The organism is Pseudarthrobacter sp. 01T43 (assembly GCF_056398665.1).
Genome location: NZ_JBFTPV010000010.1, coordinates 56362 through 108683, shown reverse-complemented (window position 1 = coordinate 108683; position 52322 = coordinate 56362). Strand labels below are relative to the sequence as shown.

Genomic DNA, 52322 nt, shown 5'->3' with positions numbered 1-52322 from the left:
GTGCAGCACCAGTTCGCCGAGGGCCCGGAGGATGAGGAACGCGAAGAACCCGCAGACGGCGTAGGCGATGACCAGCGACGGCCCGGCGGCGTTGAGGCGGCCGCCGGCGCCGAGGAACAGGCCGGTGCCGATCGCGCCGCCGATGGCGATCATCTGGATCTGCCGGGGCTTCAGGTTCTTGTGGTAACCCTTGTCCTCCGCATGGAGGGACGTTTCGGAGGCGTGCGCGTGACCGCCGTCGGCCTGGTTCACTACAACCTCGTCATTGGGGTTGATGGGCATGGTTGATCCTTTCGATACGGAGAAGATCCTGCTGGGTGGGGAAGAAGTTGTGGGATTTGCAGCTCGTGCAGGTCAGAAAACAGACCAGCCGGTGCGGTCGGAAAGGTCGGCGAGAGCCGCGGTGCCGGCAAGGGAGTTTCCTTTGGCGTCAAGCCGCGGGCTCCAGACGCAAATGGCACATTCACCTGGAACGATGACCAGGATCCCGCCGCCCACGCCGCTTTTTCCGGGAAGGCCCACGCGGTAGGCGAACTCGCCGGCGGCGTCGTACATCCCGCAGGTCAGCATGATGGAGCCGATGCGTTTCGCGTCGCTGCGGGACACTACGGTTCCGAGCGATCCGTGGCCGTCCATGGCGAGGAATAGTCCGGCTTTGGCGAGTTCCACGCAGGACATCATGATGGAGCATTGGCGGACGTAGTTTTCCACCACTGATTCCGCGGGATGCTTCAGGTTGCCGAAGTCCTTCAGGAAGTGCGCCAGGGCCAGATTGCGGCAGCTGCTGGAAAGCTCGCCGGCTGCGACCGCCTCATCGATGAAGGGTCCCGTGCTGGCCGCCTGGACGGTGAGGAACCGCAACACCTGGGTGGCGGCGTCGAACGTTTCTTCCATCAGATGATCGGTGACCACCAGGGCGCCGGCGTTGATGAAGGGGTTCCGCGGGATGCCGTGCTCCAGTTCCAGCTGGACCAGGGAGTTGAACGAGGTGCCGGACGGTTCGCGCAGCACGCGGGACCACAGCGTTCCTGAGCTGTCGCCTTGAAGGGCCATTGCCAGCGTGAACACCTTGGAGATGCTCTGAATGGAAAACGGGACGTCGGCGTCGCCGGAGCTGAACACCTCACCGGAAGTGGTGGCGACGGCGATCCCGAACCTGTCGAAGGGTACCGTTGCCAGGAGGGGAATGTTGGCCGGGACAGAACCGTTTTCCCGCTGTGGCCTGTGGCTGCGGACGATGTCGTCCAGTACTGCGTCCAACGGCGGTGCTATGAGTGCTGTGGTCATTTCCTGCCCAGTTGTTCTTTAGGTGTGCTTGCCCATTCCTGGATGTGGAGCAGGGCCACCAGCGAGTCTCGCGGGTTGCCGAAGTTCAGGCCGGTCACCCGTGCCGCCTTGCTGATCCGGTAGTAAACAGTGTTCTTGTGCAGCCCCATCCTGCTGGCGCACTCGGCGGCATCGAGCGACGCTTCGAAGTACACGTGCAGGGTTTCCGCGAGTTCTGCGTCCTGCCGGAGCAGGGCGGAAAGACTGCGGTGGCGGAATGTGGAGGACGTGAAATTCTGGACCGCCTCGCGGAAGAGGATCTCCCCCTCGAAGTCGTCCACCGTGGCAACGCCCCTGACCGGAGACGTTCCCACACACCTCAACAGGGCTTCGGTGATGCGGGTGGTCGTGTGTAGGGACAGAAGATCCGGGGCTACTGGACCGACGGCTGCGAAAGGGCTGATGCCGAGGTGCTTGCCGGCATCGCGGACGATGGACTCGGCCAGGCTCCGCAGCCCGGGTTCCGCGGAGGTTGATTGCAGGCCAGGGACAATTACGGCGGTGTCGCCCTTGAACTGGCCCACGACGGCGGACGCTTTGTAGGCGGCGGCGTGGATGGACGCCAGGTTGGCGAGTTCGCCGTGCTTCAGTGCTGCGTCGTCGGCTTGGGCTTCGGAATCGGGCATTCCGATCAGGATCAGTGCGGCCGGGCGCTCAGCGGAGATCTTCTCGCTGTGAGCGCTGGCCGCGGCTTCCGCCGAACCTGACAGGATCCGCACAATGCGGTCCTCGCGCATGTGCACAGACTGCTGGTTGCGGTGACGGATCAGCTCGGCTGAGGCCCGCGCCGCAGATCCTTTCAGCACATAATCAACGTCCGGGCCGAAGCCGTCCCCGGTTTCCTGCAGCCAGATGTAGCCCATAATCCGGTCCCCGGCGAACAGTGTGATGGCCACTCGTTCCCGCAGGCCGTCCTGGGGACGGGCGGGTACCCGCACCGGCAGCCGCGTCCGGTGCAGTTCACGGTAGGCGCCCAGGTCCTTCAGCAGGAGCTCGTATTTACGCGGACCGCGCCGGGCCAGGATGGAGGCCTTGCGCAGCTCGTCGATGTCGTTCGAAACGGTGGAGTATGCGAGCACTTTGTTGGCGGCGTCTTCGATGAGCACGTGGCTGGATGAGAGCCTGGCGGTGGTCTGGGCGATGGCAAACAGGTCCTCTTCCAGCAGCGTCAGCACTTCGCTCTGGTAGCTGCGCGGCTGGATGCGGTCCTTGGCAATAGACAGCAGCCGGTCCCAGTCAGCCCCCGGTTCCACCAGGAGCAGGCCCGTGCCGGCATCGCGAAGCAGTTCTTCAGCTTCGGTGAGCTCTTCACGCCTACCCTTGACGGCCACCACCGGCGGAGGGTTCTTCAAGAGCCGCCGCAGCGCGGGCAAAGCCGAGCGGCCGCGGACGCCGATCAGCAGAACAAAGGCCCCGCCGCCGTCGGCCGTCTCATCATCCGCATCCACTATCAGAAACCGTTCGATCGCAGAGCGGGCAGGGGAAGGCCCGAGGATGAGGCTTGCGAAACCCAGAGGGAGGTCCGAGAGGATGTCGTCCACCGTAACGGCTGCCATGGGCTTCCTTCTGCGTCGGTCCGACCGGACGGCTCTGTCCGGTTAACTCATGCTATCGACGCCGGCTCCCCCAAAATATGTAAAGGAACCCAAAGGCAGTGGCAGCTTTTCGGTTGGCTGACCAAGTTGTGACTGTGCAGGGCCGTGTATAGCGAATCTGCCCCCTGGCGTCAGGCCCAGAAGTCGGAGGCCCGGGCCGTGTCCTCCTGGAACTCGTTGACCTCGGTGACCTTCCCGTCTGACAGCGTGAAGACGATGACGCCGTGTTGCTCCATGGACTGGCCGCCGCTTCCGCCGACGCGCCACACCGCATCGGGGGCGAAGAAGTCTTTGAGCGTTTCTACATCGCCCGAATCCATGGCGTGCGGGCCCGCCGTTGGGCCCCTAGAGGTAATCGCCGACGTGTTCCCGGGCGATTTCCAGGAGGGTTGAATGGAAGGCGACCTCGGCCGGGGCGTAGACCTTGTCCTGGCGCTGGGCCAGTAGAACCCGCCGCATGGGGGCGGCAGCACCGAGGCTGATGACGCGCACGTCGGGGTGCTGGAGGGCCACCGCAGTTTTGGGCACCATGGCCACGCCCATGCCGACGCTGACCATGGCCTGCGCCTCCTGGTAGTCGTTGGCCAGGAAGCCGATGGCCGGCTCGAATCCGGCGTCGTGGGCGGAGCGTTGCAGGACCTCGACCACGGGGTGGGCCTCAGCGCGGACTATCCAGGACTCCTTCCGCAGCTCCTCCATCTTCACCTCATCCCGGTCGGCGAGCGGATGGCCTCGGGCCACGAGGATTACCGTGCTCTCCTGGAAGACCTCCGTGATGCGGATGGAGTCGTCGTGGAACCTGTTCCAGGGATAGTCCCAGAGCAGGCACAGTCCGGTGACGCCGGACTGGAGGTCTGAGACGAGTTCGTCAAAGCGCGCACTGCGCACCGAGAGGCCAATGGCCGGGTACCGCTTCTTGAAGGCCCGGATGACAACGGGCAAAAATGATCCGGCGAGGGTGGGGAACGTACCCACGGTCAGGGATCCGCGCCTGAGTCCGGCGATCTGGTCCAGGTCCGATTGCGCCGCCCGCATCTGACCGATGATCCTGCGGGCGTGCCCGGCCAGTACCTGCCCGGCCTCCGTGGGCACCACCCCCCGGGAGCGGCGGTTCAGCAGGGGCTGCCCCACTTCCTGTTCGAGCTTCCGCAGCTGCTGGGAAACGGCCGACGGCGTGTACATCATCAGGTCAGCCGCAGCGGTGATGGACCCCTGCTCCACGACCTCAACCAGCAGGGCCAGGCGGCGGATGTCGAATAAATCCCGGGTCTCATCGTGAAGCAAAACTTCACCCTTCTGTTTGATTGGTTCATTCTATGCAGCTGTGCATGGATCGGCGCGTTCGTAGGGGTATTTGCTGGTGACTTTCGACCCGCCAATCGATCCCTGGTACCGAGCTGACAATGATTGAAGCTTCTCTACATACTCCCTCACAAATTGAACATTGTCTTCATATGTGATCCGGCTCATTCTTTTATCAGGCCCCTGAACAGAATGCGCGGCCCGAGAGATGTGGCAAAGACAATGAAGATAGAAGCTGAATGGATGCGCGGAGGCACCAGCAAGTGCTGGGTCTTCGAAACGGAGCACCTGGACCAGACCCGCACCAGCCTGGATGAGTTGCTTCCCCGGCTGTTCGGGAGTCCCGACCACCGGCAGATTGATGGCGTTGGCGGGGCAACGTCCACCACCAGCAAGGCCATGATCCTTCGGCGGCCGGCCGATGCGGATGTCGACGTCGAATTCACCTTCGCCCAGGTAGGCATCGAAGAGGCCGCGGTGGACTGGGGCAGCAACTGCGGGAACTGCTCCGCGGTGGTGGGGCTTTACGCAATCGAAAAGGGGTGGGTGGTCCCCCGCGGAGTCGTCACCCGGATCGTCACCCGCAACACGAACACCGGCCAGATCATCATCCAGCGCGTCGCCACTCCTGCTGGGGCCCTGCCCATCGTCCCGGACGCGCAGATGCCCGGGGTCGCGTTTCCGGGCTACCGGGTGGGACTCGGTTTTCAGGACCCGGCCGGCAAGACCACGGGAAATCTGCTGCCCACCGGCGCCGCGACCGACACGATATCCGCAGGCGGAACGCGCTGGACTGTATCAATGGTCGACGCCGGAGCCCCGGTAGTGATCGTCCGCGCCGAGGAGCTTGGCCTTGACCCCGCGCGGTACGACAGCTGGGCAGCCGGGGTGGAACTGCAGCTGGAAACGCTGGAGCACATCCGCCGCCAAGCTGCCGTCCGGATGGGGCTGGCACCCACCGTTGCCGCAGCTGCCCGCGCCATCCCCAAACTCGCGATCGTCGCCTCCCCCGCCCAGCCGGACCCGGACGGCGACGTCAACGTCATGATGCTCTCGATGGGCAAGCCCCACCCGGCACTGGCCATCACCGGGAGCATCGCCCTGACTCTCGCCGCACGGACCCCCGGCACCGTACTGAGCAGCATGACCGGCGACAGTCCGCGGACCACGCTGCGGCTGCGCACTCCCGCAGGGGTGATCGAGACCTGGAGCGAGGACCGCGACGGGACACTCCTGGTCGGCGTCGACCGGACTGCCCGCACCATCGCCACCACCGTCATCCACCTTCCCGAGGCCCTCGGCAGCGCCGTCGAAGCCTCCCTGGCATCAGCCACTCAATGAGGAGCCAAGATCATGACTAAAACTATCTACCAGCCTGCTTCCGAAACAGAGAACGATATCCGGGACGTCCCCGCCCAGCGTCCCAAGCGCCGCCGCCGTATCCTGCTGATAGCGGTAGCCGCGACCGCGATCCTGGGTCTGGTCGCCCTCGTGTTCGGGGGTGCCATCTTCAACCCGGCAGCCACCCCGGAATCGGAGCCGACCATGACCGCCACCCAGATCATCCCCCTGGTCATCCTGGTGGCGATATTCGTCGTCGCCACCAAATGGCCGCTGAACATCGGAGTGATGGGCCTGGTGGCGTCCTTCGGCGTCGGGTACTTCATGCTCGGCATGAGCGACAAACAGATCCTCGACGAGTTCCCCGCCAGCATCGTCCTGACGATCATCGGCGTCACCTACTTCTTCAGCATGGCCCAGCGGAACGGGACCATCAACATCATCGTCCAGACCTGTGTGCGCCTCGTCAGGGGCAAGACGATGCTGCTTCCCTGGGTGTTCTTCCTGATCGCCGCCGCCCTGACCTCGCTGGGCACCTTCTCCCCGGCAGCCATCGCACTGCTGGCACCCGCGGCCATCGGATTCGCCTACGAGTCCCGCATCCACCCCGTCCTGATGGGCGCCTTCATCATCAACGGCGCCCACGCCGGCGGCTTCTCCCCGCTTTCCGTAGCCGGCGTGCTGGTCCACGACATCTCGGTCAAGAACGGCTTCGCCATCGACCAGGGCTCGCTCTTCGCGGCCAGCTTCGCCCTGAACCTCATCCTCTCCGCCCTCACCGTGGCCCTGTTCGCCCTCCTGGGCAAGCTGCGCGACGCAAAAGGCGGCCAGCACGCCGAGGTGGACACCTCGCGGACGGGCCGTCCCCACGGCCAGCAGATCCTCACCCTGGCTTTGATCGGCGTGATGCTGGTCTGCACCCTGGGCTTCCACATGCCGATCGGTTTTGTGGCCCTCGCCGCCGGCCTTCTGCTGGCATTCGTGAACATCAAGGAACACCAGACCTTCATCGGCGGAATCTCCTGGTCCACCGTCCTGCTGGTGGCCGGCATGATCACCTACGTCTCGCTGCTCCAGCTCGTAGGCGTCATCGACACCCTGGCCGAGCAGGCCCTCGCACTGGGCGCACCCCTGCTCATCGCCCTGGTCCTCTGCTACGTCATCGGCGTCGGCTCGGCCTTCGCGTCCTCCACCGCACTGCTCACCGCGTTCATTCCCCTCGCCGGCCCGCTGCTCGCCACCAGCTCCCTCAGCGCCTCAGGAACCGTCGCCGCCCTCGCCATCGCCGCCACCGTAGTTGACGTCTCCCCGTTTTCCACCGACGGAGCACTGGTAGTCGCCAACGCCCGCCCCGACGACCGCCAGCGCGTCTACAAGCAGCTCATGGCCTACGCCGGCGGCGTGGTGCTGGTTGCCCCGGCCTTGGCCTGGGCCCTGCTGGTACCAACCGGCATCATGTAGCAAGTCCGCCCAGTATTCGAACCCGCGTGTTAATAGGAACCCGCCTATAGCGGCCCGCCGGCATCAGCTGGCGGGCCGATTCCCGCATTCACTAACTTCCAGGTCCATCCGCTCGCGCAGACGCCTTCGGGACCGTAGATGTGCTTACCTTTGCTCTGACCTGTGGTTTCCGGGACAGCATTTGTCGGCAGAATGCTGGGCCTCGACCCGGAACTGACGTACTCTGGCCGGAGCTCAGCGGCCGGAACACGAAGCGGTGCTGCCGGGTCCAGGAGGGCATGACATGAATGAAATCGATGCTTTGATCGATACCGAACGGACCCGCCTGCTCGACGTACTGGAAAAGCTGGACAACGAGCAGTGGAACGCCGCCAGCCTGTGCGCCGGCTGGCGCGTGCGGGACGTCGTCGTCCACCTCCTCATGCCGTACCACCTGTCGGTGCCGCGCTTCATCAGCAAAATGGCGGCCGCAGGATTCAAGTTCGACAAGATGGCTGACCGGTGGGCGACCGGAGACACCCGGCCGAATGGACAAATACTGGATGCCCTTCGCGCCACGAAGGAGGGCCGTTTCGGCATTCCTGGCGCCCCGCCCGAAGCTCCGCTGTGCCACTTGGTCATCCACGCCGAAGACATCTACCGCCCTCTCGGTATCCGCCACACCATCAACCCTCAAAGCGCCAACATCGTCCTGGAACAGCTCACTACCCCGCAGGCCCGGCGCTCCCTCAAGCCCGGCCTGCTCGACGGGCTCGCCTTCTCCGCACACGACACTGGCTGGAGCTACGGCACCGGCCCCGAAGTGATCGGCAGCGCATCCGCACTCATCTCAACAATCGCCTGCAGGGCAGCAGCAACCGACGAACTCACCGGTGACGGAGCCGCCCAAATCCGACGGCGGGCCCTCCCGGCATCGGCCCAGGGCGGCGAGCCCACAACATCCTGACCGTCCGGGAGGGGTCAGCCTTCACGACTGTGCTGGATTGCTTCTGCGATGCCCTTGATGCGCTGCAGCCTGGCGTCCCACGTGGCCCCGACCGACGACAGTTGCGCGACCGCTCGGGCGAGCTGGGCCTGGCTCACCTCGTAGATGCGCTCCCGTCCCGAACTCGTGACGTGGACCATTCCGACGCGCTGGAGTACACCAAGGTTTTTGGCGACCGCCTGCCGCGTGACCGGCAGCTGCCTACTCAGCGTGGTTGCTGTGCCGCCGCCGTCTGTCAGCAGCAGGTCGAGCATCCGTCGCCGGGTCGAATCCCCCACCGCCGACCAGAGCTCGTCGTCGACGGTGACGCTCATGGCGCCGCTACCAGCCGGGCGACATAGCCAACGAGTCGGGGCAGGAAGTAGTCCCAGCCGCGGACATGATCCCGGTAAGTCTCCTCGAGCACGGCCGCCTCCCAGCCCTTCTCCCGGAACCCTGTCTCGGTAAAACGCAGGAGTGTGCCCGCCTCCGAAGGGATCAGGTCAAACGTCACGAGAAGCGAGTTGGAGGACGCCGCAGTCTCACCATCGCCGTGCACCCACCGGAAGGAGAACCGGCGGGACGGACTGGCTTCCACCACCGTGAGCGTGACGATCTTTGCCCCTGGCGCGGAACTGTCGCCAAACGTGATGACCCCTGCCGCCCCGGGCACAGGTTCAAGGTCCGCATCATCCGGCCACCACTCCCGCAGGTGCTCAGGCGTGGTGATGACCTGGTACACCACCTCGGGCGTGGCCTCGATGTGGAGCTCCCGTTCGATGCTGCCGTATTCCATCGTGCTCTCCTGACTATTAGCAACCTTTTGTTGCACATGACTATAGGGCACCGTTCCCGCATGTGCAACGATTGGTTGCGCTTCCAACTCGCCCCCAGCGAGTCAGCCTGCTCCTATCCGCCCGGGGTTGACTTCGAGGCTGACCCGGACGATATGCTAAGCATGCTGATGAATTGATTACGTCCTTCATTAGTCCGGTTCTACTCTCGAAGGAGATGTTATGAGCACGAAGGTCGAAAAGCGCATTCTGGTAAACGTACCGGTGAGCACCGCATACAACCAGTGGACGCAATTTGAAGAATTCCCGCACTTCATGGGCGGGGTAAAGAGCGTGAAGCAGACCAGCGATGACCGGCTGGAATGGGTAGCGGAAATCGCTGGAGTCCGCAGGCAGTGGACCGCGAAGGTTCTGGAGCAGATTCCCGACAGGAAAGTTGCCTGGGCCGCCACGGAAGGTGCCACCAACGCGGGGGCAGTGGAGTTCGAGGACGTCGGCGGCGGACAGACTTCGCTGCGGCTTAGCCTCGAATACGATCCCGAGGGCATCATCGAAAAGATTGGCGACAAGCTGCACGTCGTTGACCGCCAGGCCGAAGCTGACCTGCAGCGCTTTAAGGAATTCATTGAGGATGCAGGCTACGCCAGCGGCGCATGGCGTAAGTCCGTCAATGAGGGCGCAGCCGTAGGCACCCCCGGCGTCGAGGATGCCGGAGCCTCACGCGGGGACTCGGGCAAAGCCGGCATCTCCGGCAAGATGGCTGCTGCGGCCGGAGTGGCCGCAGTTGCAGGCGCTGCCGCGGCCATGAAGGCGGGCAGCGACAAGGACGCAGCCGGGACCCGCGACGTGACCGTGACCCCTCCGGTGGAACCGCTAACAGTCGCGCCCACGCCGATACAGCATGTACCCACGGATTCGGTTTCCAGCACGACGGCGGCGGGCGGCGTCGGGACAGGCGTCGGCACGGGTTCCGCGGCTGGCTCCGCAGCCGTCAGCACAGATCGCGCGCCGGGGCATCCGTTCGACCAGACCAACGGCTTGGTCGACGTCGAGGGTGAGTCCRACGAAACCGCTGATGGCGAGCTCCGGAGCGCGGCCGAGCGGCGCGAGGAGCACGAGACCGGGACGGTTCCTCCGCTGCTGGGCGGCAACGTCCAGCGCTGACCATCCACGCGATTCCCATCCGCGGCCACGGCCCCGTTCCCGCACTGCCAGTGCGGGAACGGGGCCGCTCTCTCACACCCGTTGGCCGGCGTCGGACGGATTGATCAGCTCCACCAGCATGGCAACCAGCGCTGCGGGGATCAGGAAGTATCCGGCCAGAACGCCCCAGGTGCCGTCCGCAAACTGCAACGCCAGCCCGCCAACCACCACCGCGGGCAGCGCCGTCAGGACTGTTACCCATCGGGGCGACTGCCGCAGCCAGGCCCACACTGCGGCACCGGCAAAAGTGAGGGATCCGAGCAGCACCAGCCGGTGCCCCACGGGGTAGGTGGGCGGCTCGACGAGAAAGGTGAACACGTCCGCCAGTCCGCCGGCCATAAACACCGCCGCTGCAAGCACCAGCAGGGCCCACAGTCCATCCCGCCACCGGATCAGGTTCATGAAGCGAACGTAACCCATGCTGCCCGTTTCCCGTGCCGCCGTCGAACGCTCTTTGACGGAAGCCCCCACGCGAGATGAACTCGAGCGCGGGGGCTTCCACGGTTTCGTTGGGGGGCCCGAAACCGAGACAAATCTACCGGCTTCGAACCGGCACTCAGGCGGACACAGGCTGCTCTGCCGGAATCTTGACTGAACCTTGAGCCCGCCGGCGGGGATGGTGCCCGATGGAGCTATACCCCGCCGGGCGCCAAGGTATCAGTGGTGACTAACACCCAGCGGTCGGCCTTTTGTCTCCTTGGCGAGCACAACGCCGATGGACGAAATGACACAGAGGATCATGATGTAGATGCCAATGGATCCGGTCCATTTGGTGCTCTGAAGCAGCGCCTCCGCGATGGTGGCGGCGAACGCACCGCCCAGGATCGCACCGAATGCGTAGCCGATGGAGATGCCCGAGTAGCGGACGTTGGCCGGGAACATTTCGGCGTACATGGCGGACATCGGACCGTAGGACAGGCCCAGGCCGATGGTGAGCACGAACAGCGCCACGCCGTAGAGCACAATGTCCTTGGTGTCGATCAGGGCGAACATCGGGATCATCCAGGCGAAGACGATTGCGTAGCCGATCAGGAAGGTCTTGACCCGGCCGATCTTGTCGGAGAGCCAGCCTCCCACGAGCGTGAAAATCAGCCATCCGAAGGAAGCCAGGGTAGTGGCCAGCAGGATCTGAGCCACCGGCATCTTCAGTGACTTGGTGGCGTAGGAGATGAAGAACGCGATCAGGAGGTAGCCCGCGGCGTTGTTGCCGATGAAGATCATGGTGGAGAACAGGACAGCCTTTTTGTGCTTCCGGATGAGCTCGCCCAGCGGCGCCTTGCTCTCTTCCTTGCGGTCCTGCATCTCCTTGAAGACGGGGCTCTCGGCGACCGCCCGGCGGATCAGGTAGCCCACCACGATCAGCACGATGGAAAGCAGGAACGGCACACGCCAGCCCCACGAGGCGAAGTCTTCCTTGGACATGGACGTATTGAGGAAGTACAACAGGCCGGTGGCGAGGATCATGCCGACGGGGACGCCGATCTGCGGGTAGGCGCCGAACAGGCCGCGCTTGCTCATGGGAGCGTGCTCGACGGCCATCAGGGCTGCACCGCCCCATTCACCGCCGGCCGAGAAGCCCTGGATGACGCGGAGCAGGATCAGCAGGACGGGTGCCCAGAAGCCGATCTGGGCGTAGGTGGGCAGCAGGCCGATCAGCGCCGTAGCGGCGCCCATCATGATCAGTGTGAAGACCAGCATGGCCTTTCGGCCCAGGCGGTCACCCAGGTGGCCGGCGACGATGGCTCCCAGCGGGCGGAACAGGAAGCTGATGCCGATCAGGGCAAAGGACAGGATCTGCGCAAGGCCTGGGTTGGAGTCGTTCAGCGGGGCAAGGAACAGCGGGGACAGCAGCGTTGCTGTCAGCTGGGCGAAGATGAAGAAGTCGTACCACTCGATGGTGGTGCCCACGAGGGTCCCCGCGAGGACTTTTCGTTCCTCGTGCTTGCTGCTGGGGCCCAACTCTGAATCGACGTGTGAAGTTGCGGTCATTGGAACTCCATGGCTGGGGGCAGCGCTGCTGCCCGGAATGAGGGTCGAGAGATTTACTGATCGAACGTTCAGTTACCAAGATAGTACATGGATGTGTCGGGGAACACAGCTATAACTTTTTGAAGATCGGTACCCACGTGGAGGCGCGGCACTACGAAGCCGCGCCAGCGCAGGCTAGCGCGCGACCGTTCCGGTGAACACAGGTGTCCGCTTCTCCTGGAAGGCGCGGAAGCCTTCGGCGTAGTCCTCGCTCTTGCACAGCCGCGCCTGCTCTGCGTTTTCTTCGGCCATGGCGTCCCAGAGCCCCAGCCGCTGGTCGCGGATGTGCGCCACGAGTTCCTTGCTGGCGGTGAACGCACCCGTGGCACCCGCGGCAACCCGCGTGACAATTTCCCGCGTGCTGTCCAGCAGGTCATCAGCAGGCATGGCGCGGCTGAACATCCCCTGCGCCACGGCCTCGGCCCCGGAAATCAGCTCGGCCGTGTAGATCAGATCCAGCGTCCGGTGCATGCCAAGCCGCTCGGTGAAGTACCAGTGCCCGCCGGAATCCAGCGTGGCCCCGAGCTTGGCAAAGGGCGAGCCGAACTTGGCATTCTCGGCCACGTACACCACGTCGGTGGCCAGCAGCAGCCCCAGGCCCACGCCCAGGCACGCCCCCTGGGCCGCGGCGAACGTGGGCGCCGGGAACGCGCTCATCTTCTTCAGCAGCGGCTGCACCAGACCCGCAAGGTACGCCTCGGCGTCGTCGCTTTCCGGTGTCACGTTCTGGATGTCGCGGCCCGCGCAGAAGGCGCGGCCCTCTCCCCTGAGCAGCAGCGCCCGCACCTCACCGCGTGCGGCGGCGGCAGCGGCGTCGTCGTACGCCTGGGATAACTCCGCGAGTGCCTGCTCGTCGAGCGAGTTCAGCTTGTGCGGCGCGTCCAGGACTACTTCGGCGATGTTGTTGGCGATGGAAAGGGAGATCATGGGGCTCCTTAGTTGGTCCCCACCCGCACCCTAGCCTCGCAAGCTCGGCCAGGGAACCCTGCGGGCGTGGGCCCGAGTTGAAAAATTAGTAGGACTACTTAGACGTCGAAGTCGACCATGACTTCCTTGCTGGTGGGGTGGCTCTGGCAGGTCAGGACGTAGCCCTTGTCCAGTTCGTCCTGCTCCAGGGCGTAGTTCTCGTCCATGGTCACGCTGCCGGTGACCACCTTGGCGCGGCAGGTGCCGCACACTCCGCCGGCGCACGCGAACGGCACGTCCGGACGGACCCGCAGCGCGGCGTTCAGGATCGATTCACGGGCGTGCGTGGGGCTGGCCACCTCGCCCTGCAGGCCGTCCAGCTTGAACGTGATCTTGTACGTTTCCTTGGACTCGTCCACCAGCACCGGCCGGCCGGCGTGGCCTTCCGGACGGTCCGGCTTGCCCGAGGAAAACAGCTCAAACCGGACGTTGTCCGGGCTGACGCCGCGCTCAGTCAGGGTGTCCCGGCACAGCTGCACCAGCTCGAACGGCCCACACAGGAACCACTCGTCCACATCGTCCGCGTGGATGGCGGTGCCCAGCAGCTGCTGGAGCTTTTCGGCATCGATCCGGCCGCTGAGCAGCGGCGCGATCCGCTGTTCGCGGGACAGCACGTGGTGGATGGCGAGGCGCTGCGGGTACTTGTCCTTCAGGTCCGCGAGCTCCTCCAGGAACATCACGTCCATGGCGGCCTTATTGGCGTAGATCAGGTCGAACCTGCTCTCCTGATTGGCTGCCAACAGCGTGCGGGCAATCGCGATCACCGGAGTAATGCCGGAGCCCGCGGCGATGGCCACGAAGCTGGCCTCCCCGGTCGAAGCGATTTCCCCGGCCAGTTCCTCCGGGTGGTTCATGGAGTTCATCCGGTTCTGTTCCGTGGCCTTGCCGTCCCGGCCGTGCTTGGACACAAACGCGCCCATCGGGCTCATGACGTCCAGGGTGTCCCCGGTCTTCAGCTCGGCGTTGGCCCAGGTGGAGAACAGCCCTCCAAGGTCCTTCTTCACGGCGACGCGGATCTCGCTGCTGCCGTCCTCGAAGCTGCGCGGCTCGGCGCAGATGGAGTAGCTGCGGCGCACCTCATGCAGCTCGCCGGTCTCGTCCGGCAGTTTCGTGCGGAGGGCCACGTACTGGCCGGGCAGGTAGTCGAACTGGCCGGCGAGGTCGGCCGGAACATGGAAGGAGACTTCGATGGCGTCCTCGGTGAGCCGGCGCACCTCCTTGACGGCGAGCGTGTGGAAGGACGGACGACGGCGGCCGGTGGCCTGCGCCGATTCGGCGGCGGTCTGGCGGACAACAGGCATGGGGTTTCCTTACAGGACTTTGAAGTAGTCGAACGGTTCCTTGCAGTCCTGGCAGACGTACAGCGCCTTGCAGGAGGTGGAACCGAAGCGGGTGAGTTCCTTGGTGTTCAGGGATGAGCACTGCGGGCATTTGACGGCCATGGTCAGGCGGATGGGACCGGCGTGCCGGGCGGCGTCAGACTTGCCCGACGGCGGCGCGATGCCGTACTCCTGCAGCTTGGCCTTTCCGGCCGAGGTCATCCAGTCAGTGGTCCAGGCCGGGGCGAGCACCAGGTCCACGTGGACGCTGGGGTAGCCGGCCGTGGCGAACGCGGTTTTCAGATCGTCGCGGATGGCGTCCATGGCCGGGCAGCCCGAGTACGTCGGCGTGATGGTGACCCGGACTTCGGGGCCCGGCCCGCCGTCCTCGGCGTTGCGCTCCTGCGTCACCTTGACGTCCCGGAGGATGCCCAGGTCCGCGATGGTCAGCACCGGGATCTCCGGATCGCACACCGTGGCGGCAATGTCCCAAGCCTTCTGCCTCTGATCCACCTGTGTAGCCACGGCGGTCACCAGGTGGCTCCGGGATGCTCCCGGGCCAGCACCTGCATCTCCGCGAGGATATAACCCAGGTACTCCGAGTGCTTGCCGGTGCGTCCACCGCCGGGGGCGGCCGCAACCGCCGGCACCTCCAGCTCCGCTTCGGCCAGGATCTCCCCGGTCAGGCGGTCAAAGTCTTTCCTCAACGAGGAAGGCTCGACGGCGGCACCGGACGCCGCGAGGCGGCCGGTCAGCTCGTCGTCGCGGAAGAGCTCTTCCACGAAGGGCCACATCATCTGCAGGCCGTGGGCCATCCGGCGGCGGGATTCGTCCGTGCCGCCAGCCAGGCGGAGGACCCACTGGGCGCTGTGGTCCCGGTGGTAATCCACTTCCTTCACGGCCTTGGCTGCGATGGCAGCAAGGGTGGCGTCGGTGGACTCGGTGAGCTTGCGATACAGCTCGTACTGGTAGTAGCTCACCACGAACTGGCGGGCGATGGTGGCCGCGAAGTCGCCGTTGGGCTGTTCGAAGATCTGCACGGACCGGAACTCTGTTTCGCTGCGGAAGTACGCGAGCTCGTCCTCGGTCTTGTCCCAGGCGCCGCCGGCGTAGCTGAGGAAGGACCGGGCGTGGCCCAGCTGGTCCAGGGCGATGTTGCCCAGGGCGATGTCCTCCTCCAGCTCGGGTGCGCGGGAGATCCAGTGGCCCAGGCGCTGGGCCAGGATCAGGGCATCGTCGCCCAGGCGCAGCGCGAACTCAGCCACGTCCTCGGTGGGCCTGGCCAGGCCGGTGCGGACCTCCAGGGCGATGTCCTCGGGGCGGAGGGCGTTGCCCGGCGTGATCCGGGTGGCGCTGGCATTGCTGTCTCCGCCGGCTACACCGGTGGAGATGTCACCGTGGCCGTGCGTCTCGGCTGCTTCCGTGTTCGTTCCGGGGGCGCTCACAGGTGCTTCACCCCTTCGCTCTTGGTGTAGTACGTTGCGTGCCGGTAGTCCTTGCCCTGCGGCGACTCGAAGAACGAGCCCTTGGAGTCGGGATCGCTGGCGGCAATCGCGTCGGCGGGGACCACCCAGATGGACACGCCCTCGTTGCGGCGGGTGTAGAGGTCACGTGCGTTGCGCAGTGCCATGGCGGCGTCCGGCGCGTGCAGGGAGCCGGCGTGGACGTGGCTCAGGCCTCGGCTGGACCGGACGAAAACCTCCCACAGGCCCCAGGCGTTGCGGGTTTCGACAGGTTCAACCGGAGAATTGTTTACTGCGTCGCTCATGCTGCGTATTCCTTCGTCTTCATTGACTGTTTTGCCTGCTGTTTCGCCGCATACGCGGCGGCTGCCTCGCGGACCCAGGCGCCGTCGTCGTGCGCCTCCCGGCGGCGCTCAAGCCGCTGGGTGTTGCAGGGGCCGCGGCCCGCCAGGACCTCGTGGAACTCGTCCCAGTCGAGCGGGCCGTGCTCCCACTTCTTCGTGTCCTCGTTGAAGCGGATGTCCTTGTCCGGCAGCGTGAGCTCCAGGACCTTGACCTGCTCCATCATCATGCCGACGAAGCGGTTGCGGAGCTCGTCATTGCTGAAGCGCTTGATGTTCCAGGCCATGGACTGCTTGGAGTTGGGCGAATCGTCATCCGGCGGGCCGAACATCATCAGCGCCGGGGCGTACCAGCGGTTCACGGCGTCCTGGGCCATCTGCTTCTGCTCGGGCGTGCCGTGCGAGAGTTCCAGCAGGATTTCGAATCCCTGGCGCTGATGGAAGGACTCTTCCTTGCAGACCCGGACCATGGCGCGTCCGTAGGGGCCGAAGGAGGCGCGGCAGAGCGGCACCTGGTTGCAGATGGCGGCGCCGTCCACCATCCAGCCGATGGCGCCCATGTCCGCCCATGTCCGTGCCGGGTAGTTGAAGATGGACGAGTAGCGGGCCTTGCCGGCGATCAGCGCGTCCATCATGTCGTCGCGGGACTGGCCCAGCGTCTCGGCGGCCGAGTAGAGGTACAGCCCATGGCCGGCCTCGTCCTGGACCTTGGCCATCAGGATGGCCTTGCGCTTGAGGCTGGGGGCGCGGGAAATCCAGTTGGCTTCCGGCTGCATCCCGATGATCTCCGAGTGCGCGTGCTGGGAGATCTGGCGCAGGAGGGTCTTGCGGTACGCCGCCGGCATCCAGTCCTTCGGCTCGATCCGCGAATCGTCGGCGATCACGCGGTCAAAGTTTGCCTGGCCCTCAGCATCGCGCAGGGCAACGGCTTCCAGTTCTTCCGGGGACAGTTCAGCGGTCACTGACTGCAGATTCTGCACTGCCATGGTTGCTCCTCTAGCAAAAGGCCTTTCAAAGGCGCTCAATTATTTACCGACCGTTCGTTCAGTATATGGGCCGATATAGGGACGGGGCAAGTGACGCGGGCTTTTTTGTTCAGCCCTTTTCCACGAGGGTGAGGACGTCGTAGGTGGCCACGATCTCGTCGTTCTGGTTGGTCAGCACCGCGTCCCAGGCCACCTCGCCGTACTCGTCGGTTTCGCGCGGGGTGATCTTCTTGGCCGTCAGGGTGACACGGATGGAATCGCCGGCGGCCACGGGCGTGATGAACCTGAGGTTCTCAAGCCCGTAGTTGGCCAGGACCGGGCCCGGTGCCGGCTCCACGAACAGTCCCGCACCCCAAGCCAGGAGCAGGTAGCCGTGGGCCACAATGCCCGGGAAGAAGGGATTGGCCGCCGCCGCTTCCTGGTTGGTGTGGGCGTAGAAGGTGTCGCCGGTGGAGTTGGCGAACTTGGTGATTTCCTCGAGGGTCACCTCGCGCAGGCCGGAGCGGATGGCGTCGCCGATGTGGAGGGTCGCCAGCGGCTTCCGGAACGGGTGCTGGCCTTCGGTGTCGAGGGTGAAGTTGCGGTCCGCCCCGGTGTGCCACACCCCGGTGACTGCGGTGAGCATGTTGGGTGAGCCCTGGATGGCGGTGCGCTGCATGTGGTGCATGACCGAGCGGATGCCACCCAGTTCCTCGCCGCCGCCGGCCCGGCCGGGGCCGCCGTGGACCAGGTGCGGGACCGGGGAGCCGTGGCCGGTGGAGCTGCGGGCGTCCTCGCGGTTGAGCATGAGGACACGGCCGTGGTGGGCTGCGATGCCGGTGACGAGTTCCTGGGCGACGGCCGGATCGTTGGTGCAGACCGTGGCCACCAGGGAGCCGCCACCCCGGGCGGCGAGGCGGACGGCGTCGGGAAGGTCCTGGTAACCGATCACGGAAGCCACGGGGCCGAAGGCCTCCAGTGAGTGGATGGCCTCCGCCTCAGGGTTGTCCCAGCCGAGCACTACAGGTGACATAAACGCGCCACCCTCCACCACACCGGTGGTTCCGTCCGCAGAGGTGACCGACGGCGAATCGAGGGTTCCGTACGTCAGCTCACCGCCGGCGTCGAGCATTGACTGCACTGCGGCGCGGACGTCCGCGAGCTGCTCCAGCGATGCCAGGGCCCCCATGGTGACGCCCTCGGCGCGCGGGTCACCGAGGACAACGCGCTCCTGGATGCGCTTGCCGACGGCGGCGGTCACGGCAGAAACCAGTGCCTGCGGGACGATGGCGCGGCGGATGGACGTGCACTTCTGGCCCGCCTTGACGGTCATCTCCGTGACCACGGACTTGACGAAGGCATCGAACTCCGGCGTGCCCTCCACCGCATCCGGGCCCAGGATGGCGGCGTTCAGGGAGTCAGTTTCCGACGTGAACCGGACGCCGCCCGCCACCACGTTGGGGTGCGATTTCAGCGTCAGGGCAGTGGAGGCGGAACCGGTGAAAGCCACCAGGTCGCGGTAGTCCAGCACATCCAGCAGGCCCCGGACCGAGCCGGAAATGAGCTGCAGCGAGCCGGCGGGCAGGATGTTGGATTCGATGATCGCCTTCACCACTGCCGCAGCCACGTAGCCGGTGGGGGTGGCGGGCTTGACGATGGTGGGCACGCCAGCAATGAACGCGGGGGCCAGCTTTTCCAGCATGCCCCAGACCGGGAAGTTGAACGCATTGATCTGTACGGCGACGCCCGGAATGCGGGTGTAGATGTGCTCGCCGGCGAAGGACCCATCCTTGGACAGCACCTCCATGGGCCCGTCCACCACCACCTGCGAGTTGGGCAGTTCGCGCCGGCCCTTGGAGCCGAAGGTGAACAGCACACCAATGCCGCCGTCGATGTCGATCATCGAATCGATCTTGGTGGCACCGGACTGCGACGAGAAGGTGTAGAAGTGCTCACGCCGGGCGTTCAGGTACTGGGCCAGTTCCTTGAGCTTAAGCGCACGCTGGTGGAAGGTGAGCTTGCCCAGCTCAGCCTGGCCGGTGGTGCGGCCGTAATCCACGACGGCGGCCAGGTCCAGGCCGTCAGCGCTCACCTTGGCCAGGATTTCGCCGGTGCTCGCATCCCGCACGGGGACAGCGGAAGCGGCCGAATCTGCGTCGGGCGTCCACCACGAATCCTGCACAAAACTGGGAACGGTCTCTACGGTATCTACGGTGGCTTCTGCAGCTGCGGTGGTGGTCATCGTCGACGGGTCCTTCCAACACGGGGACAAAACGGCAGGGGCCAGGTGATTTACTGACCGTCCGTTCGGTAATATGACTACAGTACATTAATGCTGTGTGCTGCACACTGAAAGATCAATGCCGCACCAAGGAGAATCCATGAACGCCCCAGCCCAGAAGCATCCTCACCCAGCGCCGGAACTTTCCGAACATGAACTCTGGAAAATCACCCTCGGCGAACTCGACGAGAAGATGGGGGTCAAGATCGTCGAGGAATCGGTGGAGCGGGTGGTGGCAACGATGCCCGTCGAGGGCAACAGGCAATCGTTCGGGCTCCTCCACGGCGGGGCCTCCCTTGCCGTGGGCGAGGCCGTGGGCTCCTGGGCGGCCGTCATCCACGCAAGCACCATGGGCAAGACCGCGGTGGGCGTGGACGTGTCCGCCACCCACCACCGCTCCGCGAGGGCAGGCCTGATCACCATCACGGCCACACCCATCCACCTCGGCGGCACACTGACCACGCACGAGGTCCTGATCACGAACGCCGCAGGCCAGCGGCTCTGCACCCTCCGCATCACCAACCTGCTGAGGAAGCAGAAACACTAGCGGGCGACCGGCACTCTTGACACCGGCACCCCTTTTGGGATTACCTAATGAACATTCGGTAAATAAAGCTGGAGGCAATGACGCATGACTGAAGCAGCTCTCTCCGGGGTAACCCACCCCATCCTGGAAAATGACTACGCCTCCGAATGGATGGGCATCGAAGTCCTCGCCCTTACCGACGGCCACGCCACCATCCGCATGACCCTCCGGCAGGAAATGCTCAACGGCTTCGGCATGGCCCACGGCGGAATGATCTTCGCTTTCGCCGACACCGCCTTCGCCCTCGCCTGCAACCCCGTAAACCCGGGCCCCGGCGACGAAGGCAGCATCACGGTGGCCGCCGGCGTGGACATCAACTTCCTCAAACCGGCCTACCGCGGCCAAGTGATCACCGCCGTGGCGGACCGCCGGTCGAGTGCAGGGCGCAGCGGCCTGTACGACATCCAGATCTTCGCCGGGGACGCTGCGCAGCACCAGTCCCCGCTTGACGCCGGTCAGCCAGGCGAACTCATAGCCGAGTTCCGCGGCCGCAGCCGAACCATCCCCAAGAAGTAGGAAACCATGACCCTCCACGCCCCCGAATCCCCCACCTCCCAGGCAACCGCAGCGGGCACTGACGCCGTCCTGGACCGCGAGGAGACCATCTCCCGCGACGAGCTCGAGGCACTCCAGCTGAGCCGCCTGCAGCACACCGTTTCCTACGCCTACGACCGCGTGCCGCTGTACAAGCGCAAGTTCGACGCCGCCGGCATCCACCCGAACGACCTGCGCGAACTCAGCGACCTGGGCAACTTCCCCTTCACCACCAAGGACGACCTGCGCGAGGAATACCCGTTCGGCATGTTCGCCGTGCCGCAGTCCCAGGTGGCCCGTGTGCACGCCAGCTCCGGCACCACAGGCCGGCCCACGGTCGTCGGCTACACCAAGCAGGACCTCGCCGACTGGGCCAAGCTGGTGGCCCGCAGCTTCCGCGCATCCGGCATCCGCCCCGGCATGAAGGTGCACAACGCCTACGGCTACGGCCTGTTCACCGGCGGCATGGGCGCACACGCCGGCGCCGAGGCGCTGGGCTGCACGGTCATCCCCATTTCCGGCGGGCAGACCGAACGCCAGATTCAGCTCATCCAGGACTTCAAGCCGGACGCCATCCTGGCCACCCCCACCTACCTCCTCACCATCGCCGATGCCATGGCGAAAATGGGGATCGATCCCGCCTCCACGTCCCTGAAGTTCGCCGTCCTGGGCGCCGAACCCTGGACCGAGGAGATGCGGCACGAACTCGAAGTCACCATGAACATCAAGGCGTGTGACATCTACGGCCTTTCCGAGGTGATGGGCCCGGGCGTCGCCGGCGAAGCGGTGGAGACGCAGGACGGTTGCCACATCTGGGAGGACCATTTCCGGCCGGAGATCATCGACCCCTTCAAGCCCGAGGTGGGCAAGGAGAACGTCCTGCGCGACGGCGAACACGGCGAGCTCGTCTTCACCTCGCTCACGAAGGAAGCCCTGCCGGTGATCCGTTACCGCACCAAGGACCTCACCCGGCTGCTCCCCGGCACGGCCCGGCCCGCGCACCGCCGGATGGGACGCATCACCGGCCGCAGCGACGACATGATCATCCTGCGCGGCGTCAACGTCTTCCCGTCCCAGATCGAAGAAATCGCGCTGCGGATCCCCGAGCTCAGCCCGCACTTCCAACTGGAACTCACCCGCCCCGAGGGCCAGCGGATGGACCGGCTGACCGTCCGGATTGAACGCCGCGAGACCGTGACCATTGAGCAGAGTTCGACGGCGGCGCGCGCCCTGCAGGAGCAGATCAAGATCCACGTGGGTTCTTCGTGCACGGTGGACGTGGTGGATCCGGGCTCGCTGGAGAGGTCCAACGGCAAGCTGCGCCGCATCTACGACATGCGCCCGAAGCCGTAGGGACGCGTCGGGCGGTGCGGCCTTCCCGCCGCGCCGCCTGACCGACCGACCGACCGTTCATGAGAAACTAGGCACCATGCCCAGCACCACTGATACAGCCAGCCCTGCCGCCACGAAGCGCGGCCGCCCCGGCTATGACCAGCAGTCCGTGCTGCTCATCGCCGTCGACGTCTTCAACCGGCACGGCTATGACGCCACCTCCATGGGCATCCTGGCCGAGAACCTGGGCATCTCCAAGTCGGCCATTTACCACCACGTGCCGTCCAAGGGCGACCTCCTCAAGCTGGCGCTGGATCATGCGCTTGGCGGCCTCGAGGCCATCCTGGAAGCCCCTCAGGCCAGGACCGGCGCGGCCGATTCCCGGCTGGAGTTTGTGCTGCGGCAGACCGTGGCAGTGCTGGTGGAGCGCCTGCCGTTTGTCACGCTGCTGCTGCGCCTGCGGGGCAACACCGAAATTGAACGCGATGCACTGGAACGCCGCCGCGCCTTCGACCACGAGGTGGCGGAGCTCATCTCCGCGGCCCGCGATGAAGGATCGCTGCGGCAGGACATTGACCCGCGCACCGTCACGCGCCTGCTGTTCGGCACCATCAACTCGATCGTGGAATGGTACAAACCGGGCGGCTCCCTCTCCCCCCAAAAGCTGGCCGACGACGTCATCACCATCGCGTTCGACGGCCTCCACGCGCCCCGCTAGGCAGCTGTCCCGCCGGCAGGGCATACAATCTTTATAGAACGAACGGTCGGTCACTAAATCCAGCCCGGCCCATTTCACTGGCGAAAAGGACTTGTTCTGATGGTTGAGGCATTTCTTGTTGGTGGCGTCCGGACGCCTGTAGGCCGGTATGGCGGAGCGCTTTCTGCGGTCCGCCCGGACGACCTGGCCGCGCTGGTGGTCCGTGAGGCCGTCTCCCGCGCCGGACTTGATCCGGACAGCATTGAGGAAGTCATCCTCGGAAACGCCAACGGCGCGGGCGAGGAAAACCGCAACGTGGCCCGGATGGCCACCCTGCTGGCAGGACTCCCCCTCCACATCCCCGGGATCACGGTCAACCGGCTCTGTGCGTCCGGGCTGAGCGCCATCATCCAGGCCAGCCACATGATCAAGTCAGGTGCTGCGGACGTTGTCATCGCCGGCGGTGTGGAGTCCATGAGCCGGGCGCCCTGGGTCCAGGAAAAGCCCGCCACCGCCTTCGCCAAGCCCGGCCAGATCTTCGATACCTCCATCGGCTGGCGGTTCGCCAACCCGCTCTTCACCAAGGGTGAGCTGTCCCGCGACGGCAAGATGACGTACTCCATGCCGGAAACGGCAGAGGAAGTGGCACGGGTGGACGGCATCTCCCGCGAGGACGCTGATGCCTTCGCAGTCCGCTCCCACGAACGTTCCCTCGCGGCCATCGCGGCCGGACGGTTCGCGGACGAGATCGTCCCCGTGACCGTCAAAACCCGGAAGTCCGAAACCGTGGTGGACACCGATGAGGGGCCGCGCGCCGGCACCACTATGGACGTCCTTGCCGGCCTGCGCCCGGTGGTTAAGGGCGGTTCGGTGGTCACGGCCGGTAACTCCTCCACCCTGAACGACGGCGCCTCGGCCATCATCGTGGCCTCCGAAGCCGCCATCAAACGCCTGGGCCTGACTCCCCGTGCCCGCATCATCGACGGCGCCTCAGCCGGCTGCGAACCCGAGATCATGGGCATCGGACCTGTTCCCGCAACCCAGAAAGTGCTCAAGCGGAGCGGCCTCAGCGCAGGTGACCTCGGCGCCGTCGAACTTAATGAAGCTTTCGCCACGCAGTCGCTTGCCAGCATGCGGCGGCTGGGCCTTGATCCGGCGATCGTCAATAACGACGGCGGCGCCATCAGCCTGGGGCACCCGCTCGGTTCCAGCGGCTCACGGATCGCCATCACACTGCTGGGGCGGATGGAACGTGAGGACGCCAAACTCGGCCTCGCCACCATGTGCATCGGCGTCGGCCAGGGCACTGCGATGCTGCTGGAGCGCGTCTAATGGCCGCCCCGGACCTCGCGAACGAACACTTCAGCACGCTCCTGGTCGAGGAGCGCGAGGACCGCGTGGTGGTCCTCCTTAACCGGCCGGAAGTCCGGAACGCCATCGATCAGCAGATGGTGGACGAGCTGCACGTGGTCTGCGCCGCACTGGAGCAGAACCCCAAGGTCCTGATCATCGCCGGCGTGGACGGGGTCTTTGCCTCCGGCGCGGACATCGCCCAGCTGCGCGAACGGCGCCGAGACGATGCACTGCAGGGCATCAACTCCACCATCTTCGTGCGGATCGCCAAGCTGCCGATGCCCGTCATTGCTGCCCTGGACGGTTACTGCCTGGGCGGCGGCGCCGAGCTCGCCTACGCTGCGGACTTCCGGATCGGAACGCCCAGCGTGCGGATCGGCAACCCCGAAACCGGACTGGGCATCCTCGCCGCGGCCGGTGCCAGCTGGCGGCTCAAGGAACTCGTGGGCGAACCGCTGGCCAAGCAGATCCTGCTGGCCGGCCTCGTGCTCCGCGCCGAGGACGCCCTGGCGGCGAACCTCATCACGGAAGTCCACGAGGCGCCGGAGCTGATGGACGCCGCCCACAAGCTCGCGGACAGGATCGGCCGCCAGGACCCGCTGGCCGTGCGCATCACGAAGTCCGTGTTCCACGCCCCGGCCGAGGCGCACCCGCTGATTGACCAACTGGCGCAGGGAATCCTCTTCGAGTCCCAGGCCAAGTTTGACCGCATGCAGTTGTTCTTGGACAAAAAAGCAGACAAGAAGACAGCCAAAAAAGCTGACGACGAAAAGGCAAAGCAGCCATGACCAACCCGAATCCCAACCTTCCCGCCACCGTCGGCGTCCTCGGCGGGGGCCGCATGGGCGCGGGAATCGCCCACGCCTTCCTGCTCAACGGAGCCAATGTCCTGGTGGTGGAGCGCGACGAAGAGTCCGCCGAAGCCGCTCGGGAGCGGGTGGAATCAGCTGCCGCCAAGAGCATCGAACGCGGTGCCACCGACGTCAACCTGGACGAGATGGTGTCCCGGCTCGCGGTCACGGTGGACTACGACGACTTCACGGACCGCCAACTGGTTGTCGAGGCCGTTCCCGAGGACTGGGACCTCAAAGTCACAGCGCTCCGGGGCATCGAGGAGCGCCTGGCCAAAGACGCGTTCCTGGCGTCCAATACGTCCTCCCTGTCAGTCAACGGCCTTGCCCGCGAGCTGAAGCGGCCGCAGAACTTCCTCGGCCTGCACTTCTTCAATCCCGTGCCCGCGTCCACCCTCATTGAAGTGGTACTCGGCGAACAGACTTCCCCGGACCTGGCCGCGGCGGCGAAAAGGTGGGTGGAGGCACTCGGCAAAACCGCCGTCGTCGTCAATGACGCACCCGGCTTTGCCTCCTCACGTCTTGGCGTGGCGATCGCGCTGGAGGCGATGCGCATGGTGGAGGAAGGCGTGGCCTCCGCGGCGGACATCGACGCCGCCATGGTGCTCGGCTACAAGCACCCCACCGGGCCGCTGAGGACCACGGACATCGTGGGCCTGGACGTGCGGCTGGGCATCGCCGAGTACCTGCAGTCCACGCTCGGGGACCGGTTCGCCCCGCCGCAGATCCTCAAGGACAAGGTGGCCCGCGGCGAGCTGGGCCGCAAGACCGGCAAGGGCTTCTTCGACTGGTCCTGAGCCTTCTCTCCGGCTAGGTCCCGTCAGCCCTGGGCCAGGAAGACGAAAGGAGGCAGCGTGGCCGCTGCCAGCCGGGCATCAGCTGTCCTCCGCAACCGATTCAGGAAAATTTGATGAGATCTTGAGCCAACCCTTCGCAACCCATGCAGTTGGCGGTTCACTCTGGACTTATCAACAGAAATACTGCGGGGAAGCAGGAGAGTTCAATGGGGAACGAATTAGCTCTTGACGAGGTTGTCGCGGTCGAAGGAGTGATCACCGATCACCACCCGATCGATTTCTACAGCCTGGGGCTGGCCGGTTGCATTGACCGGCTCACCGGCCCCCTTCGCCAGCAGGGGACGGCAGTCCGCTGGGATACTCCGCACTGGGGCATTGAGATCCCGGCGGACTGCGCGTCCCTCCTGTACCAGTCGGCCCGTGAAGCGCTGAGCAACGCGCTCAAATACTCAGAGGCCTCCGAACTCACCGTCCAACTGGCCGCCGTGGGGCATGGTGTGCGCTTGGTGGTCTCCGACGACGGCGCAGGTTTTGACAGCCAACTCGCCCTCAGCGGGCGGCACCACGGTTACGGGCTGCGGCTGATGTCCGTGGCAGTTCATGAGGCCGGGGGCACCGTCCAGGTCACCTCGACGCCGGGGCAGGGAACCACCGTCACGGTGACCCTGCCCTTGGACTGAACCTGCGGAACGGGCCGGTGACCTACCGTGAAAGCTTGTCAGGGTCCGGCTCCGGATCGCCGATGTGGCCCGGCGCATTGGCGGCCAGCACCCGCTGGACGAAAGCGCTGTATTCCTCCATGTAGTGCCTCAGGAACTTGGCCGTTGATTCATCCCGGATCTCGCCGTCTTCCCCGAAAACCTCGGGCTTGAACTGGATGTAGACCTCAGGGGCGTTGAGCTGGGGCGCGTCGAGGAAGCTCAGTACGCTGCGCATGGAGGCCTGCATCACGGCCGTGCCGATGCTTCCCGGCGAGGCGCCGATGATGCCCGTGGGCTTCCGTGCGAACGAATTGGCTCCCCAGGGCCGCGATGCCCAGTCGATGGCGTTCTTGAGGGCCCCGGGAATGGAACGGTTGTATTCGGGGGACACAAAAAGGATGCCGTCGGAGGCTTCGATGGCCTCTTTGAGGGCACGGCCTTCGGCCGGATAGTCGGCGTCGTAGTCGTAGCTGTAGAGCGGCAGGTCCCTGATGGGGATCTCGGTGAATTCCAGCTCCTCCGGCGCGAGTTTGATGAGCGCCTGGGCAAGCGTGCGGTTGATGGACCCCTTTGCCAGGCTCCCCACAAAATATCCGATCCTAAACGTTGTCATGCGATTGTTCCTTCCCAACAGCCGGCGGCCCGGCTGGACAAAGAGTTTGGATGGGCGGCACGTGCCCCACCAGTCCAGCACAAAACCCCAGCCACAGCCATAGCCGATCCAGGGTCATTGACACCCCGCGGCGCGAGGCGCTGAATGATGAGTACGGCCCCATCCACAACGCCCCCAGGGAGCATCTGCCATGAAGGACAAGCCAGCAGCAGCGCAGCGGATCCACAGCGAGGCCCCGGCCGAAGGCGACGAAGCCGCGGGCGGCGAAGCAGCCGAATCCGCTGACATCCGGGTGCACTCGCAGGAACCAGCGGAAGGCGTCGACCCCGACGAGGAGTAGCACCATGAGCAGCAAAGTGGAGAAGCGGATTGTGGTGGACGTGCCGGTAAGCACGGCCTACAACCAGTGGACGCAGTTTGAGGACTTCCCGCACTTCATGGACGGTGTGGAGAGCGTGAGCCAGCTCAGCGATAACCGGCTGACATGGGTGGCGCGCATCGCCGGCGTCCGCCGCGAGTGGGAGGCAACCATCCTTGAGCGGGTGCCGGACCGGCGGTTGGCGTGGGCTTCCACCTCAGATGCCACGAACGCCGGCGCCGTTGAATTCTCCGACGCCGGCGGGAACAGGACCGAAGTTTCCCTCACCCTCGAATACCTGCCTGAGGGAGTGCTGGAAAGGGTTGGCGAATTGCTCCACGTGGTGGGTCGCCAGGCAGACCACGACCTCAGGAAATTCAAGAAGTTCATCGAACACGAGGGCCACGCCACCGGCGAGTGGCGGACCCCGGTCCCCGGAGCCACGCAGGACACCGTTGAAAGCCAGCTGGCGAACCCGCCGCTGGAGTACAACCGGTTCGCGCACCCGTTCGACCAGACCGGCGGCCTGGTGGATCTCATGGGCGAGTCCGACGAATCGGCAGAGGGCGAGGCCCACAGCAGGGCTGACCGACGGGACGTCAGGCGCGCCGGCGGCACCGTGCCGCCCCTCGGCGGCAGCCTGGGTGACCGCTAGCCAACATCCGCGGCCCGCACCCGCATAGGCGGTGCCGGCCCGCACCGTTCATGCGGGCCAGGGCCGTTGTTATGGACCGGGGTGGCCGTGCGCACCAGTTAGTCCCAGGCCGGTACCAGCACGACCTCGTACTGCGTGGCCGTTGTGTCGTTGAACTTGGCGTTCACCGCGGCCAGGGTGCTCCCGAGCCGCGTGTTGTCGAAGAAGGCCACTGTGGTGGGTACCTTGAAGTCTGCGCTGGTGATGACTTTCCGAATTTCACCGGAGGCCAGATCGTCCGCGAGCCTGAAGCGGCTGATCTGGTTCGAGAAGTTCTGCACGGCCCAGAGCTGGCTGCCCCGGACCAGGATGCCGTCAACGTTGGGCACGTCCACGCCGGCAATGACTGCACTGTCGCCGGTCTCCGGATCGACGGTGTAGAGCTTTCCGAGGCCGGAGTGGGCAACGATCAGCAGCCGGCCGTCATCCGCGGCGGCGATGCCGTTGAGGCTGAAGGCACCCGCCAATTGTGCGGCCGGACCCTGCAGCTTCAGCGTCTGAACCTCGCCCAGCTTGCCGTGCGAGCCAACGGGAACGAAGTAGAGCTCAGGGGCTACTGAATTGGTGAACCAGGCGCCCTCGCTGGTGAGCGTGACATCGTTGATGAATCCTGGTGCCAGCGTGTAGTCCTTGACGGGTTCGCCCGACGCCGTGTCATACACATAGGCCTTGCCGGTGGCGCCGCCTGCCACGAACAGCAGGTCATTCCGGACGTCGGCTTTCATGCCTACCGCGGCCCGCTGCGCCGTATCAAAGTGGGAAACATCAATGAACAGTTCCGCCTTGCCGCTGCGGATGTCACCTCGGTAGATGTCGCCGAGCTGAAGGTCGCCTGCGTAGAAGGTTGTCCCGTCGCCGGCAGCGATCCCTTCGGCCGACTTAGCGCCGTCGAGCACAATGACTGAGTCCTGTAGCGGCGTAGCTGTCGCCGGGCCGACAGGGGCCAGCAACCCCATTACCGCGCAGAACATCATGGCGGTACGGCGCTGTACTTTTCCTGAATTCTGGGTAGTGCGGGCCATTTTGCTTTCCTTGATTTGGCTGATCCGCACAGGCCAACATGCGGCAGGCCCGCACGGTTGTCCTGCCAGTTTAAGCAACCCGCAGTAAGTCCCGCCAGAGCTCGAAGCCCCCTCCCTGCCCGGTCACACTGGGCCCCCTGTGCACTCCGAAGGGCGCCGGAGCGCGCACTCTGCTTACAATCGAAACCTCAACCGCCTACTGAGGGACCCATGAAGAAACTCGCCACCGCCCTGATCGCCGCCGGCCTCGTGCTTACCGCTTCCGCGTGCACTGCGCCCACCAAACTCTCCACCGCCCAAACTTGCGAGCGCATCCAGATTGTCCTGTCCAACCCGTCGAACGGCGGCGGCCAGACCAAGACCGGCCTTGTGCGCCTCGCCAATCAGATCCGGCCCATCGAGGCTGTGGCGTCCGACGACCTCAAGCCTGCGCTTGGGTCCCTGATCGAGTATGCGGATGAGGCTTCCAAGGAGAGCCCGGACACGGCAAAGATCGCGGAGATGCAGGCTAACAACCAGGCGGCCAACACGGCGCTGTCCAGCTTCTGCCGCTAGGCTCCCCTCTGAACGTCCGACGGCGGCCGCCCGGCCGCCGTCGTCCGCTCACCGCTATCCCTGCATGGCCGCAATTCCTGCACTGCCCTTCGGGCGCCTTATCCTAGGCAAGTGGACGTCATTACCCAAGCACTGCTTTCCTTTGCCGTCGTCGCGGGCCTGCTGACGCTGGTCCCGGGTGTCGATACCGCCTTGGTGCTTCGGTCCGCCATCGCCCGGTCCCGCACGTTTGCCTTCGCCACCGCCTTGGGGATCAGCACCGGACTGATGGCATGGGGAATCGCCGCGGCAGTCGGCGTATCCGCGCTCCTGGCCGCCTCGGAACTCGCCTACCGGATCCTGACGATGGCGGGAGCGGCCTACATGGTCTGGCTGGGCGCCTCCCTGCTCTGGAAGAGCCGCACCAAGGGACCGGGCGCGGAAGGACCCGCCGCCGTCGAACTCCCCGCCCCCGCCGGCCACCAGTTCCTCCGGGGCTGGCTCACCGGCACCGGCACCAACCTCCTCAACCCCAAGGTGGGCGTTTTCTACATCGCCACCATCCCCCAGTTCATCCCGCCCGGAACGCCCCCGCTGATGATGGGCGTCCTGCCTGCCGGAGTGCACTGCGTCCTGGGCCTGGTATGGCTGTCCGCCCTGATCGTCGGCACCGGTTTCGCCTCAAAATGGCTGAAAGACCGACGCAGCGTCACGGTCATTGACCGGATGACAGGCACTGTCCTGGTCGGTTTCGGACTGAAACTGGCCCTCGAACCGCGCCACTGAACGTGTGAGGTGCGCCTCGCTACGGCACGATCCAGGCCTTCCTGCCGTTTAAACCGGTGGCGGAAGAAGGCCACTTGCTCATTGTCCTGACTGGAATTGACGGCTCAGGGAAATCCACGGCCGCCCGCGCCCTGGTGTCCCAAGCCCGCGCCGGCGGAAGCAATGCCCTGCTGCTCCACAACGACGCCGGCAGGCGCAGCATGTCCGTGCTGGGCGAACGGCTGGGGATCCGGTGGCCGCTCCGCCTTGCCGACGCCGTGGAGAGCACCCTTCGCGTCGCGAACGTGCTCGTGTCCCACCTGCGCGCCAGCCGCTTTGACGGGCTGGTGGTGATGGACCGGCACCTGTACTGCCAGTTCGCCCTGCGCACCGCGAAGCGTTTGCCGCGGGGCCGGGTGCTGCCCTGGTTGCTGTCCCGCCTGCCGGCATCGGACGCCGTGGTGCACCTGGACATTGAGCCGGGGTTGGCCCGCCGCCGCCGCATCACGGCGCGCGACACTGATACCGAGACCCTTGCGGACCTGGCCGCCCTCCGCGATGCCTACCGCTCCCTGCCTGAGTATCGGGACTTCGTCCACCTCGACGCCGGCCAGCAGCCGGCGGACGTGGTGGACTCACTGCAGCGCATAGTGCACGCGGAAGCTGCCCTGGCCGCCTGACACCGGAGCCACTGGCAACCGCGCACGCTCAAATCAGCGCGTGCATGCCCCGGCTCCGGGGCCGGCCGAAGGAGGCCGCCCCCAGGAACTCAATGGCGACGAACGGCTCGGAGCCGATCACCCACTCGTCGTGCCCGGGAGGCAGCGCATACGTGTCATGGGCTCTGATAGTGGACCTCGCGCCGTCGGACGTTTGGATCTCCAGCGAACCGGAGACGCAGTAGCCCAGATGGTTATGTTCACAGAAGTCAGTCAGTTCCGTGGGCTTGGCGAACTCGGACCAGCGCCAGCCGGGCGCGAGGATCAGCCGGGCCACAGAGTAGTCGTCCACAGTGACAAGATCGAACTCAGCCTTGTGCGGGCATCGCTTTTTGTCCGGGATGTCCAAGGACTTGACAGCCAGGGCTCTGATGAAATTTGCGGTCATTCGGACACAGCCTAGGAAATGATTCGCGGGCGAATTGGAGTAGGAACCACACCGTCAAGCGTGGCGAAGTGCGGGCGGCGACGTACTTCAGAGACCATTTCTGAGTATCTTTAACCGTATCCTTGCCGCAGCCGAAGTCAATGGAAAACCGTGACCTCCGGAATACTCCACATGACGCCCGAGTTGTTCCTAGAGCGCAAAGCCCGCTTCACTGGTTTTGCCTTTAGCCGCCAGAGTCTCCCGAAGGAACGCCATGAGCCACCAACTGACCATCAAGCTTCAGCCAGGTACGCAGGCCCCGGAATTCACCCTCCAGGACGCCGCCGGCAAGGCTGTCTCGCTGTCCGACTACCGGGGCAAGAACGTCATTGTGTACTTCTACCCGGCAGCGGCAACACCGGGCTGCACCACCGAGGCCTGCGATTTCCGCGATAGCCTTGCCTCCCTGCAGGGCTCCGGCTACGAAGTACTGGGCATCTCCCCCGACGCCCCGGTGAAGCTGGCCGCCTTCACCGGCGACTTCGGCCTGACCTTCCCGCTCCTGTCCGACGAAGACCACAGCGTGGCCCTCGCGTACGGCGCCTGGGGTGAAAAGCTGGTCAACGGTGAGATCGTCGAAGGCCTCGTCCGCTCCACGGTCGTGGTGGACCCCCAAGGCAACGTGGCGCTGGCCCAGTACCAGGTCAAGGCACAGGGCCATGTCGCAGCCCTCCGGGAGACGCTCGGGGTCTAGCACATTGCGTTGAGCGAAGTCGGGCGCTGAAGTCAGGGCTTCTTCCGCCAGTTATTGGGCCAATCAGAGTCGATCGCCCACAAGGCCAGTAGGAGCGCATCCATTGTCATAAGCCCAGCTAAGAGGTAGGCCCAACCTGTATACCAATGCACGGCATCTCCTGACCCGGTAACCCCAGCCACTCGATGGTGGTAAGTCTGGCACGGATCGGGTCAGGAGGGAACGGCTACTTCAGGAGCGCCGCCAGGCGGCCGTGGATTTCGGTTTCCCGGTTCAGCAGCAGGGTGAGTTTTTCCACTTTTTCAGAAAGTTCGACCCCCACCGCCAGCCGGTCCCCAGGCCAACTCGACGCCTCCCACGATTCACCCAACGCGTTGGCCAATGACCGGGAGAGGGACCGAAGCTGCCAGGAATGGCTCAGGTAGTGAACGGTACTCCGGGGGCGGTGGCCCTGTTTCAAAAGCCGCCACGAGCCCGTCAGCCTGCCCCGCAGCCCGTTATCGGATTCAGCTTTTTCCATAACCCCTGCACCGTCCTCCGGCCAGCCGCGCATTCCTCGAAGCTCTCCGTTGAAGCTCCTGCTCCGAGTGTGGCCAGTGACGCTCAAGGCCCCATCAAGGCGGGGCAAATATTCCCGCAAGAGTCATGCCCTCCATGCCCGAAACCCGCCGCCCCCGGTTGCTCTATCACTTCTGGTTCCCATTCGGCCGGTTTGGCAGCCAAAAGTGATAGAGCAACCCGGGGGGGGAAGAGTGCGTAAGGGGGAATGAGTAGGCTAGAGGTCATGTCTTCCGAAGAATTACCCGCCGAGCGCCGCCAGGTCACCGTCCGCCGGGCACCCAAATATGTGCCGTTCCTCATCCTCGGCGCACTGGTGGGCGTCGCCGCCGCAGCAATCGTGGCGTATGCCCTTCCCGGTGACGAAAGCTTCGACCGCGGAGCAGTCTTCGGTTTCTTCCTGGTCATGTTCGGCGCCGGCGGCGCCATCCTCGGCGCAGTGGCGGCCCTTGTCCTGGACCGGCGGAGCGTCAGGCGCCAGGAACGTGCCGTCGTTGAGGCCGTCCCTGATTCCGAGCCCGACGACGGTACTGGCCAGTAGGTTCAGGGCCGGGTCACCGCAGGCAGTCACAAATGCGGGCGCGGCCAAGTGTTACCCCATCTCGTGAGATAATCGACCAGTGGCACGCGGCGATGGAAAACTTTCTCATGATCTTCTCCCTGGCGAAAAAGGCCCTCAGGACGCTTGTGGCGTTTTTGGGGTCTGGGCACCAGGTGAAGAAGTAGCAAAACTAACCTATTACGGGCTGTATGCATTGCAGCACCGCGGTCAGGAGTCCGCTGGTATAGCTACCAGTGACGGCAAGCGGATTAACGTCTATAAGGACATGGGCCTCGTTTCCCAGGTGTTCGATGAGACCACGCTGAACACCCTGACCGGGCACCTCGCAGTGGGACACTGCCGCTACTCCACCACCGGAGCCAGCCACTGGGCCAACGCCCAGCCCACCCTTGGCGCCACCAGCACCGGCACTGTGGCCCTCGCGCACAACGGCAACCTCACCAACACCGCCGAGCTCAACGCCATGATCCAGGAACGCAACGGCGGCCAGCTCAGCGGCGAAATGAAGCAGGGCAACACCTCGGACACCGCCCTGGTCACCGCGCTCCTGGAGGGCGAGGACGGCAAGACCCTCGAACAGACCGCCATGGAGCTGCTGCCCAAGATCAAGGGCGGCTTCTGCTTCGTCTTTATGGATGAGGGCACGCTCTATGCAGCACGCGACACCTACGGCATCCGCCCGCTGGTCCTGGGCCGGCTGGAGCGCGGCTGGGTTGTGGCCTCCGAACAGTCCGCCCTGGCCACTGTGGGCGCCAGCTTCATCCGTGAGATCGAGCCGGGCGAGTTCATCGCCATCGACGAGGACGGCGTGCGTTCCAAGCGCTTCGCGGAGCCGACGCCGGCGGGTTGCGTTTTCGAATACGTCTACCTCGCGCGCCCCGACGCCTCCATCTCCGGCCGCTCCGTTTACGAGTCCCGCGTGGAGATGGGCCGGCAGCTGGCCCGCGAAAACACCCAGGAAGCGGACATCGTCATTCCCGTCCCCGAATCCGGAACCCCCGCCGCCGTGGGCTACGCCGAGGAATCCGGCATCCCGTTCGCGCACGGCTTCGTCAAGAACTCCTACGTGGGCCGGACCTTCATCCAGCCCTCCCAGACGCTCCGCCAGCTGGGCATCCGTTTGAAGCTGAACGCCCTCGAGTCCGTGATCCGCGGCAAGCGCGTTGTGGTGGTGGATGACTCGATCGTCCGAGGGAACACCCAGCGCGCCATCGTCCGCATGCTCCGCGAAGCCGGTGCCGCGTCCGTCCACATCAAGATTTCCTCGCCGCCGGTTAAGTGGCCGTGCTTCTACGGCATCGACTTCGCCTCCCGAGCGGAGCTGATCGCCAACGGCGCCACCATCGACGAAATCTCCCAGGCCATTGGTGCCGACTCGCTCGCCTACATCTCCGAAGACGGCATGATCGACGCCACCCGGCAGCCGCGCGAACGCCTCTGCACCGCCTGCTTCACCGGCAAGTACCCTATCGAGCTCCCCAGCCCGGACAAACTAGGCAAGAACCTGCTGGAGCGCACCGACCTCGGCGGCCTCACGCCGTCGGCCTCCGCGCTGCCCGGCGCCACGGCCGCCCTGTCCGCGCCCGCCGTCGACGACCACGCGGATCCGGCAGATGCCGAAGGCTCGGACGGTTGCGACCCGGGTCCGGATGCAGAGTTTGAGGACCTGCTCACCGACGAAGACCGCGTGCCCGAGATCCACCATGCAGCAGCCACCACCCCCGGCGCCGACAAGAAAGAGTCCGTATGACTTCCGCATCCCCCGCCGCCGGCAACACCTCCGGGAACGCCGCAGGCATCACGTACGCTTCGGCCGGTGTTGACGTTGAAGCCGGCGACCGCGCCGTCGAGCTCATGAAGGGTGCCGTGAAGGCCACCCACAACTCCTCCGTCCTTGGCGGTGTGGGCGGCTTCGCCGGACTCTACGACGTCTCAAAGCTGCTGACCTACAAGCGCCCGCTGCTGGCCACGTCCACCGACGGTGTGGGCACCAAGGTTGCCATCGCCCAGGCCATGGACATCCACGACACCATCGGCTTTGACCTGGTGGGCATGGTGGTGGACGACATCGTGGTGGTGGGCGCCGAGCCGCTCTTTATGACCGACTACATCGCCTGCGGCAAGGTTGTCCCGGAGCGCATCGCGGACATCGTCCGTGGCATCGCGGCCGCCTGCTCCGTGGCCGGCACCGCCCTGGTGGGCGGCGAAACCGCCGAGCACCCGGGCCTGCTGGGTGAGCAGGAATACGACGTCGCAGGTGCCGCCACCGGCGTTGTGGAAGCCTCCGACCTGCTCGGCCCGGAACGAGTCCGCGCCGGCGACGTCGTGATCGGCATGGCATCGTCCGGCCTGCATTCCAACGGCTACTCCCTGGTCCGCCGCGTCATCAACCACGCCGGCTGGGCCCTGGACCGCCAGGTCTCCGAGCTGGGCCGCACGCTGGGCGAGGAACTGCTGGAACCCACCCGCGTGTACGCCGCCGACTGCCTGGACCTGGCCCGCGCCTTCCCCGTGAACAGCTCCAACGCGGTGCACGGCTTCAGCCACGTCACCGGCGGCGGCTTGGCCGCCAACCTGGCCCGCGTCCTGCCGCAAGGCCTCGTGGCCACGGTTGACCGCGCCACTTGGGAACTTCCGGCCATCTTCAAGCTGGTCTCGGAGCTGGGCAACGTCCCGCTGGCCGACCTCGAGCGCACCCTGAACCTCGGTGTGGGCATGGTGGCCATCGTGTCCGCCGAAGCTGCCGACGCCGCCGTGACCCGCCTCAACGACCGCGGCCTGCCGTCCTGGGTCATGGGCACCGTCACGGCCGACTCGGATTCCATTCTCAAGTCCGGCCCGGACTACGTCCAGGGCGCCAAGGGAGTGGACGGCGGCGCCGTCCGTTTGGTCAACGCCTACGCGTAACACCCCCCGCGAGCCATCGAGTGCTCCGTAACCGCCCTTTTGACCCCTCAAAACGGCGTTTACGGAGCACTCGACGCATTTAACCGGGCTACACCTCCAGCAGGCTGAACTCGCCGCCCTGCGGGTCCTTGAGGGTGGCCGTGGCGCCCGGCGTCTCGTCGTCGTCAGCCTCGGGTGCGATCAGCACCTCGGCACCGGCTGCCACCGCCTTCCGCACGGCGTCAGCCACGTCAGCGACGCCGAAGTAGATCTGCCACCTCGCAGGCGCCTCAGCCGCGACGATTCCGGCCACCTCTGCGCCGTTCACCATCAGCGTTGAGTACGTCCCGCCGTCGTCCTGGGGGTACTCAGTCACCTCGTGGCCGAACAGTTGCTGGAAGAACCCGACGGCGGCCTGCGGCTCGGGCGTGAGGAGTTCCGTCCAGGACAGCGCACCGGGCGCGTTGTACCGGCCGGTGCCGGTATGCGTTCCGGGCTGCCACACGCCGGTGGTCCCGCCACCTGGCGGATCCACAAACACCATCACACCGGTGTCCCCAATCTCCTCGGGGCCAAACTGCACGGCACCGCCGGCATGGGGAACCTCCTCGGCCAGCGCGCCGGCGTCCTCGGCTGCGAAGTAGATGTTCCACTGGGCGGCGGTACCCAGCGATTCCTGGTGCGGATTCTGCGGCGCAACCGTAGCTACCAGATCCTCCCCCGCGAAGGCTTGGGCGTAGCTGCGGCCATCCGGCGTGGGCAGGTCTTTGAACGTCCAGCCGAACACCTCAGTGTAGAAGGCCTTGGCCGCTTCGACGTCCCGGGTCTGGACGTCAGCCCAGCACGGTTCGCCGTGACGGTAGCGCGGTGGGGAGGAATTCTCTGGCATCGGGGGTCCTTTCACGGGCGGCATATCGCATCCAGACTCCAGTCAACACCAAAAAACCCGCCGCCTGCACCGGATTCCGGTACAGGCAACGGGCCTGATAACTGAGGCCAACACCGGGGTCCGATTGGAACCAAGGTGCTGAAAAAGAAGCGCTGTGCAAGCGGACAGATGGGGCGTCCGATTGCACTGCGGTGACACGGCGCCGGCCGCCTATGGCGGAACCGGCTAGCGACAGCTAGCCGATCCGACGGGTGTGCACCTCGTCGTCGTCTTCTTCCAAATCTTCCGCGTACTTATCCACGTAAGCCGAATAGTCCGGTTCAACCGGTTCATTCGCGAAATGGCTCGTGGCAAGACCTTCACGACCCTTGAGCTCACGCTGAAGGGCCGAATAATCAGTGTTCGGGGAGTAGTACTTAATGTCCCGAGCCTGCTTGGTAGCTTTTGCCTTTTGACGGCCGCGCCCCATGGCGTGACCCCCTTTTGTACTCGGACCGGAGGTGGTCACCTTGGCGATCGGTGAGGCCCCGGAATGTTTGGTCAATTTGTCGTACACCTAGATTACATGCTTTCGGCGGCCGGTGCTTGCCAGCCTGTGCGTTCGGGCGCCATGTCCGGTACCCTTTCCGCGACGAACCGCGGGTTCCCGGCATTTTTGTTGGATAGAGTCTCCTCAAGAGTTGCCGGTCCGTGTGCACGGAACAGCACCCAGACGAGGTGAAACCCAGGAGGGTATCCGGATGGACAACCACGAACAACGTCCCATCCCACCCAAACCTGCTGGCCCGCCCACAGCCGGGTTGGCGCAGGTGGAGGCCCCGCCGGCTCCCGCAGAACCGTCCCCGCAGAAGCAGCGTCGGGCCGCGTCAATGCTGCTGAAGGGTGTCTTCGCGCTGGTTTTGATTGGTGTTGTGGTCGCTCTCGTGTGGCTCGCCGGCCGGCTGGATTCCGAACCGACCGCCCCGGCCGGCGATCCCGGCTCCGGCGTCGTGGAGATCTCCCCCACACCCCTGCCTACCCCCGTCGCGCTGCCGCGGGAGGGCGTGACACCGCTGAACTACCGGCTGGGTGACTGCTTCAAGGATTTTGATCCCGCGGCCCTCCGGTCGACGGTGGTGGCCTGCGATACCGGCCACTCCGCCCAACTGGTGGCCGTGTTCCGTTACCCGGCCAAAGATTCCTATCCGGGCCGGGAGGCCCTGGCCGCTAAGGCATTGGACGCCTGCCGGGCGGCCAAGCTGGCCCCGACAGCCGACGGCTACACGCTCAACTTCCAGCGCGCCTATCCCAGCGGCACTAGCTGGGATTCCGGTGACCGCAGGGTGGACTGCTATGTGACGGCCGACGCCGGGAACGTCATCAACGCCAGCGTGCTCCCCTGAGTACCAAGGGAGCACGACGGCGTTGCAGCACTCCCGCTGTCAGTTGACGTCTGACGGGTGCTTCGCCAGGGGCGTGACTGAGATGTCCATGTACGGGAACAGCGGCAGGCCCGAGAGCATGTTGTGCAGCTCGTCGTTGCTTTCGGCGTCGAACACCGAGTAATTGGAGTATTCGCCCACAACGCGCCAGATGTGGCGCCATTTGCCCTGCTGCTGCAGGTCCTGCGAATAGGCCTTTTCGACTGCCTTGATGGCAGCTGCCTCCTCCGAAGGCATATCAGCGGGAAGATTGACGTCCATGCGTACCAGGAACAGCATTTGTTTCTCTTTTCGTGTTGAAGTGGGCTTAGCCCAGGTAGCCCCAGAGGAGGATGGCGCCGACGTAGATGATTCCCACCCAGAACATCATGATCACGGTGTAACCCATAATGTCCTTCAGCTTGAGCTTGGACAGCGCCAGGGCGGGGAGGATCCAGAAAGGCTGGACCAGGTCGTTCCAGGCGTTGCCCAGCATGACGGACATGGCGGTCTGGGCAGGGGAAGCGCCGATCGCGTTCGCAGCATCGATCATGAAGGGGCCCTGGATCATCCAGTGGCCGCCGCCGGACGGTGCGAAGAAATTGATCAGGAACGAGCTGATCAGGCCCCAAAACGGCAGCGTCTCGGGAGTGGAGATGCTGGTGAAGACCCCCGAAATGGTCACAACCAAACCGGAGGCAGCCATGATGGCCATGATCCCTGCGTAGAACGGGAACTGCAGGATGATGCCCGAGATGGTCTTGATGCCCTCGTTGAGCTGCTTGAGGTAGGCGTTGGGCGTGCCCAGGAGCAGGATGCCGAGGAACAGGATAAAGAAGTTGATCAGGTTCAGGTCAACGCCGCCGCCCCGGACGAAGTGCACCACAACGTAGGCCATTCCGAGCGCGCCGATTGCCATGGCGAGGATGCGGCTGTTGTTGAGCTTGGACGCGAAGGTGTTGGCGTCACCATCCACCACAACGGCCTTGGTGGGCTCGGAGAGGTGCAGGGCACGGTTGATCTCGGTGACGGGCTGGCCGGGCTTGGGGTGGAGCATGGCGTTCAGCAGCGGCAGCGTCACCAGGACCATGGCGGCGGTGACCAGCATCGGCAGCGAGAAGATGGTCTCTGCCAGCGGGATGAGACCCATCTGCTTCTCCATCGGGTGTCCCGGCGTCGAAATGACCATCGGGATGGTGGCGGAAAGGCCCAGGCCGTACATGGTAAATCCGCTGTAGGCCGCGGCGATGATTAGCGGGTAGTGGACGCCCTTGACGTGCAGGGCCAGCTTCTTGGCAACGATTCCGCCGATGACCAGGCCGAATCCCCAGTTGAGGTAAGAACCCACGGCACCCACCAACGTTGCCACGATCACCGCGGTGCGCGGTGTTTCCACGTGGCTGACGATGGCGTTGAGCAAGCGCTCGACAACGGGCGCGTTGGCAAGGACGTAGCCCATGGCCAGGATGACGGCCATCTGGGTAGTGAACGCGAGCAGGGACCAGAATCCGTTTCCCCATGACGCCGTGACGTCGTCGAAGCTCTGGCCCTCGATCACGATGGCGAGGATGACCGTCAGGATGGTCAGGATGATGGCGAACACAAAGGGATCCGGCAGGAAGCGCCGCATCAGCTCGGTGAAGAAGCCGGTCACCTTCTGCATGCCCACGGCACGCTTGGCGACGGGAATTTCGGCCCTGTCCATAGTTTTGGTCATGATTGTCCTCATTGAATTGAAAGAGTTTTGGCGCGCAGCAGATAAAGGGGTGCCTGCCGGCTGACCTGGGGAGGCGCTGGGAAGCTTGCGGCGGGCGGGGGTCGATGCCCCGCATCACAGCCGTGGGTAACCTAGCGCACACTCAAGATCGCAGAACAAGCCGATAACTGTCCAATAAACTTTAAGTAAGAGTCCGATTACGAAACCGTTATGGGTGGCTGGGCAGATGCATCTGAAGTACCTTCGGGCGTTTGCAGTCCTTGCCGAAGAACTGCACTTTGGCCGCGCGGCCGAGCGGCTGGCAGTTGCCCAGCCGCAGCTCAGCGTGTGGATCCGCCGGCTGGAGCAGGAGCTCGGCGTCGCGCTTTTTGAACGGTCTTCCCGGACCGTCCGCCTGACCGATGCGGGGCACGCGGTGCTGGAGCCGATCCTGAAGACGCTGGAAAGCGCCAGTCTCATCGAGCGTGCTGCGACGCTCGGCAGCTCGGCCGTAGTGGGCCAGGTGCTGGTGGGGTACGCCGGTGCGAGCAGCCGGGACGTGGTGCCGCCGCTGGCCAAGGCGGTGCGTACCGCAGAACCCGGCATCGAGCTGAAACTTAAGTCGCTCGTGTACGGCGGCCTGGCGCCGGCGGAAGTAGCCTCCGGCGCCATCGACATCGGGTTCGGGCGGCTTCCGGTGCGGGACAAGGATGTCCGGACGCGCGTGTTCAGCTATGAACGCCTTTTGGTTGCCCTGCCGGAGGACCACCCCCTTGCATCCGCGGGCACTATCCAGCTGACGGATCTCGCTCAAGAACCCTTTGTGGCCTTCCCGGCAACTATCGGCTCAAACCTCCGGGAGGCGACCACCCGGCTTGCCCTGGAAGCAGGATTTTCGCCGCATGTGATGCAGGAAGCGCCCGACTCTTACGCCGTCCTCAGCCTGGTGGCCGCAGGGGTGGGCGTCACCCTCACGTTGTCGTCGGTCCGGCACATCAACCCGCCGGGCCTGGTCTACCGTGAGCTTGCCGGTCCGCCCACATACCTCGCCGTTGTGGTGCTGTGGCGCCACCACGGAGTTGGCCGGGCAACCCAGGCAGTCCTGGACATCTTCGAGCGGATTATGCCGACGCCACCCGAGCCGGCCGGGCGCATCCTCAACTGATGTTTGGCTGGGGCTACGCCTCCTGAGCTATTTGGCGTCGCGCTAAACTGAACCATGATCGGTGCGCGCGCCAGTCTTCTGGCTTGGCTCGTTGCCTTGGCGACCCTCCTCGGTGCCTGCGCGCCCGCGACCCGCCTCGACGACGCAACCGGTCAGCCTGCCCCTGCCATCTCGGCGGCGCCGTCAGCAGCGGGTGAGACGGCCGCGGCCCTTCAGCCGCCCGCCCTCCCGGCACCCACCGCCGCGCCGAGCCCCGTCCCGACTCCGGTTCCCGCACCGCCTGCGGCGCCCCAGGCGTTCGCCCTCAACCTCTACCGGGAGGGGGACTTCGTGCCGCAGTACACCTTCGACTGGTGTGTTGCGGCGAGCATTCAGATCGCACACAACCTCATCGACGGCACCGGCGGCGGCACCTGGACCGACCGTACCCAACAGAACCAGCTGTGGGAGATGGCCCGGGCACGGTCGTCTGACTCGTTCAACGGTGCCAACCCGTTCGGGTGGGCCCAGGTGCTGACCGAAGCCGGGATGGGCCCATACAAGGTGGTGAGCATCGCCGACTACCAAGACGCCCTGCAAACCGCCGCGCGCGCCATCGCCAACACGGGCCGGCCTGTCGGGCTGGTCATGTGGAGCGGCCGGCATGCCTGGGTGATGAGCGGGTTTGAGTCGCTCGGCGACCCCCACGAATTCCCCAAGTTCACCGTCACCGGCATCCGCGTCCAGGATCCGCTCTACCCGAACGGCAGCGGACAATGGGGTCCCTCGCCCGCACCCAACAGCCTGCTCACCCCGGAGCAGCTGGCGACGCAGTTTGTGGTCCGCGAGCCGCGGCGCTGGAGCAGCGGTCTGCCAACCGGCTACCTGCTGGTCCTGCCGACGGCCCCGGCCTGATCAGGCCGGGGCGCTTGCCGGCTGAGGGTCACCGGAGCGGGTCGAAGGGGCGGATCTCCTGCGGAATGTGCCCGGTGGTGATCTGCTCGGCCAGCAGTTTGCCGGTGGCCGGTCCAAGCACGATTCCCCACATGCCGTGGCCGCCGGCGACGTAGACCCCCGGGGAACGGGTCGCGCCGATCACGGGCAGCCCGTCAGGCGTGACGGGGCGGGCACCCACCCAAATGTCCTCGAGGTTCTCCAGATCCATGTTGGTGAACAGTGGCCGCACCGAGGCGAGGATGGCATCGATGCGTCCCGTCTGCAATGGCTCATCCGGGCCGCGGAACTCCATGGTGCCGGCAATCCTGAGCCGGCCCTGATACGGCGTGCACGCCACCCGGCGGGCCGGGAAGTAGATGGGGAACTCGGCGGGATCATCCGTGGCGACGCTGAAGGAATAGCCACGGCCAGCCTGGATCCGGGTCTTCACACCAAGCGGCTTGGCCAGCGCCGGCAGCCAGGCTCCGGTGGCCAGCACCACGACGTCAGCCTGGACCGGCTCCTGCCCGTAGCTCTCCACAGAGATCCCCTGCGGGCCGTGACGCAAAGCCCGCACTTCCATCCCGCTCATAATTCTTCCGCCGCGGGCCTGCACGGCATCGGCCAGTGCCTGAACAAACGGCCCGGGTTCGATGAAGCGCTGCTCCTCCATTTCGTAGACGGTTGAGACACCGGCGGAGAGCTGTGGCACCTTGAGCTGCGGATTGTCCAGACGCGTGAGCGGCACGTTCTGCCCGGCCTTTTCCACCTGCTGGATCTCGTGGACGAACGGCTTGCTTTCCTTTTCCTGCTCGAACCCGATGACGAAGGGTCCCTTCCGCGTCCACGCGTCCACGCCGCCGGAAGTCAGCTCATCGAAGGCGTTCAGGGCCATCCGGTCAATCGGCGTCAGCGCAGCCATGGCCTTGTCCCAGGCCTTGGCAGTGGCGTGCAGGCCGAAGCGTGCCAGGAACGCCCACAGCTTCGGATCCAGCCGGGCCGGGATATGGAGCGGCGCACTGGCATCGAGCAGTGCCTTCGGTGCGTAGGACCACAGGGTCGGATCGGCCAGCGGCATGGCCATGCCTGGCGTGAGCCAGCCGGCGTTGCCCCACGATGCGCCGGCAGCGACGGCGGAGCGCTCGAGGACTGTCACCTCGACCCCGCGTTCCTGCAGATGCCAGGCCGTAGCCAGGCCAACCATTCCAGCACCGACAACGACGGCGGTGCGGGGCGACTGTGCACGTGCGTACATTCCACTCTCCTTCAACCATGACTCATGCCACATGGCATTGGCTTCAGTCTGAAGAATGTAAAAACCAACCTCAATTGATTCGGCAATCATTCTGGGCGAAGCTGGCCTTATGCCACTTAATTCAGAAAAGGTCGGAAGTTTTGCGCCAGGACCGAACAACACTCGGCATGCGGTCCTGGACGAAACGGACCACCTCATCATCCGGCTGCTGCAGGCCGACGCACGGACGCCGAACAACGCCATTGCGGCCGCCGCCGGCATCGCCCCCTCCACCTGCCACGGCCGGATCCGCTCCCTTCAGGAGCGGCGCATCATCCGCGGCTTCCACGCGGATGTGGATCCGGCGGCAGTAGGGCGCGGACTGCAGGCCCTCATCGCCATCCGGCTTCACGCCCATGCGCGGGCCAACCTCACCGAGTTCGAAAACTACCTGGCCGGCCTGCCCGCCGTCGAGAGCATCTTCTTCGTCACCGGGGACCGGGATTTCCTTATTCACGTCGCCGTGTCTGATTCGGCCGCACTCCGCGACCTCGTGGCCGCCAACCTCAGCCTCAGGCCGGAAGTGGCCGGCACGAATACGACCGTGATCTTTGAATACTTACGGCCGACAGACAGGTCGCCCGTGGCCTGATCGCATGGTCGCTCGAACCAGGGGGACGCTCATGGGCCCTGGTCGGCCCGCCGGACGGTTCCGCCGCATCAGGCGCGCAAGGCCGTCACCAGCCGCCACGCGTGGGCGTGTGTCCCTTTCGGGCATCGTCGGGCATTGCCATTTCGGCCCGCAGGCCCAGAAGCCGGATGGGGCGCTCCGCTTCGATTGCGGTTGCGAGATCCAGGGCGCGGGCCAGGATTTCGTTCCGGTCGAAGGTCTCGGGAATCTTCCTGGCGTGGGTTGTGGTGATGAAGGGCGCGTACCGGACCTTGAGGGTCAGCCCGACCACTGGCCGCCCTTCGGCCACCACGTCCTCAAGGACGCGCGCTGTCAGCTCCCTGACGGCGTCGTCCACCTGCGCGGGGCTGCTCAGGTCCTGCTGGAAAGTGGTTTCCCGGCTGTGCCCGCGGGCCACCCACGGGGTGTCGTCCACAACGCTGGCGCCGTCCCCGCGCCCCAGCTCCGCGTACCAGGGGCCCATCTTGGGGCCGAACTCCGGGACCAGGTCTTGGGGGTCGGAGGCGGCGAGCTCGGCGACCGTACTGATGCCGAGTTTGGCCAGCCGGCCCGACACTTTGGCTCCGACGCCCCACAGGTCCCTGGTGGGCCGGGGGCCCATGACCGCGAGCCAGTTCCCGGCAGTGAGACGGAAAACGCCGGCCGGCTTGCCGAAACCGGTGGCGACCTTGGCCCGGACCAGGGTATCGCCGATGCCCACGCTGCAGTGCAGCCGTGTTTGTTCCAGGACAGCGGCCTGCACCTGCCGGGCGTAGGCTTCGGGATTCTCTGTCTCGGTGCCAATAAAGGCTTCGTCCCACCCGAGTACCTGGACAGTGGCGCACGGCTGCGCGCGCAGGGTAGCCATCACCGTTTCGGACGCCGCGAGGTAAGCCTCGTGATCGACGGGCAGGATCACGGCGTCGGGCACTTTCCGGGCAGCAATGCGTAAGGGCATTCCGGAACCCACGCCGAACGCCCTGGCTTCGTAGGATGCGGTGGACACCACAGCCCGTTCCGTGGGGTCGCCCCGACCACCGACAATAATCGGCCTGCCCGCAAGCTCCGGCCGCCGGAGCACTTCGACCGCCGCGATGAACTGGTCGAGATCGACGTGCAGCACCCACCGGATTCCGCTCACGTCACCAGTCTGCCCTAAACATCCTTCGCAGGCATCGCCTCCCGATGCCCCACCGACACACAAAGGTTGACTTTTCAACTATTAGTGGCAAGATAGATGTATACGCATATAAAATGCGCACCGCGGGAACATCGACACGACCGTGACCGCGAAATCGCTTAGAGATTGGACTGACTCATGCAACTCGAGAACAAGGTCGCATTCATCACCGGCGGCGGATCGGGGCTCGGTCTCGCGACCGCAAAGGCCTTCATTGCCGAAGGCGCGAAGGTCATGATCTTCGATTTCAACCCCAAGTCGCAGGAAGTCGCCGACGAGATTGGCGCGAAGTTCTTCCAGGGCGACGTCTCGAAGGCCGAAAACGTTGAGGCCGCCGTCGCCAAGACGGTCGAGGAGTTCGGCAGCCTCGACATTGCCGTCGCCTCGGCCGGTGTCGGCGGCGAGGGCGACGTTGTCACCTCCACCGTGGAAAACTGGGAGCGCACCAACGGCATCGACTACTCCGGCGTGTTCTACACCAACAAGTACGCCATCGCACAGCTTCTCAAGCAGGGCAACGGCGGTGTCGTTGTCAACCTCGCATCGATGTTCGGCCTCGTGGCCATCTCGAACAACATCGCCTACTCGGCTTCGAAGGGCGGCGTCGTGAACATGACCCGCGCCGCCGGGACGATGTATGCGAAGGAGGGCATCCGTGTAAACGCGGTGGCCCCGGGCGTCATCCGGACCCCGCTCATCGACGAGCCGACCCTTGAGCAGTACGCAAAGCTGCACCCGGCCGGCCGCGTCGGCGAGGCGCAGGAAGTTGCCGATCTCATCACCTTCCTGGCGAGCGACAAGGCGAAGTTCATCACGGGCGCGACCATTCCGATCGACGGCGGCTACACGGCCGTCTAGCAGAAACCGGCAGCACCCGAAAGCGCCCCCTCCACCGGAGGGGGCGCTTTCCGCATACGGGTCCGCTTTATTTCTTCCGCCGCACCACCAGGCCGGTGCCGGCGGGCGCGCCGCCGTCCAGCCCTGTGAGTGCCTCCAGCCCTTCAACGGTGAGTTCGTCGACGTCGGCCGCGGCGTCCACGAGCACGGTGTCACCGTCCGCGATATCCCCGGCGAGGATGGCCTTGGCCAGGCGGTCGCCGATTTCCCGCTGAACGAGCCTCCGCAGCGGCCGGGCACCGTAGGCAGGATCGAAGCCGGACATTGCCAGCCAGGAGCGGGCACCCTCGGACACTTCCAGGGTGAGCCGGCGGTCGTGCAGCCGCTTTCCGAGCTCGGCCACCTGGAGTTCCACGATGTGCGCCAACTCGTCCACGGTCAGGGCGTCGAACAGCACCACCTCGTCCAACCGGTTCAGGAACTCCGGTTTGAAGGACGCGTTGACCGTGGCCATAACGGCATCCCGCTTGGCCTGGGGATCCAGCGTTGGATCCACCAGGAACTGGCTCCCCAGGTTCGAGGTCAGAACCAGGATCACGTTGCGGAAGTCCACGGTTCGGCCCTGGCCATCCGTGAGCCGGCCGTCGTCGAGCACCTGCAGGAGGATGTCAAAAACCTCTGGGTGGGCTTTCTCCACTTCGTCGAGCAGGATCACTGAATACGGCCGACGGCGGACGGCCTCAGTCAACTGGCCGCCCTCCTCGTAGCCGACATAGCCCGGAGGGGCGCCGACGAGCCGGGCCACAGAGTGCTTCTCGCCGTACTCGGACATGTCGATCCGGACCATCGCGCGTTCGTCGTCGAACAGGAAGTCCGCGAGCGCCTTGGCGAGTTCCGTCTTGCCAACACCGGTGGGGCCCAGGAACAGGAACGAGCCTGTGGGCCGGTTGGGGTCGCTGATGCCGGCCCGCGCACGGCGGACCGCATCCGAAACCGCCGTCACGGCCTTGGACTGGCCAATGAGCCGCTTGCCCAGCTCCTCCTCCATGTGCAGCAGCTTCTGGCTTTCACCCTGCAGCATGCGGCCGGCGGGAATGCCCGTCCAGGCCGAAATAACCTCCGCGATGTCGTCCGCGGTGACCTGCTCAGCCACCATCTGGCCGGATTTGTCCGTGACAGCCTCTTCGGCTGCCGCGGCGGCGTTCAGCTCGCGCTCCAACGCCGGGATCTCGCCGTAAAGGATCCGCGACGCCGTCTCCAGGTCGCCTTCGCGCGCGGCTTTGTCGTAGGTGGAGCGCAGTTCGTCGAGCTTGGCCTTGAGGTCGCCCACGCGGTTAAGGCCGGCCTTCTCGGCTTCCCAACGGGCGTTCAGCGCGTCCAGCTCTTCGGTCTTGTCCGCCTTGTCCGCACGGAGGGCCGCCAATCGCTCTACGGAGGCGGCGTCCTTTTCGTTCGCAAGGGCAAGCTCCTCCATGGTTAGCCGGTCCACTGCACGGCGCAGCTGGTCAATCTCCTCCGGCGCGGAGTCGATCTCCATCCGCAGCCGCGATGCGGCCTCATCCACCAGGTCGATGGCCTTATCCGGCAGCTGCCGCCCCGAGATGTAGCGGTTGGACAGCGTTGCCGCGGCCACCAGTGCGGCGTCAGCAATGGTTACCTTGTGGTGCGCCTCGTAGCGCTCCTTAAGGCCGCGGAGGATGCCGATGGTGTCCTCCACGCTCGGCTCGCCGACGTAGACCTGCTGGAACCGGCGCTCGAGTGCCGGGTCCTTCTCGATGTTCTCGCGGTACTCGTCCAGCGTGGTGGCACCGATCAGCCGCAGCTCACCGCGGGCCAGCATGGGCTTGAGCATGTTGCCGGCATCCATGGACGACTCCCCCGTGGCGCCCGCCCCCACCACGGTGTGGATCTCGTCGATGAAGGTGACGATCTGCCCCTCGGAGTTCTTGATTTCCTCCAGGACGGCCTTGAGCCGCTCCTCGAATTCGCCGCGGTATTTGGCTCCTGCCACCATCGAGGCGAGGTCCAGGGCGATCAGCGTCTTGCCGCGCAGGCTTTCCGGCACGTCGCCTGCGACGATGCGCTGAGCGAGGCCTTCGACCACGGCAGTCTTGCCCACACCGGGCTCGCCAATGATGACGGGGTTGTTCTTGGTGCGGCGGCTCAGCACCTGGATGATACGGCGGATCTCGGTGTCGCGGCCGATCACCGGGTCCAGCTTGCCCGAGCGCGCCATCGCGGTGAGGTCAGTGCCGAACTTCTCCAGGGACTGGAACGTGTTCTCAGGGTCCGGGCTGGTGACTTTACGGTCACCGCGGACACCCGGCAGGGCGGCGAGGAGCGCCTCATGGGAGGCACCGGCGTCGCGCATTAACCGCCCGACGGCGTCACTTCCGGCAGAGAGCCCCAGCAGCAGCACCTCGGTGGACACAAAGGTGTCGCCGAGGCGGTCGGCCTCGTTTTTGGCGTTTTGGATGGCCTGCAGCGCGGGCCGGGAAGGCTGGGCCTGCTGCGCGGAACCGCCCGACGTTGCCGGCAGGGCCTTGATGGCACTGCTCGCCTGGACGCTGACGGTGTCCGGGTCTGCGCCCGTAGCCCGGAGGAGCGCGACGGCGACGCCCTCCCGCTGATCCATCAGGGCCTTGAGCACGTGCGCAGGTTCAACCTGGGGGTTGCCGATGGTGGAGGCATTCATGGCTGCCGCCGAAAGAGCCTCCTGGCTCTTGGTGGTGGGTTTGAAATCCAAAGAGAGCTCCTTCCGGAATGAGCATTTTTGCTAACTTGAGTCTACTACGCTCAACTTTGAAGTACGCAATACTTAGAGCCTTTTTGCCCACAGCGAACCAGGCTCCCGGCAGCATCACCCGGACGCCTGGAAGTGGTGTCCTTGCACTGTATCGCCGCTTGCGTGATCAATCTAGGACGGTAGCTAACCGGCCGCGGGTTTCGTCTCGATGTAGTTGATCACCAGGAATTCCCCCGCCGGGACCAGTTCCACGTACCAGCGGGTTGGCTTGTCCAGATCCTCCCAGTTGCCCTCCCCGGCGACGACGGGCCGGTAAACGGCGTCGAACTTGAGGAACGTCCCGCTGTCCGTGGCGCTGGAATTCGATTTCCTTCAGCAGTTCGAACTTCCCCCGCCCGCTCATGCCCGGCCCGGCCAGGCGGACCGCCGCCAGGTTCTGCTGGTTCATCGCCTTCACCGACGCAAAATACTCCTGCCAGGCCACGTCGCTGTGGGCGGTGAACAAGGTTCTCGAATAAGCCTCCGCGTTCCGGACTGCCAGCCGCTCAACGCAGCTTTCGGGGACCGCCGTGCCGGGACTCCACACGGCGACCAGTTCGGAACCCGCATTGAACCAACCGCTGTAGGCGTTCAGGACGCTGCCGATCGTCTTACGTGGCGTGCCAAGGGGGATCCGGACCGGGGTCAGGTCATTCTGCCCAACAAACGGGCACTCCGGCGGCAGCGCCGACACGGGCGTGGCCGGCGCGATGTCCGGCGGCCGCGTTGGCGACGGGAACAGGCTGCAGCTGGTAAGGCCCGCCAGCAACGCCAGTGCGGCAGCCGCCGTCGTAATTTTCTTCATGCTTTCCCCCAATACCGCCGCCCTCGTCCGGACGACGCTGACCAGCCTACCCGCGTCGGGGGCGCGGGAAGTGATAGAGCGTCGGCCCAAAACCCGCATTGAGTGATAGAGCGTCGGACAAAAAGCCACGTTAAGTGAGAGAGCGTTTGGGGGTTAGCTGGGGTAGATGGCCACGGCGCCGGCCTTGACCACGAAGTACACCCGCATGCCTGGGGCGAGCCCCAGATCGGCGGCGGCGGCCGGGGTGATATCCGCACTCAGTTGCCCGCTATCGCCCGCGCGGACGCGGATCTGGTCGCCGTGCGGCTCCAGGTCGGTGATGGTCACCGGGAAGGCATTGCGCGGGCTGCCGTGCGCTTCGGACAGGAAAACGGAGACGGCCGACGGCGGGAAGACCGCCACGCCCGGCTGTCCGGCGGGCAGCGGGCCGGGGAAGTCGTGGTGCTGTCCGTAGAGGCTCAGCCCGACGGACCGAAGGCCATGTTCAGTGATGTCACCGGCCAGGAAATTGAGCCCGGCGAGCCCGGCGGCGAAGCGGCTGCGCGGCCGCTGCAGGACGTCGCGGGTGGGGCCGTCCTCGCTGATCCGGCCGTTTTCCAGGATCACCACGCGGTCCGCGAGCATCAGGGCATCGAGGACGTCGTGGGTGATGATGATGGCGCGGCGGCCGGCCAGGACGCGCTTGAGCAGGCGCCGGAGCAGCGGCGCGGCATGGATGTCTAGGGCGGCCATCGGCTCATCCAGCAGGAGCAGCCCGGGGTCGGCGGCGAGCGCCCGGGCCACCGCCACCCGCTGGGCCTGCCCCCCGGACAGCGCCGCGGGGCGCCTGGCCTGCAGTTCCGTAGCCTCGACCTCCGCGAGCCAATGCTCGGCGGACTTCCTGGCGGTTTCCTTCGAGGCGCCGGCGCTCCGGGGCCCGAACGCCACGTTGTCCAGCGCGTTCAGGTGCGGGAAGAGCAGTGGTTCCTGCGCGAGGAGGGCGGTGCCGCGATGATGCGGCGCGGTCCATGTCCCCCGCCCGGCGGTGAGGTCGAAGAGCGTCCTGCCGTCCAACTCTGCCCTGCCCGAGTCCGGGTGCAGCAGGCCTGCGATGACGTTGAGCAGCGTGGATTTGCCGGCGCCGTTGGGACCCATCACGGCCACTGTTTCGGCCGTTCCGACGCTGAGGGACACGTCAAAATCCCGCTGATCCACGGCGGCCCGGACCACAAACGTCACTGGACTGCACCGCTCGCGGCGGGTGCCGTCGTCGTACTCGCCGAGGCTGGCTGCCTACCCGCCCGGGGACCCCGGTAGGCGAGTGCCACCACGGCAACGGCGACGGCCACCAGGACCAGGGAAAGCGCGACGGCGGCATCGGCGTCCGTTTCGCGCTGCAGGTAAATTTCCAGCGGCAGGGTCCGGGTCACCCCCTGCAGGCTCCCCGCGAAGGTGAGGGTGGCGCCGAATTCGCCGAGGCTGCGCGCGAAGGAGAGAACGGCGCCGGACGCGAGGCCCGGCAGTACCAGGGGTAGCGTGACCCGGCGCAGCACGGTGCTGGGGCTGGCACCCAGGGTGGCGGCCACCGCTTCGTATTTCGGCCCGGCGATGCGCAGCGCACCCTCGAGGCTGACCACCAGGAACGGCAGGGCAACAAAGGTCTGGGCCAGCACCACTGCGGTGGTGGAGAACGCGATCTGCAGCCCCGCCACCTCCAGCGTCCTGCCCAGCAGGCCCTGCCGGCCGAACGTGTATAGCAACGCAATGCCGCCCACCACCGGGGGAAGCACCAGCGGCAGGAGGACGAGGGAACGCAGGACCCGCTGGCCCGAGAAACTGCCGCGGGCCAGCACCAGGGCGAGCGGCACCCCCAGGACGATGCACAGGACCGTGCTCGCTGCCGAGGTGCGCAGGCTCAGGCCAAGGGCTGTCAGCGAGGATTCGGACGTGACCAGGGGGATGAAGTTGGCCCAGTTGACCTTGGCCACCATGGCTACCAGCGGGAGCACAACGAGCAGCGCCCCGGCGGCCGCGACAGTGTAGATCCAGGCGGGAATACCCGTATAGGTGGCGGCTTTGCGGGCCGTCATGGTCGGCCTCACGGCGTGCCGAAGCCAGCCTCACTGAGGGTTTTCCGGCCTTCTGCGCCGGTCACCATGGCGATGAAGGCTTGCGAGAGTTCCTTGTTCCGGCTGGCGCCTACCGTGGCGATGGGGTACGTGTTGACCGCCCCGCTGGACTCGGGAAACGCGATGCCCCTGACCTTATCCCCCGCGCCTTTGACGTCCGTGACATAAACCAGGCCGGCGTCGGCCTCTCCGGAGGTCACCTTGCCCAGGACGTCCGTGACCGACGATTCCTCACTCACCGGAGTCAGGGTGACTCCGGCGGCCTTTTCCACCGCATCCGCAGCCGCCCCGCAGGGAACCTGGCTGGCACAGACCACTACCCTTGCACCCGGTTTCGCCAGATCGGCGAAGGAGGAGATCGACGCCGGATTCGACGGCGGGACAGCAATTTCCAGGACGTTGGTGGCAAAGTTCCGCGCGGTTCCGTCAAGGAGTTTGGCGTCGGCCAGTTTGGCCATGTTCTTGGTATCCGCCGAGGCAAAAACGTCTGCCGGCGCACCCTGGGTAATCTGCGTAACCAGGTCCGCTGAGCCTGCGAAGCTCAGCACCACCTTGGTGCCGGGGTTCTTCGCCTCGAATTGTGCGGCCAGGTCGGTGAATGTAGCT

At 65.5% G+C, this 52322-nt stretch carries 56 protein-coding genes and 1 pseudogene (1 of these 57 running past the window's edge); 26 read left to right on the top strand and 31 right to left on the bottom strand.

Annotation, left to right across the window (positions count from 1 at the left end):
* From AC1DIM_RS11625 to AC1DIM_RS11605, 5 genes and pseudogenes are all read right to left on the bottom strand, one after another.
* Window positions 1-282, bottom strand: a pseudogene (locus AC1DIM_RS11625) (amino acid permease); the annotation flags it as partial.
* Window positions 283-354: 72 nt separating this feature from the next.
* Window positions 355-1287, bottom strand: a complete 933-nt coding sequence (locus AC1DIM_RS11620; RefSeq protein ID WP_477710636.1) for a glutaminase — start codon at window positions 1285-1287, stop codon at window positions 355-357.
* Window positions 1284-2882, bottom strand: coding sequence for a PucR family transcriptional regulator (locus tag AC1DIM_RS11615; protein ID WP_477710635.1), 1599 nt, complete (start codon window positions 2880-2882; stop codon window positions 1284-1286). The genes AC1DIM_RS11620 and AC1DIM_RS11615 overlap by 4 nt, the downstream gene beginning before the upstream one ends.
* A 170-nt stretch (window positions 2883-3052) precedes the next feature.
* Complete coding sequence (locus tag AC1DIM_RS11610; RefSeq protein WP_477710634.1) at window positions 3053-3241, bottom strand: nuclear transport factor 2-like protein; 189 nt, start codon at window positions 3239-3241, stop codon at window positions 3053-3055.
* Window positions 3242-3266: 25 nt separating this feature from the next.
* Window positions 3267-4205, bottom strand: a complete 939-nt coding sequence (locus AC1DIM_RS11605) for a LysR substrate-binding domain-containing protein (RefSeq protein WP_477710633.1) — start codon at window positions 4203-4205, stop codon at window positions 3267-3269.
* Window positions 4206-4445: 240 nt separating this feature from the next.
* Here AC1DIM_RS11605 and AC1DIM_RS11600 point away from each other — a divergent pair, with 240 nt between their 5' ends.
* From AC1DIM_RS11600 to AC1DIM_RS11590, 3 genes are all read left to right on the top strand, one after another.
* Window positions 4446-5564 (top strand): PrpF domain-containing protein, encoded by a 1119-nt coding sequence (locus AC1DIM_RS11600; protein WP_477710632.1) that lies wholly within the window; start codon window positions 4446-4448, stop codon window positions 5562-5564.
* Window positions 5565-5576: 12 nt separating this feature from the next.
* Entirely contained in the window at window positions 5577-7025 is a 1449-nt protein-coding gene (locus tag AC1DIM_RS11595) for an SLC13 family permease (RefSeq protein ID WP_477710631.1), read from the top strand.
* Window positions 7026-7308: 283 nt separating this feature from the next.
* Window positions 7309-7971 (top strand): maleylpyruvate isomerase family mycothiol-dependent enzyme, encoded by a 663-nt coding sequence (locus AC1DIM_RS11590; RefSeq protein WP_477710630.1) that lies wholly within the window; start codon window positions 7309-7311, stop codon window positions 7969-7971.
* 14 nt (window positions 7972-7985) lie between these two features.
* On the opposite strand, the gene AC1DIM_RS11585 is transcribed toward AC1DIM_RS11590, so the two are convergent.
* Together AC1DIM_RS11585 and AC1DIM_RS11580 are read right to left on the bottom strand one after the other, a co-directional pair.
* Window positions 7986-8324, bottom strand: a complete 339-nt coding sequence (locus AC1DIM_RS11585; protein ID WP_477710629.1) for an ArsR/SmtB family transcription factor — start codon at window positions 8322-8324, stop codon at window positions 7986-7988.
* A complete protein-coding gene (locus AC1DIM_RS11580; RefSeq protein ID WP_477710628.1) occupies window positions 8321-8785 on the bottom strand; it encodes an SRPBCC domain-containing protein in 465 nt (154 codons plus the stop codon). Before AC1DIM_RS11580 ends, AC1DIM_RS11585 begins: the two co-directional genes overlap by 4 nt.
* Before the next feature lie 220 nt (window positions 8786-9005).
* Here AC1DIM_RS11580 and AC1DIM_RS11575 point away from each other — a divergent pair, with 220 nt between their 5' ends.
* Window positions 9006-9947 (top strand): SRPBCC family protein, encoded by a 942-nt coding sequence (locus tag AC1DIM_RS11575; protein WP_477710627.1) that lies wholly within the window; start codon window positions 9006-9008, stop codon window positions 9945-9947.
* A 72-nt stretch (window positions 9948-10019) separates the two neighbouring features.
* Here the strand turns inward: AC1DIM_RS11575 and AC1DIM_RS11570 are convergent, their stop codons facing one another.
* The 9 genes from AC1DIM_RS11570 to paaZ form a co-directional block, all read right to left on the bottom strand.
* On the bottom strand, window positions 10020-10388 hold the full coding sequence (locus AC1DIM_RS11570; protein WP_477710626.1) for a hypothetical protein: 369 nt from the start codon (window positions 10386-10388) through the stop codon (window positions 10020-10022).
* Window positions 10389-10643: 255 nt separating this feature from the next.
* Window positions 10644-11975: an MFS transporter gene (locus tag AC1DIM_RS11565; RefSeq protein ID WP_477710625.1), complete on the bottom strand. Its 1332-nt coding sequence runs from the start codon at window positions 11973-11975 to the stop codon at window positions 10644-10646.
* 174 nt (window positions 11976-12149) lie between these two features.
* Window positions 12150-12941 carry an enoyl-CoA hydratase/isomerase family protein gene (locus AC1DIM_RS11560; RefSeq protein WP_477710624.1) on the bottom strand — a complete coding sequence of 264 codons (792 nt, stop codon included), beginning with the start codon at window positions 12939-12941 and terminating at the stop codon, window positions 12150-12152.
* Window positions 12942-13039: 98 nt separating this feature from the next.
* The gene (paaE, locus tag AC1DIM_RS11555) at window positions 13040-14281 is read right to left on the bottom strand and encodes a 1,2-phenylacetyl-CoA epoxidase subunit PaaE (protein ID WP_477710623.1); all 1242 of its coding nucleotides are present in this window, start codon (window positions 14279-14281) and stop codon (window positions 13040-13042) included.
* A gap of 9 nt (window positions 14282-14290) precedes the next feature.
* Window positions 14291-14824, bottom strand: coding sequence for a 1,2-phenylacetyl-CoA epoxidase subunit PaaD (gene paaD / locus AC1DIM_RS11550; protein WP_477710622.1), 534 nt, complete (start codon window positions 14822-14824; stop codon window positions 14291-14293).
* Between the two features lie 5 nt (window positions 14825-14829).
* Window positions 14830-15744 carry a 1,2-phenylacetyl-CoA epoxidase subunit PaaC gene (gene paaC, locus AC1DIM_RS11545; RefSeq protein ID WP_477710621.1) on the bottom strand — a complete coding sequence of 305 codons (915 nt, stop codon included), beginning with the start codon at window positions 15742-15744 and terminating at the stop codon, window positions 14830-14832.
* Entirely contained in the window at window positions 15741-16067 is a 327-nt protein-coding gene (paaB, locus tag AC1DIM_RS11540) for a 1,2-phenylacetyl-CoA epoxidase subunit PaaB (protein WP_477710620.1), read from the bottom strand. Before paaB ends, paaC begins: the two co-directional genes overlap by 4 nt.
* Window positions 16064-17089 carry a 1,2-phenylacetyl-CoA epoxidase subunit PaaA gene (gene paaA, locus AC1DIM_RS11535; RefSeq protein WP_477710619.1) on the bottom strand — a complete coding sequence of 342 codons (1026 nt, stop codon included), beginning with the start codon at window positions 17087-17089 and terminating at the stop codon, window positions 16064-16066. Before paaA ends, paaB begins: the two co-directional genes overlap by 4 nt.
* Window positions 17090-17198: 109 nt before the next feature.
* Window positions 17199-19310 carry a phenylacetic acid degradation bifunctional protein PaaZ gene (paaZ, locus tag AC1DIM_RS11530; RefSeq protein WP_477710618.1) on the bottom strand — a complete coding sequence of 704 codons (2112 nt, stop codon included), beginning with the start codon at window positions 19308-19310 and terminating at the stop codon, window positions 17199-17201.
* A 139-nt stretch (window positions 19311-19449) separates the two neighbouring features.
* Between paaZ and AC1DIM_RS11525 the strand changes: the two genes are divergently transcribed.
* From AC1DIM_RS11525 to AC1DIM_RS11490, 8 genes are all read left to right on the top strand, one after another.
* Window positions 19450-19896: a PaaI family thioesterase gene (locus AC1DIM_RS11525; RefSeq protein WP_477710617.1), complete on the top strand. Its 447-nt coding sequence runs from the start codon at window positions 19450-19452 to the stop codon at window positions 19894-19896.
* Window positions 19897-19980: 84 nt separating this feature from the next.
* The gene (locus AC1DIM_RS11520) at window positions 19981-20451 is read left to right on the top strand and encodes a hotdog fold thioesterase (protein WP_477710616.1); all 471 of its coding nucleotides are present in this window, start codon (window positions 19981-19983) and stop codon (window positions 20449-20451) included.
* A 6-nt stretch (window positions 20452-20457) separates the two neighbouring features.
* Window positions 20458-21822 carry a phenylacetate--CoA ligase PaaK gene (gene paaK, locus AC1DIM_RS11515; protein WP_477710615.1) on the top strand — a complete coding sequence of 455 codons (1365 nt, stop codon included), beginning with the start codon at window positions 20458-20460 and terminating at the stop codon, window positions 21820-21822.
* A gap of 76 nt (window positions 21823-21898) precedes the next feature.
* Entirely contained in the window at window positions 21899-22519 is a 621-nt protein-coding gene (locus AC1DIM_RS11510; protein ID WP_477710614.1) for a TetR/AcrR family transcriptional regulator, read from the top strand.
* A gap of 99 nt (window positions 22520-22618) precedes the next feature.
* Window positions 22619-23830 carry a thiolase family protein gene (locus tag AC1DIM_RS11505; protein WP_477710613.1) on the top strand — a complete coding sequence of 404 codons (1212 nt, stop codon included), beginning with the start codon at window positions 22619-22621 and terminating at the stop codon, window positions 23828-23830.
* A complete protein-coding gene (locus AC1DIM_RS11500; RefSeq protein ID WP_477710612.1) occupies window positions 23830-24639 on the top strand; it encodes an enoyl-CoA hydratase/isomerase family protein in 810 nt (269 codons plus the stop codon). Before AC1DIM_RS11505 ends, AC1DIM_RS11500 begins: the two co-directional genes overlap by 1 nt.
* Complete coding sequence (locus AC1DIM_RS11495; RefSeq protein WP_477710611.1) at window positions 24636-25499, top strand: 3-hydroxyacyl-CoA dehydrogenase family protein; 864 nt, start codon at window positions 24636-24638, stop codon at window positions 25497-25499. Before AC1DIM_RS11500 ends, AC1DIM_RS11495 begins: the two co-directional genes overlap by 4 nt.
* 206 nt (window positions 25500-25705) lie before the next feature.
* Window positions 25706-26179, top strand: a complete 474-nt coding sequence (locus AC1DIM_RS11490) for a sensor histidine kinase (RefSeq protein ID WP_477710610.1) — start codon at window positions 25706-25708, stop codon at window positions 26177-26179.
* A 22-nt stretch (window positions 26180-26201) separates the two neighbouring features.
* Here AC1DIM_RS11490 and AC1DIM_RS11485 read toward each other — a convergent pair whose 3' ends face one another.
* The gene (locus tag AC1DIM_RS11485; protein ID WP_477710609.1) at window positions 26202-26813 is read right to left on the bottom strand and encodes an NADPH-dependent FMN reductase; all 612 of its coding nucleotides are present in this window, start codon (window positions 26811-26813) and stop codon (window positions 26202-26204) included.
* Between the two features lie 190 nt (window positions 26814-27003).
* Here AC1DIM_RS11485 and AC1DIM_RS11480 point away from each other — a divergent pair, with 190 nt between their 5' ends.
* On the top strand, window positions 27004-27153 hold the full coding sequence (locus AC1DIM_RS11480) for a hypothetical protein (RefSeq protein WP_477710608.1): 150 nt from the start codon (window positions 27004-27006) through the stop codon (window positions 27151-27153).
* A gap of 4 nt (window positions 27154-27157) precedes the next feature.
* A complete protein-coding gene (locus AC1DIM_RS11475) occupies window positions 27158-27826 on the top strand; it encodes an SRPBCC family protein (RefSeq protein WP_477710607.1) in 669 nt (222 codons plus the stop codon).
* Between the two features lie 98 nt (window positions 27827-27924).
* Here AC1DIM_RS11475 and AC1DIM_RS11470 read toward each other — a convergent pair whose 3' ends face one another.
* Entirely contained in the window at window positions 27925-28887 is a 963-nt protein-coding gene (locus tag AC1DIM_RS11470) for an SMP-30/gluconolactonase/LRE family protein (RefSeq protein ID WP_477710606.1), read from the bottom strand.
* A gap of 210 nt (window positions 28888-29097) precedes the next feature.
* Here AC1DIM_RS11470 and AC1DIM_RS11465 point away from each other — a divergent pair, with 210 nt between their 5' ends.
* The 3 genes from AC1DIM_RS11465 to AC1DIM_RS11455 all read left to right on the top strand — a co-directional run bounded on the left by AC1DIM_RS11465 (window position 29098) and on the right by AC1DIM_RS11455 (window position 30866).
* Window positions 29098-29442, top strand: a complete 345-nt coding sequence (locus AC1DIM_RS11465; protein WP_477710605.1) for a hypothetical protein — start codon at window positions 29098-29100, stop codon at window positions 29440-29442.
* A 111-nt stretch (window positions 29443-29553) separates the two neighbouring features.
* Complete coding sequence (locus tag AC1DIM_RS11460) at window positions 29554-30207, top strand: LysE family translocator (protein ID WP_477710604.1); 654 nt, start codon at window positions 29554-29556, stop codon at window positions 30205-30207.
* A 74-nt stretch (window positions 30208-30281) separates the two neighbouring features.
* The gene (locus tag AC1DIM_RS11455) at window positions 30282-30866 is read left to right on the top strand and encodes a nucleoside/nucleotide kinase family protein (protein ID WP_477710603.1); all 585 of its coding nucleotides are present in this window, start codon (window positions 30282-30284) and stop codon (window positions 30864-30866) included.
* A 28-nt stretch (window positions 30867-30894) separates the two neighbouring features.
* Here AC1DIM_RS11455 and AC1DIM_RS11450 read toward each other — a convergent pair whose 3' ends face one another.
* Window positions 30895-31293 carry a cupin domain-containing protein gene (locus AC1DIM_RS11450; protein WP_477710602.1) on the bottom strand — a complete coding sequence of 133 codons (399 nt, stop codon included), beginning with the start codon at window positions 31291-31293 and terminating at the stop codon, window positions 30895-30897.
* A gap of 253 nt (window positions 31294-31546) precedes the next feature.
* Here AC1DIM_RS11450 and bcp point away from each other — a divergent pair, with 253 nt between their 5' ends.
* Entirely contained in the window at window positions 31547-32026 is a 480-nt protein-coding gene (gene bcp, locus AC1DIM_RS11445) for a thioredoxin-dependent thiol peroxidase (RefSeq protein WP_477710601.1), read from the top strand.
* 226 nt (window positions 32027-32252) lie between these two features.
* Here bcp and AC1DIM_RS11440 read toward each other — a convergent pair whose 3' ends face one another.
* Window positions 32253-32546, bottom strand: a complete 294-nt coding sequence (locus AC1DIM_RS11440; protein ID WP_477710600.1) for a hypothetical protein — start codon at window positions 32544-32546, stop codon at window positions 32253-32255.
* A gap of 264 nt (window positions 32547-32810) precedes the next feature.
* Between AC1DIM_RS11440 and AC1DIM_RS11435 the strand changes: the two genes are divergently transcribed.
* The 3 genes from AC1DIM_RS11435 (at window position 32811) to purM (ending at window position 36053) form a co-directional block, all read left to right on the top strand.
* Complete coding sequence (locus tag AC1DIM_RS11435) at window positions 32811-33125, top strand: hypothetical protein (RefSeq protein WP_477710599.1); 315 nt, start codon at window positions 32811-32813, stop codon at window positions 33123-33125.
* Between the two features lie 79 nt (window positions 33126-33204).
* Complete coding sequence (gene purF, locus AC1DIM_RS11430; RefSeq protein WP_477710598.1) at window positions 33205-34896, top strand: amidophosphoribosyltransferase; 1692 nt, start codon at window positions 33205-33207, stop codon at window positions 34894-34896.
* Complete coding sequence (gene purM, locus AC1DIM_RS11425) at window positions 34893-36053, top strand: phosphoribosylformylglycinamidine cyclo-ligase (protein ID WP_477710597.1); 1161 nt, start codon at window positions 34893-34895, stop codon at window positions 36051-36053. The genes purF and purM overlap by 4 nt, the downstream gene beginning before the upstream one ends.
* 88 nt (window positions 36054-36141) lie before the next feature.
* Here purM and AC1DIM_RS11420 read toward each other — a convergent pair whose 3' ends face one another.
* Window positions 36142-36921 carry a VOC family protein gene (locus tag AC1DIM_RS11420; protein ID WP_477710596.1) on the bottom strand — a complete coding sequence of 260 codons (780 nt, stop codon included), beginning with the start codon at window positions 36919-36921 and terminating at the stop codon, window positions 36142-36144.
* Between the two features lie 235 nt (window positions 36922-37156).
* Complete coding sequence (locus tag AC1DIM_RS11415) at window positions 37157-37390, bottom strand: DUF3073 domain-containing protein (protein ID WP_477710639.1); 234 nt, start codon at window positions 37388-37390, stop codon at window positions 37157-37159.
* Between the two features lie 271 nt (window positions 37391-37661).
* Between AC1DIM_RS11415 and AC1DIM_RS11410 the strand changes: the two genes are divergently transcribed.
* Window positions 37662-38303 carry a septum formation family protein gene (locus AC1DIM_RS11410; RefSeq protein WP_477710595.1) on the top strand — a complete coding sequence of 214 codons (642 nt, stop codon included), beginning with the start codon at window positions 37662-37664 and terminating at the stop codon, window positions 38301-38303.
* 39 nt (window positions 38304-38342) lie between these two features.
* Here AC1DIM_RS11410 and catC read toward each other — a convergent pair whose 3' ends face one another.
* Together catC and AC1DIM_RS11400 are read right to left on the bottom strand one after the other, a co-directional pair.
* Window positions 38343-38621, bottom strand: coding sequence for a muconolactone Delta-isomerase (catC, locus tag AC1DIM_RS11405; RefSeq protein WP_477710594.1), 279 nt, complete (start codon window positions 38619-38621; stop codon window positions 38343-38345).
* Window positions 38622-38649: 28 nt separating this feature from the next.
* Entirely contained in the window at window positions 38650-40038 is a 1389-nt protein-coding gene (locus AC1DIM_RS11400) for a short-chain fatty acid transporter (RefSeq protein ID WP_477710593.1), read from the bottom strand.
* 226 nt (window positions 40039-40264) lie between these two features.
* Between AC1DIM_RS11400 and AC1DIM_RS11395 the strand changes: the two genes are divergently transcribed.
* A complete protein-coding gene (locus AC1DIM_RS11395; RefSeq protein WP_477710592.1) occupies window positions 40265-41182 on the top strand; it encodes a LysR family transcriptional regulator in 918 nt (305 codons plus the stop codon).
* A 54-nt stretch (window positions 41183-41236) separates the two neighbouring features.
* The gene (locus AC1DIM_RS11390; RefSeq protein WP_477710591.1) at window positions 41237-42076 is read left to right on the top strand and encodes a hypothetical protein; all 840 of its coding nucleotides are present in this window, start codon (window positions 41237-41239) and stop codon (window positions 42074-42076) included.
* A 28-nt stretch (window positions 42077-42104) separates the two neighbouring features.
* Here AC1DIM_RS11390 and AC1DIM_RS11385 read toward each other — a convergent pair whose 3' ends face one another.
* Window positions 42105-43352, bottom strand: coding sequence for an NAD(P)/FAD-dependent oxidoreductase (locus tag AC1DIM_RS11385; RefSeq protein WP_477710590.1), 1248 nt, complete (start codon window positions 43350-43352; stop codon window positions 42105-42107).
* 109 nt (window positions 43353-43461) lie between these two features.
* On the opposite strand from AC1DIM_RS11385, the gene AC1DIM_RS11380 reads away from it, so the two are divergent.
* Window positions 43462-43983 (top strand): Lrp/AsnC family transcriptional regulator, encoded by a 522-nt coding sequence (locus AC1DIM_RS11380; protein WP_477710589.1) that lies wholly within the window; start codon window positions 43462-43464, stop codon window positions 43981-43983.
* Window positions 43984-44068: 85 nt separating this feature from the next.
* On the opposite strand, the gene AC1DIM_RS11375 is transcribed toward AC1DIM_RS11380, so the two are convergent.
* Window positions 44069-45142: a DNA polymerase IV gene (locus AC1DIM_RS11375; protein WP_477710588.1), complete on the bottom strand. Its 1074-nt coding sequence runs from the start codon at window positions 45140-45142 to the stop codon at window positions 44069-44071.
* A 177-nt stretch (window positions 45143-45319) separates the two neighbouring features.
* On the opposite strand from AC1DIM_RS11375, the gene AC1DIM_RS11370 reads away from it, so the two are divergent.
* Window positions 45320-46039 carry an SDR family NAD(P)-dependent oxidoreductase gene (locus AC1DIM_RS11370; protein ID WP_477710587.1) on the top strand — a complete coding sequence of 240 codons (720 nt, stop codon included), beginning with the start codon at window positions 45320-45322 and terminating at the stop codon, window positions 46037-46039.
* Between the two features lie 67 nt (window positions 46040-46106).
* On the opposite strand, the gene clpB is transcribed toward AC1DIM_RS11370, so the two are convergent.
* The 5 genes from clpB to modA form a co-directional block, all read right to left on the bottom strand.
* Window positions 46107-48764 carry an ATP-dependent chaperone ClpB gene (gene clpB / locus AC1DIM_RS11365; RefSeq protein WP_477710586.1) on the bottom strand — a complete coding sequence of 886 codons (2658 nt, stop codon included), beginning with the start codon at window positions 48762-48764 and terminating at the stop codon, window positions 46107-46109.
* A 166-nt stretch (window positions 48765-48930) separates the two neighbouring features.
* Window positions 48931-49608 carry a hypothetical protein gene (locus AC1DIM_RS11360; protein WP_477710585.1) on the bottom strand — a complete coding sequence of 226 codons (678 nt, stop codon included), beginning with the start codon at window positions 49606-49608 and terminating at the stop codon, window positions 48931-48933.
* A gap of 153 nt (window positions 49609-49761) precedes the next feature.
* The gene (locus AC1DIM_RS11355) at window positions 49762-50826 is read right to left on the bottom strand and encodes a sulfate/molybdate ABC transporter ATP-binding protein (protein ID WP_477710584.1); all 1065 of its coding nucleotides are present in this window, start codon (window positions 50824-50826) and stop codon (window positions 49762-49764) included.
* Window positions 50823-51677 carry an ABC transporter permease gene (locus AC1DIM_RS11350; protein ID WP_477710583.1) on the bottom strand — a complete coding sequence of 285 codons (855 nt, stop codon included), beginning with the start codon at window positions 51675-51677 and terminating at the stop codon, window positions 50823-50825. Before AC1DIM_RS11350 ends, AC1DIM_RS11355 begins: the two co-directional genes overlap by 4 nt.
* 8 nt (window positions 51678-51685) lie before the next feature.
* Window positions 51686-52322, bottom strand: the 3' portion of a protein-coding gene (modA, locus tag AC1DIM_RS11345; RefSeq protein ID WP_477710582.1) for a molybdate ABC transporter substrate-binding protein. It continues 161 nt past the right edge of the window; the window shows 637 of its 798 coding nt (coding positions 162-798); its start codon lies off the right edge, out of view — the gene reads right to left on this strand; its stop codon occupies window positions 51686-51688.

Excerpts from the sequence above, each read along its gene's own strand:
- AC1DIM_RS11620 (WP_477710636.1), bottom strand. The coding sequence starts at position 1,287 with ATGACCACAGCACTCATAGCACCGCCGTTGGACGCAGTACTGGACGAC.
- AC1DIM_RS11615 (WP_477710635.1), bottom strand. The coding sequence starts at position 2,882 with ATGGCAGCCGTTACGGTGGACGACATCCTCTCGGACCTCCCTCTGGGT.
- AC1DIM_RS11610 (WP_477710634.1), bottom strand. The coding sequence starts at position 3,241 with ATGGATTCGGGCGATGTAGAAACGCTCAAAGACTTCTTCGCCCCCGAT.
- AC1DIM_RS11600 (WP_477710632.1), top strand. The coding sequence starts at position 4,446 with ATGAAGATAGAAGCTGAATGGATGCGCGGAGGCACCAGCAAGTGCTGG.
- AC1DIM_RS11595 (WP_477710631.1), top strand. The coding sequence starts at position 5,577 with ATGACTAAAACTATCTACCAGCCTGCTTCCGAAACAGAGAACGATATC.
- AC1DIM_RS11590 (WP_477710630.1), top strand. The coding sequence starts at position 7,309 with ATGAATGAAATCGATGCTTTGATCGATACCGAACGGACCCGCCTGCTC.
- AC1DIM_RS11585 (WP_477710629.1), bottom strand. The coding sequence starts at position 8,324 with ATGAGCGTCACCGTCGACGACGAGCTCTGGTCGGCGGTGGGGGATTCG.
- AC1DIM_RS11580 (WP_477710628.1), bottom strand. The coding sequence starts at position 8,785 with ATGGAATACGGCAGCATCGAACGGGAGCTCCACATCGAGGCCACGCCC.
- AC1DIM_RS11570 (WP_477710626.1), bottom strand. The coding sequence starts at position 10,388 with ATGAACCTGATCCGGTGGCGGGATGGACTGTGGGCCCTGCTGGTGCTT.
- AC1DIM_RS11565 (WP_477710625.1), bottom strand. The coding sequence starts at position 11,975 with ATGACCGCAACTTCACACGTCGATTCAGAGTTGGGCCCCAGCAGCAAG.
- AC1DIM_RS11560 (WP_477710624.1), bottom strand. The coding sequence starts at position 12,941 with ATGATCTCCCTTTCCATCGCCAACAACATCGCCGAAGTAGTCCTGGAC.
- paaE (WP_477710623.1), bottom strand. The coding sequence starts at position 14,281 with ATGCCTGTTGTCCGCCAGACCGCCGCCGAATCGGCGCAGGCCACCGGC.
- paaB (WP_477710620.1), bottom strand. The coding sequence starts at position 16,067 with ATGAGCGACGCAGTAAACAATTCTCCGGTTGAACCTGTCGAAACCCGC.
- paaA (WP_477710619.1), bottom strand. The coding sequence starts at position 17,089 with ATGGCAGTGCAGAATCTGCAGTCAGTGACCGCTGAACTGTCCCCGGAA.
- paaZ (WP_477710618.1), bottom strand. The coding sequence starts at position 19,310 with ATGACCACCACCGCAGCTGCAGAAGCCACCGTAGATACCGTAGAGACC.
- AC1DIM_RS11525 (WP_477710617.1), top strand. The coding sequence starts at position 19,450 with ATGAACGCCCCAGCCCAGAAGCATCCTCACCCAGCGCCGGAACTTTCC.
- AC1DIM_RS11520 (WP_477710616.1), top strand. The coding sequence starts at position 19,981 with ATGACTGAAGCAGCTCTCTCCGGGGTAACCCACCCCATCCTGGAAAAT.
- paaK (WP_477710615.1), top strand. The coding sequence starts at position 20,458 with ATGACCCTCCACGCCCCCGAATCCCCCACCTCCCAGGCAACCGCAGCG.
- AC1DIM_RS11510 (WP_477710614.1), top strand. The coding sequence starts at position 21,899 with ATGCCCAGCACCACTGATACAGCCAGCCCTGCCGCCACGAAGCGCGGC.
- AC1DIM_RS11505 (WP_477710613.1), top strand. The coding sequence starts at position 22,619 with ATGGTTGAGGCATTTCTTGTTGGTGGCGTCCGGACGCCTGTAGGCCGG.
- AC1DIM_RS11500 (WP_477710612.1), top strand. The coding sequence starts at position 23,830 with ATGGCCGCCCCGGACCTCGCGAACGAACACTTCAGCACGCTCCTGGTC.
- AC1DIM_RS11495 (WP_477710611.1), top strand. The coding sequence starts at position 24,636 with ATGACCAACCCGAATCCCAACCTTCCCGCCACCGTCGGCGTCCTCGGC.
- AC1DIM_RS11490 (WP_477710610.1), top strand. The coding sequence starts at position 25,706 with ATGGGGAACGAATTAGCTCTTGACGAGGTTGTCGCGGTCGAAGGAGTG.
- AC1DIM_RS11485 (WP_477710609.1), bottom strand. The coding sequence starts at position 26,813 with ATGACAACGTTTAGGATCGGATATTTTGTGGGGAGCCTGGCAAAGGGG.
- AC1DIM_RS11480 (WP_477710608.1), top strand. The coding sequence starts at position 27,004 with ATGAAGGACAAGCCAGCAGCAGCGCAGCGGATCCACAGCGAGGCCCCG.
- AC1DIM_RS11475 (WP_477710607.1), top strand. The coding sequence starts at position 27,158 with ATGAGCAGCAAAGTGGAGAAGCGGATTGTGGTGGACGTGCCGGTAAGC.
- AC1DIM_RS11470 (WP_477710606.1), bottom strand. The coding sequence starts at position 28,887 with ATGGCCCGCACTACCCAGAATTCAGGAAAAGTACAGCGCCGTACCGCC.
- AC1DIM_RS11465 (WP_477710605.1), top strand. The coding sequence starts at position 29,098 with ATGAAGAAACTCGCCACCGCCCTGATCGCCGCCGGCCTCGTGCTTACC.
- AC1DIM_RS11450 (WP_477710602.1), bottom strand. The coding sequence starts at position 31,293 with ATGACCGCAAATTTCATCAGAGCCCTGGCTGTCAAGTCCTTGGACATC.
- bcp (WP_477710601.1), top strand. The coding sequence starts at position 31,547 with ATGAGCCACCAACTGACCATCAAGCTTCAGCCAGGTACGCAGGCCCCG.
- AC1DIM_RS11440 (WP_477710600.1), bottom strand. The coding sequence starts at position 32,546 with ATGGAAAAAGCTGAATCCGATAACGGGCTGCGGGGCAGGCTGACGGGC.
- AC1DIM_RS11435 (WP_477710599.1), top strand. The coding sequence starts at position 32,811 with ATGTCTTCCGAAGAATTACCCGCCGAGCGCCGCCAGGTCACCGTCCGC.
- purM (WP_477710597.1), top strand. The coding sequence starts at position 34,893 with ATGACTTCCGCATCCCCCGCCGCCGGCAACACCTCCGGGAACGCCGCA.
- AC1DIM_RS11420 (WP_477710596.1), bottom strand. The coding sequence starts at position 36,921 with ATGCCAGAGAATTCCTCCCCACCGCGCTACCGTCACGGCGAACCGTGC.
- AC1DIM_RS11415 (WP_477710639.1), bottom strand. The coding sequence starts at position 37,390 with ATGGGGCGCGGCCGTCAAAAGGCAAAAGCTACCAAGCAGGCTCGGGAC.
- AC1DIM_RS11410 (WP_477710595.1), top strand. The coding sequence starts at position 37,662 with ATGGACAACCACGAACAACGTCCCATCCCACCCAAACCTGCTGGCCCG.
- catC (WP_477710594.1), bottom strand. The coding sequence starts at position 38,621 with ATGCTGTTCCTGGTACGCATGGACGTCAATCTTCCCGCTGATATGCCT.
- AC1DIM_RS11400 (WP_477710593.1), bottom strand. The coding sequence starts at position 40,038 with ATGACCAAAACTATGGACAGGGCCGAAATTCCCGTCGCCAAGCGTGCC.
- AC1DIM_RS11395 (WP_477710592.1), top strand. The coding sequence starts at position 40,265 with ATGCATCTGAAGTACCTTCGGGCGTTTGCAGTCCTTGCCGAAGAACTG.
- AC1DIM_RS11390 (WP_477710591.1), top strand. The coding sequence starts at position 41,237 with ATGATCGGTGCGCGCGCCAGTCTTCTGGCTTGGCTCGTTGCCTTGGCG.
- AC1DIM_RS11385 (WP_477710590.1), bottom strand. The coding sequence starts at position 43,352 with ATGTACGCACGTGCACAGTCGCCCCGCACCGCCGTCGTTGTCGGTGCT.
- AC1DIM_RS11380 (WP_477710589.1), top strand. The coding sequence starts at position 43,462 with ATGCCACTTAATTCAGAAAAGGTCGGAAGTTTTGCGCCAGGACCGAAC.
- AC1DIM_RS11370 (WP_477710587.1), top strand. The coding sequence starts at position 45,320 with ATGCAACTCGAGAACAAGGTCGCATTCATCACCGGCGGCGGATCGGGG.
- AC1DIM_RS11360 (WP_477710585.1), bottom strand. The coding sequence starts at position 49,608 with ATGAAGAAAATTACGACGGCGGCTGCCGCACTGGCGTTGCTGGCGGGC.
- AC1DIM_RS11350 (WP_477710583.1), bottom strand. The coding sequence starts at position 51,677 with ATGACGGCCCGCAAAGCCGCCACCTATACGGGTATTCCCGCCTGGATC.